Genomic DNA, 56307 nt, shown 5'->3' with positions numbered 1-56307 from the left:
GGACGAGGGCGGGGCGCGCGTGCTGGCCATGGGCGACCGGGCGCTGACCAGTGCGTCGCTGCACGTGCGGGCGGTGCTGGACATCGGCGGGAACGACGTCCTGGTGTCGGCGTCGGCGGGCGAGGAGGCCGTGGCCGCGGCCGGGATGGGTCCGGAGATCGGCGAGATCCATGTCTACCGGGTCAATGAGCTGGGGACCGAACGGATCTCGGAGGGGCCCGGGATTCACTCGGCCGTGCGCTGCGGCGCGGTGACGGTCCTGTCGTCGGCGCGGCCGGACACCGCGGGCGCGCTGACGCGGGTGCTCAGGGAGGGCAAGCAGATCGCGGTGATCGGTTCGTCGGCGGAGAAGCCGGTCCTGTCGGCGAGCGTGCGGCTCGTCGAAGGGGGCGCACGTCGGATTCCGTGCGCCGTCCTGCTTCCGGCGGGGTACGAGGAGGGCGACGGGCCGCTGCCGGTCCTGCTCGACCCGTACGGCGGTCCGCACGGCCAGCGTGTGGTCGCGGCGCACAACGCGTATCTCACGTCCCAGTGGTTCGCCGACCAGGGGTTCGCGGTCATCGTGGCGGACGGGCGGGGCACTCCGGGCCGCTCCCCCGGCTGGGAGAAGGCGATCAAGGACAATCTGGTGCTGACCCTCGACGACCAGATCGAGGCGCTGCAGGCCCTGGCCGAGCGGTTCCCGCTGGATCTGGACCGGGTGGGGATCCGCGGCTGGTCGTACGGCGGGTATCTGGCGGCGCTGGCGGTGCTGCGGCGGCCGGACGTGTTCCACGCGGCGGTGGTGGGGGCGCCGGTGACCGACTTCCGGCTCTACGACACCCATTACACCGAGCGTTATCTCGGGACTCCGCAGGACAACCCGGAGGTGTACGCGGCCAACTCGCTGCTCACGGACGACGGTCTGTCGGCGCCGGAGAACCCCGCCAGACCGATGATGATCATCCATGGGATGGCGGACGACAATGTGGTCGTGGCACACAGCCTGCGGCTGTCCTCGGCGCTGCTGGCGGCGGGGCGCCCCCATGAGGTGCTCCCCCTGTCGGGCGTGACCCACATCACTCCGCAGGAGCAGATCGCGGAGAATCTGCTCCTGCTCCAAGTGGACTTCCTGAAGCGCTCCTTGGGGGTGGAGGCGGCCGACTGACAGCCGGTGTCACCGGGACCGCATGGCGACCGGCCGGGACGGCTTGGCGCGCCCGGCCGGTCTACGGCACCCGCACGGCCGTACGTTGTTCAGGGTGAGGCGTTCGGATATCGGTGCGGGGTCGGTGAAGTTGCCTGCGCGTTAAAGAAACTGGCGGGCGCTCAGCTCGACGCCTCCGGCCCGCGTCCCTCCGGGGGTTCGGGGGTCTTCGGGGGTTCGGGGGTCGCCGTGCCCCAGGGGGTGTCCAGTGGGCCGGGTTCCGGCGGCGCGGGGGAAAGGGGGCCGGGAGGCGCGGGGGGCTCCGGCGGAACCACCTGCTTCTCCTCGGCGAAGTGGCAGGCGGAGTCGTGCCTCGCCGGACTGTCCGTCTCGCGGAAGACGGCGGGGACCGCCAGCAGCGGGACTTCGACGGTGCAGCGTTCCCGGGCCTTCCAGCAGCGGGTGCGGAAGCGGCAGCCGGAGGGGATGTTCGCGGGCGACGGGACGTCGCCGGTGAGGATGATCCGCTCCCGGCGCTCACGGGCCTCCGGGTCGGGCACCGGGACCGCCGACAGCAGCGCCTGGGTGTAGGGGTGCGTGGGATGGTCGTAGATCTCGGCGTCCCTGCCCATCTCGACGATCCGGCCCAGGTACATCACGCCGACCCGGTCCGAGATGTGCCGGACGATCGACAGGTCGTGGGCGATGAAGACGTACGACAGCGAGAACTCGCTCTGCAGGCGGTCCAGCAGATTGATGACCTGCGCCTGGACCGAGACGTCGAGCGCGGAGACGGGCTCGTCGGCCACGATGATCTCCGGGCGGAGCGCCAGGCCGCGCGCGATGCCGATGCGCTGGCGCTGGCCGCCGGAGAACTGGTGCGGATAGCGGTTGATGTACTCCGGGTTGAGGCCGACCACGTCCAGCAGGTCCTGGACCTTCTGACGGCGTGAGCCCTTCGGGGCGACCTCGGGGTGGATCTCGTAGGGCTCTCCGATGATGTCGCCGACGGTCATCCGGGGGTTCAGGGAGGTGTACGGGTCCTGGAACACCATCTGGATGTTGCGGCGGACGGCCTTGAGGGCCTTGCCGGAGAGCGCGGTGATGTCCTCGCCCCGGTAGCGGATCGACCCGGACGTCGGCCGTTCCAGCTGGACCAGCATCCTCGCGAGCGTGGACTTGCCGCAGCCGGACTCGCCCACGATGCCGAGCGTCTCGCCCGCCGTCAGTTCCAGGTCGACGCCGTCGACGGCCCTGACCGAGCCGATCTGCTTCTTGAAGAGGATGCCCCGGGTGAGGGGGTAGTGCTTGTGCAGGTCACGGACCTGGAGGAGCACCTCAGCCATGGAGTGCCTCCTGCCAGAAGTGGCACGCGCTGGTGCGGTCCGCGGAGACCTCGTACAGCGGCGGGACATCGGTTCTGCACACGTCCCGGGCGAGCGGGCAGCGGGGGTTGAACGCGCAGCCGGGCGGGATGTTCATCAGGTTCGGCGGCAGTCCCTTGATCGCGTACAGCTCCCGTCCCTTCTGGTCCAGGCGCGGGATCGAGTCCAGCAGGCCGCGTGTGTAGGGATGGGCGGGTGCCTTGTAGATCTCGTGGACCGGCGCCGATTCGACGATCCGGCCGGCGTACATGACGGCGATGTGGTCGGCGACGTCGGCGACGACGCCGAGGTCGTGCGTGATCAGGACGAGTCCCATGTCGAGTTCGCGCTGGAGCTCGGCGAGCAGGTCCATGACCTGGGCCTGGACGGTCACGTCGAGCGCGGTGGTGGGCTCGTCCGCGATGATCAGGTCCGGTTCCAGGGCCAGCGCCATCGCGATCATGATGCGCTGGCGCATACCGCCCGAGAACTGGTGCGGATAGTCCCCGACCCGCTCCTTCGCCGCGGGGATCCGGACCCGGTCCATCAGCTCCACGGACTTCGCGCGGGCGTCCTTCTTCGACAGCCCCTGGTGGACAACGAACATCTCGCCCAGCTGGGCTCCGACGCTCATCACGGGGTTGAGCGACGACAGCGCGTCCTGGAAGATCATCGCCATCCTCGCCCCGCGGACTTTCCGCCGCTCGTCCTCCTTGAGGGTGAGCAGGTCCTGCCCCAGGAAGAGGATCTCGCCGCCGGTGATCCTGCCCGGCGGGATGTCGAGGATGCCCATGATCGCCTGGGCGGTGACGGACTTCCCGGAGCCGGACTCGCCGAGCACGGCGAGCGTCCGGCCGGAGTCGACCGAGTAGGTCACCCCGTTGACGGCCTTGGCGACCCCGTCCCGGGTATGGAACTCCACGTGAAGGTCCCGCACTTCGAGCAGCATGAGTGCCTACCTGAGCTTCGGGTCGAGGGCGTCGCGCACCGCGTCGCCGAGCATGATGAAGGCGAGCACCGTGATCGCCAGCGCTCCCGCCGGCCAGAGCAGCATGTGCGGCGCGTTGCGGATGTAGGCCGCGGCCGACGAGATGTCGATGCCCCACGACACCGTGGGCGGCTTGAGGCCGACACCGAGGAAGGACAGGGTCGCCTCCAGCGCGATGTACGTACCGAGCGCGATGGTCGCCACGACGATCACCGGGGCGACGGCGTTGGGGGCGATGTGGCGCAGCAGCGTCCTGGTGTGGGAGGCGCCGAGCGCCCGCGCGGCCTGGACGTAGTCGTTCTGCTTGGCGGTGATGACCGAGCCGCGGGCGATGCGGGAGATCTGGGGCCAGCCGAGCAGCACGATGAATCCGATGACCGGCCAGACGGTGGTGCTGGTGATGACGGAGAGCAGGACGAGACCGCCGAGGACGACCGGGACCGCGAAGAACACATCGGTGATCCGGGAGAGGAACGCGTCCCACGCGCCGCCGAAGAAGCCGGCCAGCCCACCGAGCACACTGCCGAGCAGCGCGACCCCGAGGGTGGCGAAGACGCCCACCTGGACGGAGGCCCGGGCGCCGTAGACCGTACGGGTGTAGACGTCGCAGCCCTGGCCGTTGAAGCCGAAGGGGTGGCCCGGCTGGGAGCCCTCCTGCGCCTTGGCGAGATCGCACTGGAGCGGGTCGCCGTCGGCGATCAGCTGGGGCCAGATCGCGATGATCACCAGGAAGACGATGACCAGCCCCGAGATGATGAAGACGGGATTGCGGCGCAGGTCGCGCCAGGCGTCCGACCAGAGACTGCGCGGCTTGCCCGTGGGGCCGGTGCCCTCGGGTCCGCCGGGAACCTTCTCCAGGGTCGCGCCCTCGCTCATGGCGAGGTCCATCGCGCCACCGGCCCCGGTCGGGGCGATCGCTCCCCCGTCGTCGTACTGCGGCTCAGGCATAGCGGATCCTCGGGTCGAGTACGGCGTACAGGAGGTCGACCAGCAGATTGGCGACGAGGAACACCAGCACCAGGACGGTCACGAAGCCGACGACGGTCTGGGTGTTCTGGCGGAGGATGCCCTGGAAGAGCTGGTAGCCGACACCGTGGATGTTGAAGATTCGTTCGGTCACGATGGCTCCGCCCATCAGGGCTCCGATGTCGGTGCCGATGAAGGTGACGACGGGGATCAGCGAGTTGCGCAGCAGATGGCGGGTGATGACCCGGCGGCGCGGGAGGCCCTTGGCAACGGCGGTACGGACGTAGTCGGCGCGCTTGTTCTCCGCGATCGAGGTCCGGGTGAGCCGGGTGACGTAGGCGAGCGAGACGGAGGCGAGGACCAGGCCGGGGACGATCAGTTCGTCGAGGGTGGCCGCCGGTGAGACGGCGGGCTTGATCCATCCCCACTTCACGCCGAGCAACAGCTGGAGCAGCAGACCGGTGACGAACGTCGGGACCGAGATGACCACCAGCGTCATCAGCAGCACGCTGGTGTCGACGGGGCGTCCGCGCCGCAGGCCGGTGACGACCCCGAGGCTGATCCCGATGACGATCTCGAAGACGATCGCGACGAGCGTGAGCCGGATGGTGACCGGGAAGGCCGTGGCCATCAGCTCGGTGACCTCCTGGCCGTTGAAGGCCGTGCCGAAGTCGCCGGTGAAGACATTGCCCATGTACGTCAGGTACTGCTGCCACACCGGCTTATCGAGCCCGAACTCCTTCTTCAGCTGGGCGGCGGTCGCCGGATCGCACTGGCGGTCGCCGCACAGTCCCGCGATGGGGTCGCCCATCACATTGACCATCAGGAAGATCAGCAGCGTGGCGCCGAAGAAGACCGGGATCATCTGCAGCAGACGCCGGATCACATAGCGTCCCATGGAGGGCTCCGGGGGTCGTGGTCGTGTGAAGCGGGACGGCCCGGCGATCGGGCACGCCGGGCCGTACGCCGTCCGGCGTCAGCTGACCTTGATCTCGTTGTAGACGGGGACGCTGAACGGGTTCAGGGCGACATTGGAGATCCGCTCGGAGTAGCCGGCGCTGCCGTTCTGGTACCAGAGCGGGATGGCGCCCATGTCGTCCCGCAGGACCTCCTCGGCCCGCTGGAACAGCTCGACGGCCTTCTTGGTGTCGGTCTCGGCGTTGGCCTCGTCGACGAGTTTGTCGAACTCCTTGTTGGACCACTTTCCGTCGTTGGACGACGCGTTGGTGTAGTACAGCGGCTGCAGGAAGTTCTGGATGAGCGGGTAGTCCATCTGCCAGCCGGCCCGGAAGGGGCCCGTCATCTTGTGCGTGGTGATCTGGTTGCGGTAGTCGGCGAAGGTGCCGACCGGGTTGCCGACGCAGGCCTTGTTGTTGCCCATCGCGTTGTTGATGGAGTTGCAGACGGCGTCGACCCACTCCTTGTGGGAGCCGGTGTCCGCGTTGAACGAGATCTTCATCGTGCCGCCGGGGATGCCGCCGCCCTCGGTGATCAGCTTCTTCGCCTCGGCGGGGTTGTAGGTGCAGGCGTCTGCGCAGAGATCGTCCTTGTAGCCGCCGTCCGCGCCGAGGACGGGGGACGTCCAGTCCTTGGCGGGCGTACGGGTCTTCTGGAAGATCGTCGAGGTGATCTGCTCGCGGTTGATCGCCATGGAGATGCCCTTGCGGACCTTCGCGCCGTCCGGGGTGTCCCACGCCTTGTCGTAGAAGGGGATGGCGAGGGTCTGGATGATGCCGGCGGGGGTGTTGATGTACCGGTCGCCGAGGTCGGCCTTCGCGTTCTTGAGCTGGGAGGCGGGGACGTCGTCGACCAGGTCGAGGTTGCCGGCGGTCAGGTCCGTGTAGGCGGTGTTGTTGTCGGTGTAGACCTTGAGCGTCACTCCACCGTTCTGCGCCTTGTCGGCACCGGGGTAGTCGTCCCACCGCTTCAGGGCCATCTGGGAGCCCTTGGCGTACGAGTCGACGGTGTACGGGCCGTTGCCGACGGGCTTGGAGAGCCAGGCGTCGTGGCTGGTGAAGAACGCCTTGGGCAGCGGCGAGAACGCGGCGTAGCCGAGGGTCTCGGGCCAGGTGGAGAACTTCTGGGTGAGCTTGACGGTGAAGGTCTTGTCGTTGACGACCTTGAGCCCGCTCATGGTCTCGGCCTTGGGTTCACCGGAGTCGGGGTGCACGTCCGCGTACCCCTCGATGTAGCCGAAGAAGTAGGCGTTGCGCTGGTTGTTCTTGAGGTGGGCGCCGTAGTTCCACGCGTCCACGAAGGACTTCGAGGTGACCTTCTCGCCGTTGGAGAAGGTCCAGCCGTCCTTGAGGGTGACCGTGAAGGTGGTGGAGTCGCCGGTCTCGATCTTCTCGGCGAGCATGTCCTGCGCCTCGCCGGTCTTGGGGTCGTACCGCTTGAGACCCCGGAAGATCATGTCAAGGACCTTGCCGCCCTGGACCTCATTGGTGTTCGCGGGTTCCAGCGGGTTCTGCGGGTCCGCCCAGGAGGAGCTCACGATCCCGTCCGCACCGCCACCGCCGCTGTCGCTCCCGCCGCCGCAGGCGGTCGCCGCGAGGACGACGGCCGCCGCGCAAGCGGCCCACTTGGCGTGCGTGGCTCCGCGCATGGAGTGCCTCCTGAAGGTCCTTGAGCGCATGTAGGCCCAAATATCCCCCCAAAACGCACAAGGGCGCCGGAACGACACCGGGCTGCCGCCGATCCGGCCGCCGGAACGACGAAGGGCGCCCGGACCGAATGGCCCGGGCGCCCTTCACACCTGTCAGTGCGTCACACCGCGTGGACGACGTCCTTCTCCTCGGCGAAGTGGCACGCCGACTCGTGCGCGGCCGGGGTGTCCTGCCCCTGGAAGCGCTCCGGGACCGCCAGCAGCGGCACCTCGGTGGCGCACTTCTCCTCCGCCTTCCAGCAGCGGGTGCGGAAGCGGCAGCCCGACGGCGGGTTCGCCGGCGAGGGGACGTCACCGGTGAGGATGATCCGCTCGCGGCCCTCGCGGGCCTCCGGGTCGGGCACGGGGACCGCCGACAGCAGCGCCTGGGTGTAGGGGTGCGTCGGGTGGTCGTAGATCTGCGTGTCCGTACCGATCTCGGCCATCTTGCCGAGGTACATGACGCCGACCCGGTCCGAGATGTGCCGGACGATCGACAGGTCGTGGGCGATGAAGACGTAGGACAGGTTGAACTCGTCCTGGAGCTTCTCCATCAGGTTGATGACCTGCGCCTGGACGGACACGTCCAGGGCCGAGACCGGCTCGTCGCAGATGATGATCTCCGGGTTGAGCGCCAGGCCGCGGGCGATGCCGATGCGCTGACGCTGACCGCCGGAGAACTGGTGCGGATAGCGGTTGATGTACTCGGGGTTGAGACCGACCACATCGAGCAGCTCCTGCACCTTGCGGCGGCGGTCGCCCTTCGGGGCCACCTCGGGGTGGATGTCGAAGGGCTCGCCGATGATGTCGCCCACCGTCATGCGGGGGTTGAGCGAGGTGTACGGGTCCTGGAACACCATCTGGATGTTGCGGCGGACGGCCTTGAGGGCACGCCCCGACAGCCGGGTGATGTCCTGGCCCTTGTAGAAGACCTCGCCCGCGGTCGCCCGCTCCAGGTTCATCAGCAGCTTGGCGACGGTGGACTTGCCACAGCCGGACTCGCCGACGATGCCAAGGGTCTCGCCCTGGTAGAGGTCGAAGGAGATCCCGTCGACGGCCTTGACCGCGCCGACCTGCTTCTTGAACAGAATGCCCTGGGTGAGCGGGAAGTGCTTGATCAGATTGCGCACCTGCAGGATCGGCTCACCGCGCTCGACCGGCGCCTCGATGGCGGCTACGGCCTCCGCCTCGGAGGCCGCGTCGACCGTCTCGACCTCGGTGACGTTCGGGGTCGCGTCCACAGCCTCATCCTTCTTGCTGAGCTCAGCCATGGATCGTCTCCTTCCAGAAGTGGCAGGCGCTGCCGCGGCCCGGCAGCTCCGTGCCGTCCTGCTCGGTGACCGGCGCGAGCGCCGGAATCTCCGTACGGCAGATGTCCTCGGCCTTGGGGCAGCGCGGGTTGAAGGCGCAACCGGTCGGCACGTGGAGCAGGTTGGGCGGCAGGCCCTTGATCGCGTACAGCTCCTGGCCCTTCTGGTCCAGGCGCGGGATGGAGTCGAGAAGGCCACGGGTGTACGGGTGCGCGGGGCGCTTGTACAGCTCGTGCACCGGAGCCTGCTCGACGATCCGGCCCGCGTACATGACCGCGATCTTGTCCGCGACGTCGGCGACGACGCCGAGGTCGTGGGTGATCAGGATCAGGCCCATGTTGTACTCGCGCTGGAGCTCCGCGAGCAGGTCCATGACCTGGGCCTGGACGGTCACGTCGAGCGCGGTGGTGGGCTCGTCCGCGATGATCAGGTCCGGCTCCAGGGCCAGCGCCATCGCGATCATGATGCGCTGGCGCATACCGCCCGAGAACTGGTGCGGGTAGTCGCTCACCCGGGCCGCGGCGGCCGGGATCTTGACCTTGTCCATCAGCTCGATGGCCCTGGCCTTGGCGTCCTTCTTGGACAGGCCGTGGTGGACCCGGAACATCTCGCCGAGCTGGTAGCCGACGGTGAGGACCGGGTTCAGCGAGGACAGCGCGTCCTGGAAGATCATGGCGATCTTCCGGCCGCGGATCTGCCGGCGCTCCTCGTAGGACATCTTGAGCATGTCCTCGCCGCGGAAGAAGATCTCGCCCTGCGGGATCTTGCCGGGCGGCATGTCGAGGATGCCCATGATCGCCTGAGCGGTCACGGACTTGCCGGAGCCGGACTCGCCGAGGACGGCGAGGGTCTCGCCGGCGTTCACCGAGTAGTTGACGCCGTTGACCGCCTTGGCCACACCGTCGCGGGTGTGGAACTCCACGTGCAGGTCGCGGACTTCCAGCAGGGGACCGTTGTGGTCGTCTCCGTCGCGCGGCGAGGGGACGGTCGCAGGCTTGTCGAGGTTGTCGATAGTCGTCACGTTTTACGCCCTCCTCAGCGCAGCTTGGGGTCGAGGGCGTTGCGGACGGCTTCGCCGAGCATGATGAACGCCAGAACGGTGATGCTGAGCATGATCGAGGGGTACAGCAGGATGTGCTGCGCCACTCGGATCTGCGCGACACCGCCGGAGATGTCGACACCCCACGAGATGGTGGGGGACGAGAGGCCGAGGCCCAGGTACGACAGCGTCGCCTCGGCGCCGATGTAGCCCCCGAGGCTGATGGTCGCGACGACGATCACCGGAGCCATCGAGTTCGGCAGGATGTGCCGGAACAGGATGCGGGTGGTGCTCGCGCCGAGCGCCTTGGCGGCGTGGACGTAGTCGGCCTGCTTGACGGTGATCACCGCACCGCGCATGACGCGGGTGATCTGCGTCCAGCCGAGGAACGCCAGCGCGAAGACCACGACCCAGACGGAGCGGTCGACGAAGGAGTTGAGCACCACCATCGCGCCGAGCAGGAAGGGCACACCGAAGAAGACGTCGGTGATACGGGAGATGATCGCGTCGGTCAGACCGCCGAAGTAGCCGGAGATCATGCCGAGGACGCCACCGATGACGGTCACGATCAGCGTGACGGAGATACCGACGATGACCGAGGCACGGGTGCCGTGGATCAGTCGGGCGTACACGCTGCGGCCCTGCCCGTCGTAGCCGAGCCAGCCTTCCGTGCCGACCTGGCCGAGCTCCGGCTTGCCGAGGAAGTGGTGCACCAGGTCGCCGGTGATCGGCGAGGCACTGGTGAACAGCGTCGGGAAGGCGGTGATGAGCAGCAGGAAGAAGATCAGCACCGAGGACACGATGAAGTACGGGTTGCGCCGCAGGTCGCGCCACGCGTCGCCCCAGAGGCTGCGCGCCTTCTCGTCGTTCTTCTTCGGAGCCGGCTCCGCGGCCGACGGGGGCGCGATGGCGTCCTCGGTCGCGAGAGCGGTCTTGGTCACGTCAGGCATAACGGATCCTCGGGTCCAGGACCGCGTACAGCAGGTCGATGAGCAGGCTGGTGACGAGGTAGACCAGCACCAGGATGGTGACCAGACCGACGAGGGTGACGCCCTCACGCCGGACGATCGACTCGTAGATCGTGCCGCCGATGCCCTTGACGTTGAACACGGACTCGGTGACGACCGCGCCGCCCATCAGGGCGCCGATGTCGGTGCCGAGGAAGGTGATCACGGGGATCATCGAGTTCCGCATCAGGTGCACGCCGATGATCCGGCGGCGCGGCAGGCCCTTGGCAACCGCGGTGCGCATGTAGTCGGCGCGCAGGTTCTCCGCCATGGAGGTCCGGGTGAGCCGGGCCACGTAGGCGAGGGAGAGACCCGCGAGGACGATGGCCGGCGCCACCAGTTCGCCCCAGGTCGGATAGGTGCTGACGTTCTCGAAGCCGAGGGTCGTCTTGAGGATGTGACCGAGGACGAAGACCGGGATCGAGATGATCAGCAGCGTGAAGATCAGGATCGCGTTGTCGGCCAGGCGGCCGGCCCGCAGACCGGCGACGATGCCGAGGCCGATGCCGAAGACGAGCTCGATGACGAACGCCAGGGTGGCGAGCTGCAGCGTGACCGGGAACGCACTGGCCAGCACATCCGTGACCGGCCGGTCGTTGCGGATCTGGTTCCCGAAGTCGAAGTGGAACAGGATGCCGGTGATGTAGTCCCAGTACTGCTTGAAGATGTTCTGGTCAAGCCCAAGATCGTGTCTGATCTTCGCTACCGTCGAGGGGTTCGCGGCCTTGTCCCCGAACAGTCCGGCCACGGGGTCGCCGGGCAGGGAGTAGACCATGAGGAAGATCAGCAGGGTGGTCCCGAAGAAAACCGGGATCATCTGGAGCAGTCGTCGTGCGACATAGCGCCCCATCATGCCTCCGTTGAGATGTGACTGCCGCAGCCGACGGGCCCTCCCGCGGCAACCGCGCCCCAGTGGGTACGCGAATGTCGTGGAAGGGCCCCCCGGCCGCTGCGTAAGGCGCCGCTACGCGGGGCTGACGGTACGTCAGCCCCGCGTCCGGCTTGCGGACTACGCTTGGGTGATTACTTCTTGACCTGAACGTTCTCGAGGATCGGGTCGCCGTCCTGCGCGTACTCCACGCCGGTGACCTTCTCGGAGAAGCCCGCGTTGACCTTGTAGTACCAGAGCGGGATCGAAGGCATGTAGTTGACCAGGTCCTTCTCGATCGCCTGGTAGGCCTTCACCGACTCGTCGAGGTTCGCGGCGCTGTCCGCCTTCTTGATCTTGGCGTCCAGGGTGGGGTCGCTGAAGTCACCCTGGTTGCCGGAGGCGCCCGTCTGGAACAGGTCGCGGAGGAAGTTGGAGTTCACCGGGTAGTCGAGCACCCAGCCGGAGCGGTAGATCGACTTGACCTGCTTGGTCTTCCGGGCCTGGAGGTCGGCCTGGAAGTCCGGCTTGCCGTCGCCGACGCACTTGACGCCGGTGGACTGCGTGATGCTGTTGCAGACCGCGTCGACCCACTCCTTGTGGCCGCCGTCCGCGTTGAACTGAATGGAGATGGCGTTGTTCGGGACGCCGCCACCGGCCTTGATCAGTTCCTTGGCCTTCGCCGGGTCGAACTTGGTGACGTCACCGGCGGCGTTCTCCTGGTAGCCCAGAACGCCCTTGGCGACCCAGCCCGTCGCGGGGTCACGCGTACCCTGCAGCACCGTCTTGGTGATGGTGGCACGGTCGATCGCCATCGAGAGGCCCTGGATGACCTTCGGGTCGATCTTCTTGGGCTTCTTCCACTGGTCCGCGTAGAACGCGATGGCCAGGGTCTGGATCGAGGAGTACGGCTTGTCCACGGCGCGGTCGCCGAGGTCCTGGCGGAAGACCGGGAGGTCCTTCGGCGCGATCTGACGCAGGACGTCGACGTTGCCGGCCTTCAGGTCCTCGTACGCGGCCTCGAGGGTGGTGTAGTTCTTGAAGATCACACCACCGTTCTTGGCCTTGTCGTCGCCCTTGTACCCGTCGTACCGGACGATCTTGATTTCCTTCTTGTGGTCCCAGCTCTCGAACTTGTAGGGACCGTTGCCGATCGGCTTCTCACCGGCGGCCTTGGGGTCCTTGTAGAAGGACTCCGGCAGCGGCGAGAAGACCTCGTAGCCGAGCTTGTACGCGAAGTACGGGACCGGGGCCTTCAGCTCGATGGTGAACGTGTTGTCGTCCACGATCTTCAGGCCGGTCATCTTGTCGGCGGTGGGCTTGGCGCCCTCCTTCTCCGGCAGCAGGGCCTCGGAGCCCTTGATGTCGGAGTACCAGGACGCGTTGCCCTGCTTGTTGTTGACGTTTCCGGCCCAGTTCCACGCGTCGACGTAGGACTTGGCGGTGACCGGAGTGCCGTCGTGGAACGTCCAGCCCTTCTTGAGCTTGACGGTCCAGAGCTTGCTGTCCTTGGACTCGACCGACTCGGCGTTCACCATGGTGAGCTTGCCGTCGGCCGTGTAGTCCACGAGCTGCGCGAACAGACCACTCAGGACGATGGAGCCGTTGGACTCCATCGTGTCGGCCGGGTGGAGCGCCTTCTCGGGCTCGCCCACCTCGATCGAGAAAATGCCGTTCGGGTCAACTTCCCCCTTGGCGTCGCTGCCCTTACCGTCGCCTCCGCCACAGGCGGTCGCTGCCAGGGCGACGACTATCGCACCCGCTACCCACTTGGCGCTCTTGGCACCGCGCATGGGTTCCTCCTCATGAGTCCACTTGTCACTACAAGAAGGACACTTCGAGATGTCGCCGACACCCCTGACGGCGATGACTCAAGTGCCCTGAGTGTGCTCGTGAGTCGGCGCTCCCCACAGCGCGTGACCCATTGACCCGAGCTCAATGGAGCCAACTATTAAGTACGCCCGGGCGGTAAACCACACTTAAAGGGTCTCGTTTTGGCAACATCAGTAAGGGGCGTGAGCCCGAAATCCGGACAAACTGATCACAGACAGACACCCCCGAAACGGACCGTTAACACACGTTCCGGAGAGCGACGCACGATATCCGGACAGGGGGGACGCGAAAAAGAGTTGACGAAAGGCCCGGGCCCCCACAGTGTCTGCGGGGGCCCGGGCCCTGTGCTAGGTGTCGCGCTGACGTGGCGTCAGCCCCTCCTGGACGGAGGCGCGACCGATGGGGAACTAGTTGCGCTTGGCGCGCGAGGCCGTGCGGCCGCGCTCCTTCTGGTCCAGGACGACCTTGCGGATACGGACCGTCTCCGGGGTCACCTCGATGCACTCGTCGTCGCGGCAGAACTCCAGCGACTGCTCCAGGGAGAGCTTGCGCGGCGGCACCACGTTCTCGGTGTTGTCCGCGGAAGCCGCACGCATGTTGGTGAGCTTCTTCTCCTTGGTGATGTTCACGTCCATGTCGTCGGAGCGCGAGTTCTCACCGATGATCATGCCCTCGTAGACCTCGGTGCCGGCCTCGACGAAGATGACGCCCCGCTCCTGCAGGTTGATCATCGCGAACGGGGTCACCGAACCGGAGCGGTCGGCGACGAGCGAACCGTTGTTACGGGTGCGCAGCTCGCCGAACCACGGCTCGTGGCCCTCGAAGATGGAGTGGGCGATGCCCGTGCCGCGCGTCTGGGTCAGGAACTCCGTACGGAACCCGATGAGGCCGCGCGACGGCACGATCCACTCCATGCGGATCCAGCCGGAGCCGTGGTTGGTCATCGTCTCCATGCGGCCCTTGCGGGTCGCCATCAGCTGGGTGATGGCGCCGAGGTGCTCCTCGGGCGAGTCGATCGTCATGCGCTCGATCGGCTCGTACGTCTTGCCGTCGACCTGCTTGGTGACGACCTCGGGCTTGCCCACGGTCAGCTCGAAGCCCTCGCGGCGCATCTGCTCGACCAGGATGGCGAGCGCGAGCTCACCGCGGCCCTGGACCTCCCAGGCGTCGGGGCGCTCGGTGTCCAGGACGCGGAGCGAGACGTTACCGACCAGCTCCTTGTCCAGACGGTCCTTCACCTGGCGGGCGGTGACCTTGTGGCCCTTGCCGCCCTTGCCGACGAGCGGCGAGGTGTTCGTACCGATGGTCATGGAGATCGCCGGCTCGTCGACCGTGATCAGCGGCAGCGCGATCGGGTTCTCGGGGTCGGCCAGGGTCTCGCCGATCATGATGTCCGAGATGCCGGCGATGGCGCAGATGTCGCCCGGGCCCGCCTTCTCGGCCGGCTTGCGGGTGAGCGCCTCGGTCATCAGCAGCTCGGTGATGCGGACGTTCTGCTGCGTGCCGTCACGCTTGATCCAGGTGACCGTCTGGCCCTTGCGCAGCTCGCCCTGCTCGACGCGGCACAGCGCGATACGGCCGAGGAAGTTGTCGGCGTCCAGGTTGGTGACGTGGGCCTGCAGCGGCGCGGACTCGTCGTACTCCGGGGCCGGGACGTGGGCCAGGATCGTGTTGAAGAACGGCTCCAGGTTCTCGCTGTCGGCCGGGACGGTGCCGTCCTCCGGCTTGGTCAGCGAGGCGACGCCGTCACGGGCGCAGGCGTAGACGATCGGGAACTCGATCTGGTCCTCGTCCGCGTCCAGGTCCAGGAACAGGTCGTAGGTCTCGTTGACGACCTCGTCGATCCGGGAGTCCGGGCGGTCCGTCTTGTTGATGCAGAGGATGACGGGCATCCGGGCCTGCAGCGCCTTGCGGAGCACGAAGCGGGTCTGCGGCAGCGGGCCCTCGGAGGCGTCGACGAGGAGGACGACCGCGTCCACCATCGACAGGCCGCGCTCGACCTCACCACCGAAGTCGGCGTGGCCGGGGGTGTCGATGATGTTGATCGTGATGACGTCGCCGCCATCCTTGGGGTGGTACTTGACGGCGGTGTTCTTCGCCAGGATCGTGATGCCCTTCTCACGCTCCAGGTCGTTCGAGTCCATCATCCGGTCGTCGAGCGACTCGGCGGCGTGCGCGGCGAAGGCGCCCGCCTGCTTGAGCATGGCGTCGACCAGAGTGGTCTTGCCGTGGTCGACGTGGGCGACGATGGCTACGTTACGGATGTCGTGGCGCGTGGGCATGAGTGGCTTGAACGCTTCTCTCGGATCGGGGTTCAGGCGTCGCAGAGAAGTCTCGGTCCTCCGTCGCCCGCCGGGCGGACGCGCCACGGCTACCTCCTATGGTACGGGGCCGTCGCGGGGGAGGCCTCCCGGCCCGATCCGAGGGGTCTTCAGGGGTGCACTGGGGGTGCGTCGAGCGCCCGGGTCAAGGGCAGACGCGATCTTGCCCGCCGGGGTCGCCGGCGGGCAAGGGAATTGAGCAGCTCTTGAGGTTCTGACCTGCTGGTTCGTCGCTTCCGACAGGGTCCGTCGGGGGGCTCCGGAGGAAGCAACCGGCTACTTCTTCTCGTTCTGCGCACCCTTGGCGGGTTCGGGCTTCTTGAACCCGATGTCCTGGTAACGCGGGGTCGCGAAGCCGAAGGCGCCGGCGTTCACGAGCGAGGGCTTGGCCGCCACCAGCTGGGGCCGCTGATAGAGGGGAATGGAGCCGGCCGCGGCCCAGATCCGGGCGTCGGCCTGCCGGACCAGGTCCCTGGCCGTCTTCTCGTCCAGCTCACCCGCCGCCTGGTCGAACAGCTGGTCGATGCGGTCGGTGCCGACGCGCGAGTAGTTCTGCTCGACCAGGAGCGAGCCGTCACTGGCCGGCTCCGGCTTGGCGTAGATCGGCCGGGCGTCAGTCGCCGGGAAGGCGGTCGCGGGCCAGGAGTAGAGCGCCAGGTCGTACTCGCCCGCGGCGATGTGGTCCTTGAAGAAGCTGTCGTCGGGCACCTTGGTGATCGTGGTGCGGATGCCCACCCGGTCGAGCATCCGGACGATCTTGTCGCCGACGGTGCGCAGCGCCTCGGAGCCCGGGCCGGACGGCAGGACGAAGCGGAGCGTGAGCGGCTTGCCGCCCTTGCCGAGCGGGCCCGCGGCAGCGGCAGCGGCCGCGGCGCCGGGTGCCGGGGCGGCGGTGCCGCGCGGCGCGTACGCGCCGGCGACGCCCTTGTCGGAACCGGCGGCGACCTTGGCCCCGGTCCCCGCCGTCCCATCGGCCTCGGCCTCCAGCTCCTGGGCCTGACGCAGCAGCGCGACGCTCTGGAGGGCGGCGCCGGCAGCCGGCGCCAGAACGGTGGTGCCCGGCTCCTGGCCACCGATCAGCGGTTCGACACCCTCGCCCGGCTTGTCGTCACCGACGATGTAGAGACCGTCGTCGGAGGCGGTGTCGCTCTCCTTCTTCTTGGCCTTGTCCTGCTTCTTCTTGGCCTTGTCCTGCGTGGTGGCCTCACTGGTGGACCCGGCGCCCTTGCCCGTCCTCTTGGCCCCGGCCTCGCCGCCGGCCTTCGTGCCGGCCCGCTCGCTCGCGCCGCCCTTCGTCCACCCCGCGTCGGCCAGCAGCGCCCGGGCCTCCTTGGTGTCCTGCTCGCCGAGCGCGTCACTGCTGTCGGCGTACGCGGCCTGTCCGGCGAGGGCAAGGTGGCTGCCGGGCGGCTGCGCGGGCAGTCCGAGCGGGGCCAGTACCGCCTCGGCGAGCTCCTTGCGGTCCAGCGCGCGGGCGACGGCCCGGCGCACCCGCTCGTCGGCGAGCGGGCCGGACTCCCCGTTCAGCGCGAGCTGCGTGTACGCGGGCTCCAGCGACTTGCGGAGCACATAGCCGTGCAGCGCCCGCTGTTCGGTGGCGTACCGGGCGATGGCTTCCTGGTTCTTCTGCCGGGCCGCCTGGACGATCTCCGCCTGCTGCTGGTCGGAGCCGTGGGCCAGCGCCCAGGACCGCAGTGCGGCCGAGGGGGTGATGGCGGCGCCGGGCCCGTGGGTCAGCGGCTGTCCGCCGGCGCCCTTGTCCCGTGCCGCGAGGGCGATACGTTCCGCCGCGTCGCGGTCGATCTCGGCCAGATCCACCGTGCCCTTGGCGAGCGCGGAGGCGCGGCCGGTGCGGGGGACGGTCTTCAGGACCAGCGAGTCGAGCTTGGCGGGCTGCCCCCACCAGCGCGGATTGCGCACCAGCGTCGTGGTGCCGGTCTTCGCGTCCAGGGCCTTCAGCTGAAACGGTCCTGCGGTGGAGGTGAGCTTCGTCCGCGCGCCGTCGTTGAAGGCGGCCGGCGTCCCCATGACGTCCTTGGGGTAGAGCGGGGTGAAGAGGGACTGCCAGTCGGCGTACGGCTTGTTGAAGGTGACCCGGACCTCCAGGTCGTTCGCGCCGCGCTCGATCTTCTGGATCCGCTCGTAGCCGGAGTTGCGCGCGGTCCAGTACGCGGTGTCCCGGCCGCCCAGCGCCCTCCACTGGGCGACGAAGTCGGGGGCGCCGATCTCCCGGCCGTCGCTCCACACGGCCTGCTGGTTGAGCTTGTAGAGGACGACCTGCTTGGGCTCGCGCTCGATGACCGCGGCCGATTCGAGGTAGTCGGGGTTGCGCTGCGGGCGGCCGCGCGCGTCCAGCGTGAAGAGGGCCGGCAGCACGGCGCCGGTGACCCGGGAGGTCGTGGTGTCGGCGTCGGCCTGGAAGGCGTTCAGCGTGGTGGGCGTCGTGTCGACGGCCCAGCGAACGGTGCCACCGTCCGCGACCCGCTCGCGTGCGGCCGGGGCGATGTCCTGGGGGGCGGCCACGGCGCCGCCCTCGTCCTCGCCGGAGCTGCAGCCGGCCAGTACGGAGACGGCGAGGACCCCGCTGGTGAGCAGCGCGACGGAGCGGAGTGTGCGGAAGCGGGGGGTCCGGGAGCGTGTCCTCCCGCGAGGGGCGCCGGCCTGGTACATGACTTGTACCTCTTCGTCCTGGTTTGTGGAATTTAGAGATGATCACACCTATTGCTCATACACTGAAAAGGACAGAGAGGGCCTGGTGACGGCGACACGGCGACACGGCCCGCAAACGCCACCCGTGCGGCCCAACGGGGCCGTGCAGCCGCCGCCGGACCCTTGAACGCGCCGGAGGCGAACGAGCCGGAACCGCGCCCCCAGACGAGTGGAATCCGTGCACATGGCTTCACAACGGGGGATGTGAAGCGCAACACTCTCAGGCGCGTGTTTGCCACCCGCCATCGCGGAAGTGAGGGCAACTCATGTCCCTGCAGGACGATTTGACGGCGGTCAAGCGCTGCCTCGAGGACCTGGTCCGCACGGTCGGACAGCTGGAGCGCAGCATCGCGGAGGAGCGGGGCACCCAGCCCACGTCCCCGCCGTCGCCCCCCGCGTCCCCGCCGCCGGGGGGCCGCCCCGAGCCGCTGGTGACCATCCCGGACGCCCCGTACAACAGCGCGCTGTGGACGGACACGGACGACGAGGGCCTCGGCGCCCGGGACCGCCACGCGCCCTGACCCCGGACGAGCGAGCCACGGCGAGTGAGCCGAAGGGGCGCTCTGAGCGCCCCGGAGGCGAACCGGGCCGCCGCGATGGCGGCGAACCGAGCCTCACAAAACCAAACGGGAGACCTCGTTGGCCACAGGCACCGAACCACCCGACCTCGCTCCGGGCCGCGGCGGTGTGCACGGCGCCTCACGCGCCGCCATCGCCGCCCGCCATCTCCGTACCGACCGCTGGTGGCTCGCGCCCGCCGTCACCGCCGCCGGGCTCCTCGCCTTCGTCGTCTACTCGACCTGGCGGGCCTTCGCGAACAGCGACTACTACGCCGCCCCGTACGTCTCCCCGTTCTACTCGCCCTGTCTGGCGGAGAACTGCGTCCCGATGCGCGGCGGCCCCAACTGGGAGATCTTCGGCAGCTGGTGGGGCCTCTCCCCCGCCCTGCTGATCCTGATCTTCCCGCTCGGTTTCCGGCTGACCTGTTACTACTACCGCAAGGCGTACTACCGGGGGTTCTGGGCCTCTCCCCCGGCCTGCGCGGTCGCCGAGCCGCACAAGAAGTACACCGGCGAGACCCGCTTCCCGCTGATCCTGCAGAACATCCACCGGTACTTCTTCTACGCCGCCGTGCCGGTCGCCGGGATCCTGACCTACGACACCGTGCTCGCCTTCCGCGATTCCTCGTACGCCTGGGGGCACATGGGGCTCGGGACGGTCGTCTTCCTGGTCAACATCGTCCTGATCTGGGCGTACACCCTCTCCTGCCACTCCTGCCGGCACATCGTCGGCGGACGGCTCAAGCACTTCTCCAAGCACCCGGTGCGGTACCGGCTGTGGGGCTGGGTCGGCCGGCTGAACGCGCATCACATGCTGCTCGCCTGGGCGTCGTTGATCAGCGTGGCGCTCTGCGACTTCTACGTGTACCTGCTCGCGACCGGCACCTTCGACGACCCGAGGATCTTCTGACATGGCTCAAGTCGAGCGGCAGCAGTGGGACGTGGTCGTGGTCGGCGCGGGCGGGGCCGGGCTGCGGGCCGCCATCGAGGCGCGCGAGCGAGGCGCCCGTACCGCCGTCATCTGCAAGTCACTCTTCGGCAAGGCACACACCGTGATGGCCGAGGGCGGGATCGCCGCCTCCATGGGCAACGCGAACGCCGGGGACAACTGGCAGGTGCATTTCCGCGACACCATGCGGGGCGGCAAGTTCCTCAACCAGTGGCGGATGGCGGAACTGCACGCCCGTGAGGCGCCGGACCGCGTGTGGGAGCTGGAGACCTGGGGCGCGCTCTTCGACCGCACCGCCGACGGCCGCATCTCGCAGCGCAACTTCGGCGGACACGAGTACCCGCGCCTCGCGCACGTCGGCGACCGGACCGGGCTGGAGCTGATCCGTACGCTCCAGCAGAAGATCGTCTCGCTCCAGCAGGAGGACTTCAAGGAGACCGGGGACTACGAGTCCCGGCTCAAGGTCTTCCAGGAGTGCACGGTCACCCGGGTCCTGAAGGACGGCGCTCACGTCGCGGGGACCTTCTGCTACGAGCGGGAGTCGGGGCGGTTCTTCGTCCTGGAGGCACCTTCGGTGGTGCTGGCGACCGGCGGGATCGGCAAGTCGTTCAAGGTGACGTCCAACTCGTGGGAGTACACCGGCGACGGGCACGCGCTGGCGCTGCTCGCGGGGGCGCCGCTGCTGAACATGGAGTTCGTGCAGTTCCACCCCACCGGGATGGTCTGGCCGCCGTCGGTGAAGGGCATCCTCGTCACCGAGTCGGTGCGCGGTGACGGCGGGGTGCTCCGCAACTCGGAGGGCAAGCGGTTCATGTTCGACTACATCCCGGACGTCTTCAAGGAGAAGTACGCGCAGTCCGAGGAGGAGGGCGACCGCTGGTACGAGGACCCGGACAACAACCGGCGTCCGCCCGAGCTGCTGCCGCGCGACGAGGTCGCCCGCGCGATCAACTCTGAGGTGAAGGCGGGGCGCGGATCGCCGCACGGCGGGGTGTTCCTCGATGTGTCGACCCGGATGCCCGCCGAGACGATCCGGCGCCGGCTGCCGTCGATGTACCACCAGTTCAAGGAACTGGCGGACGTGGACATCACGGCGGAGGCCATGGAGGTCGGACCCACCTGTCACTACGTGATGGGCGGCGTCGCCGTCGAGTCGGACACCGCCGCCACGCTCGGGGTTCCCGGGCTGTTCGCCGCCGGTGAGGTCGCGGGCGGGATGCACGGCTCCAACCGGCTCGGCGGCAATTCACTGTCCGACCTGCTGGTCTTCGGGCGCCGGGCAGGCCTGCACGCCGCCGAGCACGCGGCCCTCGGGGTGCGCCCGGCGGTGTCCGAGGCCGAGATCGACGCGGCGGCGGCCGAGGCACTGGCCCCGTTCCGCGCGGACGAGAGCGCGGAGAGGGGCGCGGCGACGAGCGCGGCGAGCGGCTCGGAGGCCGGTGTCGGCAGCGGCTCGGGGGTGGGCGCGGGCTCCCGCGCGGAGAACCCGTACACCCTGCACCAGGAACTCCAGCAGACGATGAACGACCTCGTCGGCATCATCCGCCGTGAGGGCGAGATGGAGCAGGCCCTGGAGAAACTGGGCGAGCTGCGGGCACGGGCCCGGCGGGCCGGCGTCGAGGGGCACCGCCAGTTCAACCCCGGCTGGCACCTGGCCCTCGACCTGCGCAACATGCTGCTGGTCAGTGAATGCGTCGCGCTGGCGGCGCTGGAGCGCACCGAGAGCCGGGGCGGCCACACCCGCGAGGACTACCCGGCGATGGAGCGGGAGTGGCGCCCGGTGAACCTGCTGTGCCGCCCGGTCCAGCCCGCCCCCGAGGACCCGGCCTCGCCCCACATCGAACTCGTCCGGCAGCGCACCGAGCCCATCCGTCCCGACCTGCTCTCCCTCTTCGAGAAGGAGGAGCTGGTCAAGTACCTCGCCGAAGAGGAGCTCTACGAGTGAGCACGTATGAGGCCCGGTTCAAGGTGTGGCGGGGCGACGCGGACGGAGGCGGTCTGGAGGACTTCTCCGTCGAGGTTCACGACGGAGAGGTCGTCCTCGACATCATCCACCGCCTTCAGGCGACGCAGACCCCGGATCTGGCGGTCCGCTGGAACTGCAAGGCGGGCAAGTGCGGTTCGTGCAGCGCCGAGATCAACGGCCGGCCACGGCTGATGTGCATGACGCGGATGTCGGTCTTCACCCGCGAGGAGACGATCACGGTGACGCCGATGCGGACCTTCCCCGTGGTGCGTGACCTGGTGACGGACGTGTCCTTCAACTACCGCAAGGCGCGGGAGGTGCCCGCGTTCGTCCCGCCGGCGGGGGTGAAGCCGGGCGAGTACCGGATGCGGCAGGTCGATGTGGACCGCTCCCAGGAGTTCCGCAAGTGCATCGAGTGTTTCCTGTGCCAGGACACGTGCCATGTGGTGCGTGACCACGAGGAGAACAAGACGGCCTTCGCCGGGCCGCGCTTCCTGATGCGGATCGCGGAGCTGGACATGCATCCCCTGGACGCGGCGGCCGAGGCGGGACTCGACCGCAAGGCGTCGGCCCAGGAGGAACACGGCCTCGGCTACTGCAACATCACCAAGTGCTGTACGGAGGTGTGCCCCGAGGGCATCAAGATCACCGACAACGCGCTGATCCCGCTGAAGGAGCGGGCCGTGGACCGCAAGTACGACCCGCTGGTCTGGCTGGGCAACAAGATTCGGCGGCGCGACCCGTCGGACTGACGGCCGCGGGGCGGTCGTGGGGCCTTCGCTGGGGCGGTCGTGAGCCGTCCGGTCAGATGGTCGTGCGGGGGCCCGCCCGGCGCGGCGGCGGGACGCGGTCAGTGCCAGCGCTTGCGGTAGGCCTCCCAGTCCGCGTCCGTCGCCGCGAAGTCGACGTAGAGCGCGACCCCGAACCGCTTGCGGTCGCGATCCGTGCGTCCCAGCCCCAGCCGGGTGCCGCGGACCGCGGCGGCGACCGTCTCCGCGGACTCGTGGTGGCCGAGGTCGTCCTCGTGGAAGAAGGGCAGCCCCATCAGCAGGTCGGTGTCCTCCGGCGTCACTTCGAGGGCGAGGCTCGTCTGCTGGGCGACGTAACCGCCGTACATGCCCTCCAGCGGCATCCAGGTGTCGTACGACATGACCGCTATCTGGTCGACCCGGCGGGCCACCTCGCCGAAGAACCGCTGCGACCACCACTTCTCGCTGCCGCTGAGCGCGCCGTTCACCGCGTGGGCGGCCGGCAGCGGGTCGATCTGGTGGGCCGCGACGGACAGCGGCGCCTTGCGGGCGCGGGTCAGCTCGCCCAGATCGTCGAGGAGCGTCAGATAGTGGCGGTCGCCGGACTCCAGCGGCTCCAGGTCGAAGTGGACGCCGTCGAAGCCCGCGTCGAGGATCTGGCGCGCCGAGCGCACGACGGCGGCCCTGGACTCCGTCTTCTCCAGCCGCAGCCCGTCGGGCTGTTCGGTGGCAAGCACGTCGCCGAGCCAGGCATGGACCCGTATGCCGGGCATCGAGCGGTGCACGGCGTCGATCAGCCACCGCGCGCGGGGGTAGCGGGCGGCGGGCAGGGTGCCGTCATGCTCCAGCGGCCCGGCGTGGACGTACAGGTCGCGTATCCCGGTCCCCCGGATCCGCCGTGCGAAGGCGTCGAGGTCCGCGTCCCTCTTCCGCCCGTCGACCCAGGCGTGACCGAGCCAGACCGCGTCCTTGCCCCGGCTCTTGGTGCCCTCCGGCGGCTCGCCCGCGTAGTTGACGCGCAGGGCGACCGCCGCGGCGAGCGGGGGCACGACCAGCAGCAGGACGAGGCTCAGCGCGATCCGCTTCGGCCATCTCAGCCGCGGTCCCGTGAACCAGGCGCGGGCGCGTCGCGGGACGTCGCTCGGTCGTACGGTCATCGGGGCCCCCGGAAGCTGTCTCGTAGTGATCTCCACCGTAGATGTCGCTACTGACAGTGACCCGGTTCCGCACTCGGCGGTGACTTCCCGGGTGCGGAGGCCCATCTACCGGCATAACCTCCGAAATGTGACGCGAATAGCCACCCGACTCCTGCTCTGCGTGCTGGTGGCGGCGTGGTGGCTGGTCGTGCCCGCCGTGCCCGATGCCCGCGCCGACGACCCGGTCACGCTGTCCGACCAGGGGCAGGTCACGGACAGGGTCGACGCGCTCGGCGACCGGCGGACCGCCGTCACCCAGGCCCTGGACCGGCTCTACGACGACCGGCGCGTGCAGCTCTTCGTCGTGTACGTACGGGACTTCTCCGGGCGCTCGGCGCAGAGCTGGGCCGATGAGACCGCGACGCGCAACGGGTTCAGCGTCGACGATGTGCTGCTCGCCGTCGCCACGCACGACCGGCAGTACGCCTACTCCGCCGACCCCGACTCGCGCTTCACCCAGGCGCAACTCGACGACGTGGCACGTACCGCGATCGAGCCGGCGCTCCGCCAGAACGACTGGGCGGGCGCCGCGATCGGCGCCGCCGACGGATTCGGGGCGGTGCTGGCGGGACAGCCGGTCCCCACACCGACCATCACGCCCGGCGCCGCCGACCCGGGCGGCGGGGGCGGAACCTCCGCGTCGGACCTGGTCATGCCCGTGGTCGTGGTCGCCGGGGCGGGTGCGGTCGCCGCGTACGCCTACGCCAAGCGGCGGCGCCGCAGCGCGACCCGTACGACCCCGCAGGGCGGCCAGGGCTGGGGCGCGCCGAGGCAACCCGCGCCGAGGTCCCTGTCCGAGCTCGACGAGGAGGCCCGGCATCTGCTCGTCGGCACCGATGACGCCCTGCGCACCAGCCAGGAGGAACTGGGGTTCGCGGCGGCGCAGTTCGGCGACGAGGCGGTGAAACCCTTCACAGAGGCGGTCGGCTTCGCGAAGGGGGAGCTGACGGCCGCGTTCCGGCTGCGGCAGCAGCTCGACGACGCGTACCCGGAGGACGACGCGACCCGGCGGTCCATGCTCGCGGAGATCATCACGCGGTGCACCGGGGCGAACGAACGGCTGGACGCCGAGTCCGAGGACTTCGACCGTCTGCGGGCGCTGGAGCGCAACGCGCCGCAGGCCCTCGCCGCCGCCGAGAACACACTGCGGGAGCAGACCGGCCGGGCGGGCACGGCCTCGGCGATGCTCGGCGCGATGCGGGAGCGGTACGCCGAGTCGGCGGCCTCGCCCGTCGCGAGCCATGCCGAACAGGCCAAGGACCGACTGGTGTTCGCGACCGACAATCTGAGCCGGGCACGCCGAGCCGTGGACGACGGCGACAACGGCGCGGCGGCGGTGCACGTACGGGCTGCCGAAGGGGCGCTCGACCAGGCGGCGCGGCTCGTGGACGCCGTCGACCGGCGGGCGCGGGAGCTGGCAGAGGCGGTAGGCAGGCTCCCCGGCGCGCTCACCGAGACCGAGGCCGACCTCGCCGATGCCCACGGACTGCTCCGGGGCACACCGGAGGGGACGTCGACGGCGGATCTCCAGGGCCGGGCGGCCCGGGCCGAGTCGGTCGTCGCGGACGTACGCCGGCTGGTGGAGGCCGGAAAGTACGACCCGATCGACGCCCTGCGCCGGGTGGAGGAGGCCGACGCGGCGCTGGACGAGGCGCTGGCCGGCGCGCGGGAGCGCGAATCGGGGTCACGGCGTGCGCGCGGGCTCCTCGATCAGGCGATGCTGACCGCCCGCTCGGCGGTCGGCGCGGCCGGCGACTACATCACGACCCATCGCGGCGCGGTCGGCAGCGAGGCCCGCACGCGGCTGGCGGAGGCCCAGCGGCGGCTGGAGCGGGCCGGTGCGGCGTCCTCCGCGCAGGACGCGCAGGGCGCGCTGGCCGAGGCGCAGCAGGCGGACGCGCTGGCCAGACAGGCGCAGAGCCTCGCCGAGCAGGATGTGCGCACCTATGGGAACCCGAACGCGCCGGGCGGCGCGACAGGGGTGGGGGGTGGCGGCGGGCTCGGCGGAGCGGTGCTCGGCGGCATCATCCTCGGCGGACTGTTCGGCGGAGGAAGGGGAGGCGGTCACGGCGGCGGTTTCGGGGGCGGGGGGTTCGGAGGGGGTTTCGGGGGCGGCGGCTCCGGTGGCGGCCCGGGCAGCTTCGGGGGCGGCGGGACCCGTGGCCGGCTGGGCGGCGGCGGCCGCTTCTGACAAGGCGCCTGCCCTTTCCGACACCAAGGAGAGAAGTCATGACCAAGCAGACCGTCCTCGGCCGCGTGGCCCAGCTCGCGAAGGCCAACATCAACGCGCTGTTGGACCAGGCGGAGGATCCGCAGAAGATGCTCGACCAGCTGATCCGCGACTACACCGACAACATCAGCGAGGCCGAGCAGGCTGTGGCGTCGACGATCGGCAATCTGCGGCTGCTGGAGCAGGACCACCAGGAGGACGTGGCGGCGGCGAGGGAGTGGGGCGAGAAGGCCCTGGCCGCCAGCAGAAAGGCGGACGAGCTGCGCTCCTCGGGGCAGACGGCGGACGCCGACAGATTCGACAATCTGGCGAAGGTCGCCCTGGGCCGCCAGCTCCGATCGGAGCAGGAGGCGAGGACCGCCGAGCCGACCATCGCCTCGCAGACGGAGGTGGTCGACAAGCTCAAGAGCGGCCTGGAGCAGATGAAGACCAAGCTGACGGAGCTCCGGTCGAAGCGCGACGAGCTGGTGGCCCGGGCCCAGTCCGCGAAGGCGCAGAACCGGATGATGGACGCCGTGAAGAACATCGACGTCCTCGACCCGACGAGCGAGCTGAGCCGCTTCGAGGACAAGGTGCGGCGCGAGGAGGCCAAGGCGATGGGCAAGCAGGAGCTCGCGGCCTCGTCGCTGGACGCCCAGTTCGAAGAGCTCGACAGCCTCGGCGACCGCGCGGAGATCGAGGCCCGGCTGGCCGCGCTGAAGGCGGCGTAGCCCCCCGGGCGCGGGGACGCCGACGGGCCGCGGGCCAGGGAGAGGGCGGCCGAGACTCTGAGCGGAGCCTGGGCATGGGGCCGGGCGTGGAGCGGGGCCCGGGCGCCGGGGTCAGAACATGCTCAGGAGCTGCTCCACGGAGGGTTCGGACGACGCGTCGCCGTCGGGCAGGGCGAGGTCGAACCAGACCGTCTTCCCCCTGGGCGTGCGGCGCGAGCCCCACGCCGCGCTGAGCAGGCCGACGAGCTGCAGGCCGCGGCCCCCCTCGTCCGTGTCGCGGGCCCGGCGCCGCCTCGGCTGGACGAGCCCGGCGTCCCAGACCTCGCAGACCAGGGTGCGATCACGCAGCAGCCGCAGCCGGATCTCGCCCTCTCCGTACCGCAGGGCGTTGGTGACCAGCTCGCTGACCAGCAGTTCGACGGTGTCGACCAGCGGCTCCAGGCCCCAGGCCGTGAGCTGGGCACGGGCCAGCTCACGGGCGCGGCCCACCGAGCGGGGTTCGCGGGGCAGTCGCCAGTCGCCGACCGCCTCGACCGGCAGGCCTTCGACGCGGGCCATGAGCAGCGCGATGTCGTCCTCGCCGTGGCCGGTGTCGAGGGTGTTCAGTACGCCGTCGCAGACGTCCTCCAGGGGGCGGCTGTGATCGGCGAGGGCGCTGCGGAACGCGGCGAGGCCCTCGTCCAGGGGGTGGTCCCGGGACTCCACGAGCCCGTCGGTGTACAGCGCGAGCAGCGCCCCTTCCGGCAGCTCGACCTCCACCTCCTCGAATGGTTCGCCGCCGACGCCCAGCGGCATCCCCGGGGGTACGTCGAGCAACAGCGCCGGCTCACCCGGTTCGACGAGGACCGGCGGGAGGTGGCCGGCGTTGGCGAACGTACAGCGCCGGGTGACCGGGTCGTAGACGGCGTACACACAGGTCGCGAGGTAGACCTCGGACAGCTCCGGGCCACGGTGGGCGACCCGGGCCGTCTGGGGGCCGCCGGGCGTGCCGAGGCCACGGGCGATCTCGTCGAGGTGGGAGAGGACCTCGGCGGGTTCCAGGTCGAGCTGGGCCAGGGTGCGTACGGCGGTGCGCAGTTCTCCCATGGCGACGGCGGCGCGCAGACCGCGGCCCATGACGTCGCCGATGACGAGCGCGGTGCGGTGCCCGGGCAGTTCGATGACGTCGAACCAGTCGCCGCCCACCTCGGTGGCGGTGTTGCCCGGCAGATAGCGGCAGGCGATGTCGAGGCCGGCGGCCTCGGGGTCACCGGGCGGCAGCAGGCTGCGCTGGAGTATCAGGGCCCGTTCGTGCTCGCGGCGGTAGAGGCGCGCGTTGTCGATACAGACCGCGGCGCGGGCGGCGAGCTCGACGGCGAGCGCCCGGTCCCGCTCCCCGAAGGGCTCGCTGCCCTTCGTGCGGGAGAAGAGGACGAGTCCGACGACGGTGTCGTGGGCGACCATCGGCACCGCGAGCGTGGACTGGACGAGGCTGCCCTCGGCGCCGGGCAGGGTCTGCACGCGGCCGGTGCGCAGCGCGCTCGCGCACGGGGAGTTGAACGGATAGTGGTGGACGGCCCCGACCTCGACCGGCTCGGACTCGCAGCAGCCCGCCGCGGCTCCGGGGTTGGCCAGCGGAGTGTCGGAGACGGCGCTGGAGAAGGCGACGCGGCGCAGATCGGCGCTGCCTCCGCCGTAGCCGCCGGCCCGCGGGGAGCCCCCGCGCCCGGGCGGGGCCTCCTCGCCGGTGAGCAACCCCTGGTAGAGGTCGACGGAGGCGAGGTCGCAGAAGCCCGGCACGGCGACATCGAGGAGTTCGCGGGCGGTGGTCTCCAGGTCCAGGGAGTTCCCGATGCGGGCGCTGGCCTCATTGAGGAGGGCGAGATTGCGGCGGGCGCTGGCCGCCTCGCGGGCGGCGTTGTCGCGGCGGGTGACATCGGTGCCGAGACCGGCGACTCCGATGGGCCGGCCGGCGCCGCTGTGCACGCGGTAGAGGTTGATCGACCAGTGGCGGCGCTCCGTGCTGCCGGGTACGGCGCCGACGATCTGGAGGTCGGTGACGGACTCGCCCGTCTCCAGGACCTTGCGCAGGGCCGCGGTCATCCGGTCGGCCTCGGGCCGGGAGAGATAGTCGTGGACGGTCCGGCCGCGGTGGTCGTCGGCGGAGCCGCCGAACACGGTGGCGAAGCGCTCGTTGGTCCGCTTCACGGTGAGGTCCATGTCGAAGAGCAGAAAGCCGAAGGGCGATTGGCCGAATATCGCCTGCGAAGCGGCAAGATCCGTCTCGATCCGGCGCAGCACCCGGACATCCACCACGATGCAGAGCGCGGCCCGCTCGCCGTCCTCGGTCTCGCTGGGCATCACATACATCTCCGCGATGCCGTGCTTCCGCCGCTGCCCCGGGATACGGAACGGGACCAGGCCCGTCCACTCCTTGCCGTCGAGAATCTCGGCGATCTTGCGGTGGCCGCGGGAGCGGAGCTCGCCGGGCATGAAGGCCTCGACCGGGTCCTTGCCCCTGACCTCGGACGCGGGGATGCCGAACAGCTCGACGGCGCGCCGGCTCCACTGATCGACCAGGCCGTCGGGCCCGATCGAGAAGGAGGCGACTCGAATGTAGTCATAGATCGAGCCAGGCGGGCTGCTCTGCCACACGACGCCGCTCGCCGTCTCAGGTATCTCGCTCACGCGACCGTCCCCTCCAGCTCACCGCACCGGACCGGCCATGCCCGCAGTATTCAGCACTACGGCCCCCGTCGGCACGACGTTCACGATCACAGGCTGGTCTCGTTCATTTTGAGCCGAGTGCACGTGGTGATCGTTGTCCCCTGACACTCCTAACCAGGAAGCGTGAGCTCGAACCACACTGTCTTGCCCGTTCTTCCCTTGCGGGTCCCCCAGCGCCGTGCGGATCCAGCCACCAGCTGCAGGCCCCGGCCGCCCTCGTCGTCGGGCCCGGCGACGCGCTCGGCGGGCGGATCCGGAAGCGGATCGGACACCTCGACCAGAAGGGCCGCGTGCGGCGGGACCGGGTCGGCGTCGGCGTGGGGGCGGACGAGGCGGACCCCGATGGGGCCGGAGGCGTGGCGCAGGGAGTTGGTCACGAGCTCGCTGACCAGGAGGACGGTCACGTCGACGACGGTGGCGTCCAGATGCCAGCCCCGGAGGGTGTCACGGACCACGTGGCGGGCGGCGCGCACGGCGTTGGGTTCAGCCGGAAAGGTCCACTCGGCGCATTCGCCTGCGGTGTCGACCACGCCGATCACATCCCAGACCAGCCGGAGACCCACGTCCTTTTTCGGGGGGTTAATCAGCACATACCCGATATTCGCGACGAAGTATCGCCCCAGTTGGCGCACTGTGGCACGAACGGCGTACGGCGCCGCCGCGCGCTCCGTGGAGGCATGGAACGGAGAGACATGGGCGGACGGGGCTACGAGGGAGGGGCGGTCAGGTGCGGCGCGGCGGGGAGTCGCAGCGCGGCCTCCGCCACCGCCGGCCGGTCCTGGTCCAGCCAGTCCACCGTCTCCAGCTCATCACGGGACAGCCAGCGCAGCTCGTCATGATCCTCCAGGGGCTGCGGCACACCGGAGAGCACACGGGCCGTCCAGACCTGGAGGACATAGCCGGGCTTGAGCGGCCATTCGCCGGGGATGCGCTCCCCCGGCTCGGTCTCGACGCCCAGCTCCTCGCGCAGCTCGCGCACCAGTGCCGACTCGGGGCTCTCCCCCGGCTCCACCTTGCCGCCGGGCAGCTCCCAGCGGCCGGCCAGCTCGGGGGGCGCACTGCGCCGCGCGGCCAGCAGCCGCCCCTGGTCGTACACGGCTCCGGCGACCACCACGCGATCTGTCATGCGCCGGAGCGTAACCCGGGACCGAGGCCCGACCGGGACCGCGCCAGGGCGGGCCGGATCGCCTAGACCGCGGCCTGGCTTATGTGCTCGACCCAGTAGAGCTGCTTGTGGCCGCGCGAGTCGAGGCTGTCGGCGATCTCCTGCGCCTCGTCCTCACTGGCGTATCTGCCCACGCGATAGCGGTTGCCGTTGTCGTCCTGCCGTATGACCAGCCAGGGGAGGACAGCGCCACTGTCGTTCATTACGCCCCACCCTTCGACGGTCCGCATGCCTTCGACGTTCCCAACGATGTCCAGGAAACAGCACTCCGCATATGCCCGAGCTTACGCCTGACCTTTACACAGCGGATACGTCTTTTCACAAAGAGATACGCATCTGGCCAAGAAGCAGCTACGCGAGGGGGCGCGACCGGCCGGTCACGCCCCCTCGCCCACCGGGTTTTCCCGTCAACAAGACTCCGGACAACCACCGTTCACCGTGGGCAGAGTACGTATCGGCAGCGGGAAGGCACCTTGCCGATTCTCGCGGCAGACGTCTTCGCATTCGGCGTCCAGGAAGCGGCACAGCGAGCAGATGGGCCAGAACGCACCGGGCAGTCGGCGATGTCCGGGCAGTGGCCGAACATCGCCGAATTCATCGCCCGCGAATAGGGCCTTACGGAAGTTGCGCGTCGACTCGCGCTCACGCCCCCGAAAGCTCCCGGAGAGAGCCCGCCTTCAGCGCACCGGCAGGTGGTAGGTGATCCGGTATCGGTCGGCCGGCACGACCACATCCGCCGTCTCCACCGCCCGACCGGAGGCGTAGTACGTGCGCTCCACCACCATCACCACATGGCCCGGCACGCCGCCGAGCGCCAGGAGCTCCTCCGCCAGCCCCGGGCGCGCGCCGACCTCCTCCAGGACGTTGTCCACGACCACATCGATGGCCGCCATCCGCTCGACGACCCCGCAGCCGCCCAACGGCCCCTCCTCGGGGAGCATCACGGGTGTCCGCCCGGTGACCGCGAGGGGCTCCCAGGAGGTGGAGAGCATCATGGCCTCGCCACCGTCCCGGAAGACGTACCGCGTGCGCATCACGCGCTCGCCCGGTTCGATGCCCAGCCGCGCGGCGATCTCGGCGCTCGCGACCTCCTGCTCACTGCGGGACTCCCAGGTCCCCCGGGTGCCTTCCTCCGCCTGCTCCTGCCGGAAGGGGTTGGCGCCGGCGGGCGGGCGATAGCCGGAGCGGGCGATCCGGCGCGGCACGGGACGCTCCCGCACGTACGTCCCCGAGCCCGACCGGCCCTCGACCAGCCCCTCGGCCATCAGCACCTTGCGGGCCTCCAGTGCGACGGTGTCCGAGACGCCGTACTCCTCGCGGATGCGGGCCTGCGAGGGAAGGCGGGTGTGCGGCGGCAGCGAGCCATTGACGATCTTTTTGCGGAGATCGCTTGCAACGCGCAGATAGGCGGGCTGCTCACCGAATGTCACTGGACACTCCCATCAGGTTGACAGACAGCTACAGCGTGGCAACCGACGGTTGTACGTCGCAAGCATGGGCCAAAGATTCACTCGAAGTGATGAGCTGCGGCTGTGCGGGGTTTTATCGGCGCCCGCGCGGGGGCGCCGAGCACTTCGCGCCACCCCTCGCAACGTCGGTTCGAACGACACGTGCTTCACCGGCAACACCCCCGGCGAGGCCGACGCCTGGGCCGGCTACGTCCGCCCGCTGGACACCCCGGGTTCCGTGGACGCGTCGCCGACACCGCCGAGCAGCCGCTCGCGGGCAAGTTCAACCAGTTGAAGGAGCTCAAGGCCAAGCACCCCGGCCTCAAGGTCCTCAGCTCGCTCGGCGACTGGAGCTGGTCGACCCACTTCGCGGACGCCGCCCGGACCCCCGCGTCCCGCAAGGCGTTCGTCGCCTCCTGCATCGACCTCTACATCAAGGGCAATCTCCCGGCCGACGGAGCGCGTGGGGGCGCGGGCGCGGGCGCCGGTCTCTTCGACGGCGTCGACCTCGACTGCGAGTGGCCGGCCTCGGCGGCCGACACGGACACCGTGTACCGCCCCGAGGGCAAGCGGAACCTCACCGCGCTGGTTCGTGAGTTCCGGCCCCGGCTCCACGCGTACGGCAGGACGAGAAGGGGCGGCCGCTCGTCGGCGGCCGCCCCCCAGGGGTTCAGCTGTCCCTGCCGTCAGGCGTCAGGGCGTCAGGGCGTCAGAACTGCAGCGCCCAGGAGTCGATCTTCCCGGTGTCGTAGTTCGCGTTGTCGCTGACCCGCAGCTTCCACGTGCCGTTCGCGACCTCCGAGGAGGCGTTGACCGTGTACGTGGTGTTGATGTTGTCCGAGCTGCCGCCGGTGCCGTAGCCCTTCAGCGTGTAGGCGGTGCCGTCGGGTGCGACCAACTGCACCTGCAGGTCGCCGATGTAGGTGTGCACGATGTTCACCGGTACCTGGAGGGCCGACGGCGCGTTGCCGGTGATGCCGCTCACGGTGACCGGGGACTCGACGGTCGCGTTGTCGGCGATCGCATAGTCCGTGGTGTTCTCGAACTTCTTGCCGGGCGGCTGGGTGGTGCCGCCGCCGACGTACAGCAGACGGTTCGGCGAGCCGGTGCCCGGACTGCCGACGACGTTCGGTGTGGCCGCGGCCGTCAGGGCCGAGGCCACCTGGGCCGGGGTGGCCGTCCGGTTCTCGGAGAGGTACAGCGCGGCCGCGCCCACGACGTGCGGAGTGGCCATCGACGTACCGGAGATGGTGTTGGTCGCGGTGTCGCTGGAGTTCCACGACGAGGTGATCGAGGAACCCGGGGCGAAGATGTCCAGCACGGTGCCGTAGTTGGAGAAGCTGGAGCGGGCGTCGGTGCTGGTCGTCGAACCGACCGTGATGGCCTCGGCGACACGGGCCGGGGAGTAGTTCGAGGCATTGGAGCTGTCGTTGCCCGCTGCGACGGCGTAGGTGACGCCGGAGGCGATGGAGTTGCGTACGGCCTCGTCGAGGACCGTGTCCACACCGCCACCGAGGCTCATGTTGGCGACGGCCGGCTTGACCGCGTTCCGGGTCACCCAGTCGATGCCGGCGACGACCTGCTCGGTCGTACCGGAGCCGGAGTCGTCGAGGACGCGGACGCCGACGATCTTGGCCTTCTTGGCGACACCGTAGGTGGAGCCCGCGACGGTACCGGCGACATGGGTGCCGTGGCCGTGGCCGTCCTGGGCGGTGTTGTCGTTGTCGATGGCGTCGTAGCCGTAGGAGGCGCGGCCGCCGAAGGTGCTGTGGGTGATCCGTACACCGGTGTCGATGATGTACGCCGTGACGCCCTCGCCGGCGGTGTCCGGGTAGGTGTAGCTCTGATTGAGCGGAAGGGCCTTCTGGTCGATCCGGTCCAGGCCCCAGGACGGCGGTGAGGGCTGCGTTCCGGAGATCTTGAAGACACGGTTCTGCACGACCGACTCGACGGCGGGGTCGGCGGCGAGCTTCTTCGCCTGCGCCTCGGAGAGCTCGACGGAGTATCCGTTGATCGCCGAGGTGTACGTCTTCCTGATCTTCGCGCCGTACTTCGCCGCGACCGCCTTGCCCGCCTTCGACTCCGAGTCGGCGGAGTCGTCGAGGGTGACGATATAGCTGCCCGCGACCGCGTCCGGGACGCCCGCGTTCTGGATGACGCCTTCCGGGGCGGCCTGGGCGGCGGCCGCCGGGAGGGCGGACAGGGTGCCGAGGGTGAGGGCGGCGACGGCTATGGCACTGGCGGCGGCGTATCTGCGCCGCGCGTCACGCATCACTGACATGTGAGGGATCCTCCTCATTGGTGGTGCGCTGCTGTGGGGGTTCAGCAGGGACATGACAAATCAGCGTGGATTGTCCACGGCGTCTGCCATGCCCGGCTGCCGAGCGAAAGGTTGACGGATCCATAGGAATCCCACAAGAGGACGGGACACCACGCAACACGTGTGCCACACAACTGCCATGCTGGTTCGTATGACGGCGTACATGTGTCCACGGTGTGACGTGCAAACCCCTGTCGAGTCGCTCGCCTGGTGCTGTCCACGCTGCGGAGGTCCGTGGGATCTCGACTTCAAGGCCGCGCCCGTGCAGCTCACCTCGCTTGCGGGGCGCGTCAATTCACTGTGGCGCTACGCGGAGGCGCTGCCGCTCTCCGACCCGTACACGACGCTCGGCGAGGGCCGCACCCCGCTCGTCCCGCTCACGGACACGGTTTCGGCCAAACTCGACTTCCTGATGCCGACCCTCTCCTTCAAGGACCGGGGGGCCGTCCAACTCGCCGAGCTGGCACGCCGCCTGGAGCCCCGCCGGGTCGTCGCCGACAGCAGCGGCAACGCGGGCACGGCCGTCGCCGCGTACTGCGCCCGGGCCGGACTCGACTGCGTCGTGTACGTGCCCGAGGGCACGTCCGCGAAGAAGCTGGAGCAGATCCGGGCGCACGGAGCACGGCTGACCGTCGTGCCGGGGGACCGCGAGGCGACCGCGCGCGCCGCCCGCGCGGCGGCCGACGAACCCGGCACGTTCTACGCCTCGCACGTCCACAACCCGTTCTTCCTGCACGGCACGAAGACGTACGTCTACGAGATCTGGGAGGACCTGGGCGGCCGGCTCCCGGACACCGTCGTCGTCCCCGTCGGCAACGGCACGCTGCTGCTCGGCGCGTCGCTGGCCATCTCCGAGCTGTACGGGCACGGGCTGATCGACAGGCGCCCGGCGCTGGTCGCGGTCCAGGCCGAGGCGGTCTCCCCGCTCGCCCGGGCGTTCCACGCGGGGGCGGACGAACTGCCGGGTCCGGCTCCCGTACGGGCCACCCTCGCGGAGGGCATCGCGATCCCGAACCCGCCGCGCGCCCGGCAGATCCTGCGGGCCGTGCGCGAGACGGGCGGGACCTTCCTGACGGTGACGGAGGACCAGATCCGCGCGGCGCAGCGGGATCTGGCGGCGCGCGGACTGTTCGTGGAGTCGACGGGAGTGGCGTGCTGGGCGGCCGTCGGCGCGCGGCCGGCGCAGGGGACGACGGTGGTGCCGCTGTGCGGGGCGGGCCTGAAGACAGGGCTGGCGGCGGGCTGATCCCGAAGGGTTATCGGCTCCAGCGGTGCGGCCGGAGCCACCGTCTCAGCCGGCACGACCCCGGCACCAGCTCAGCCAGTACGACCAGGGCGACCGGCCCGACCGATACGGCCGGAAGGAGTCACCGCCTCAGCCGATCGACGTGTCCCCGAGTGCCTCGCTGATCTCGCGGAGGCTCTCGGCGGCCCGGTCGACCGTCCCGCGGTCGATGTCGGCCAGCAGGGTCGCGTAGTTCGCGAGGTGCTCCACCATCGCGGCGTCGATGATCGCGGCGCCGTGTTCGGTGAGGCGGATCTGCACGGTGCGCCGGTCGCTGCCCTCGCGGACCCGCTCGACCAGCCCCTTCGCCTCCATACGGTCGATGCGGTTGGTGATGGCCCCGGACGTCACCATCGCGGCCTTGAGGAACGCGCCGGCCGTCAGCTGGTACGGCGGCCCCGAGCGCTTGAGCGTGGTCAGGACGTCGAACTCGCCGTACTCCAGACCGTGCTTGGCCGCCGTCGTCTTGCAGCTCTTCTCCACCACCCGCGCGAGGCGCTGGATACGGGCCAGCAGATGCACCGGCCAGAGGTGGGGGACCAGGTCGGGCCGCTCCTTCTCCCACTGGCCGACGATCGCGTCCACCGCGTCACTCATCCCGACTCCTTCAGTCCGCGCCGCATCTGTCCGCGCCGATCCGGTGGGCGTCTCCGAACGGCGCCCACCTCAGCATACGCAATCTCAACATTAAGACACTTGACGTTGAGACGCCTCCCTGCTTTTATCTCAACGTTGAGATTATCAACCCTGAACGACAGGAGCACTTCCCATGACTCTCCTCCTCGACGCGGCCGCCCAGGACCTCCTCTTCCGTGAGGCCCGCACCGCGAACACGTTCACCGGCGAGCCGGTGACCGAGGAGCAGGTCCAGGCGATCTACGACCTGATCAAGTACGGGCCCACCGCGTTCAACCAGTCGCCGCTGCGCATCGTCCTGGTCCGCTCCGAGGAGGCCCGCGGGAGGCTGGTGGATCTGATGGCCGACGGCAACCGGGCCAAGACCACGTCCGCCCCGCTCGTCGCGATCCTCGCGGCGGACAACGAGTTCCACGAGGAACTGCCTGCCCTCGTTCCGCACTTCCCGCAGGCCGGGGACGTCTTCTTCGGCGAGCGCCCGGTCCGCGAGGAGTCCGCGCTGGCCAACGCCACCCTCCAGGCCGCGTACTTCATCGTGGGCGTCCGCGCCGCCGGCCTCGCCGCGGGTCCCATGACCGGGTTCGACTTCCGGGGCGTACAGAAGGAGTTCCTCGACGACGACCACACCCCGCTGATGGTCGTCAACATCGGCAGGCCCGGCGAGAGCGCCTGGTATCCGCGGTCACCGCGCCTGGCCTACGACGAGGTCGTCACCACCGTCTGACGCCCCGCGCCGACCGACCTCCCCGCCATCCCCCTGCCGTCCGATCACCGGGAGCCCGCCTTGACGACCACGACCGCCGCCACGTCCGTAGCGGCCGCAACCGGACCCGACCGCATCCGCCGGGTCCACGCCCTGTGGCTGGCCCTGCTGGCCACGCCTGTCGCGGCGAGCGCCAACAGCCCGGTGCTCATCCTCCCCGACATGGCCGGCTCGCTCGGGATCGGTACGGCGACGGCGACCTGGCTGGTCACCGTCTTCGCGTGGGCGATGGCCGTCGGAACCCCGCTGATGGCGGCGCTGCTCCGGCGCCGCGGTCCGCACGCCACACTCCGGGCCGGCGCCGCGCTCATCCTCGCCGGCACGCTGATCGTCGCCGTGGCACCGTGGCTGCCGCTCGCCATGGCGGGCCGCGCGGCCCAGGCGGTCGGCGGGGCCGGACTGGTCACCGCGGCGATGAGCCTGGCGGGCTCGGTCCGCCGGATGGGCGTGATCACCGCAGGCTTCGGCGTCCTCGGCGCGGTCGGCCCCCTGCTCGGTTCCCTGATAGCGGGCGCCGTGTCCTGGCGTGCCTCGATGGCAGTCTCGGCGGTGGCGCTCCTTGCCGTCCCGGCGGTCGCCCGGCTCGTCCCGCGCACGACTCCGGCCCCCGGCGCCGCCTTCGACGGGCGAGGCGCGGCCCTGCTCGTACTCGCCGCGACCTCGGCCGTCCTGATCCCCCGCTTCCCGCTGCCCGCGGTACTCGCCACCCTCGTGTCGGCCGCGCTGCTCGCCCTGCACGTACGCAAGCGGCCCACCGGCTTCGTACCGTCGGCGCTCGCGCGGAACAAGGCGTTCGTCCTGTGCGCCCTGCTCGTGAGCGCCATCGCGACCTCGTACTTCACCCTGCTCTTCACCGTCCCGCACCTGCTGCGCGACCGCACCGACTGGTCCACCTCCACGATCGGCACGGGCCAGCTCGTGGCACTCCTCGCCGGCTCCGTCCTCTCCATGCTGCTGGCCGCGGCCTCGGCCCGGCTGGGCCGTCCGGCGGTTCTGACGATCCTGCTGGCCGCGGCGACCCTGGCTCCTGTGACCGCGCTGCTCACCCCCTGGGCCCCGCTGCTCCTGCTGGTCGCCACGCTGGCCGTCTTCGCGACGACGGCGGGCCAGGCGACCCTCGCGGTCTACGCCACCCGCGCGACGGACGACACCCAACGCCCGACGGCGATCGGCCTGTTCAACCTCTGCTACCAGCTGGGCGGCGCGTTCGGCCCCGCGATCGCGGCCCTGATCACCCTCGGCACCTGAGAACCAAGAGCACGTGAGCCGACGCCCACTGCCCGTACGGGCAGTGGGCGACATCGCTAGGGTTGACCCATGACCGCACTGCCCGACTGGATGCGCCCGCCGCGCGCGGAAGGCTGGTTCGCGGAGGACCTGGACCACCTCGCCGGGGCACCGCGCCACACCGAGCTCATCCACGGAGCCCTCGTCTTCTTGGTGTCGCCCCAACGGTCCTGGCATGGCCGCCTCTCGGTGCGGTCAGCCGTCGGCCACAGCACTTCGCGGACGAGGGCTCCCCGCCGACGGGCGCCTGCACAGACGTCGTTCTGACGCGGGCCGTCCCAGCGCCGTCCCCGTACGGCACGTCCCGGCCTCAGGAAGGAAGGGAAGAAGGCGCACCGGGAGCCGCAGCGGCCCGCAGGCGGAGCAGGACGGTTCCGATGAGCTTGTCCTCTGGACAGTAGCCCCACTGTTTGGAGTCCATCGAGCCCGGCTTCTCGCCCAGGAGGACGAGCATGCCCGGCGGGACGTGCGTACCGGGGCATCGGCCGGCCCAGTCCGGTACGGGCTCTCCGGCGACGGCGGCGATGCGTTTGACGTACCACGAGTCGGGCGTGGTGCCCGTGGGGCAGTGCCAGCCGTGCTCGGGGTGGGGTGCGACGACGACGGCCACCCGGCCCGTGGCGACACGGCGTCTGCCACGGAGCATCAGGATCCGGTCACCGGGCATGAGGGTCGGCGACATGCTGTATCCGCGGACGGTCACGGCCACCAGCCGCCCGCGCGCCAGCACCAGGGGCGCGGCGAGGACGAGGAGTCCCGCGAGGGAGAGGAGCACCGGGGCCGCGGCGGTCATCGCACGGTCTCCTCGTAGCCTTCGGCCTGCGTGGTGAAGAGCTCGGCATAGGTGCCGTGGGCGGTCATGAGCTGGTCATGGGTGCCTGCCTCCTGCACGGTCCCGTCGGCGATGACGACGATGGTGTCGGCGGCGCGGACGGTGTTGAGGCGGTGGGAGACGAGGATGCTCGTCGCGCCCTGGCGGAGTGAGGTGAGCCGGTCGTGCACATGGCGCTCGGCGACCGCGTCGAGGCCGGTGCTGGGTTCGTCGAGGATCATGAGATCCCGTTCGGAACGCATCAGGGCCCGGGCCAGCGCGAGACGCTGCCATTGGCCGCCCGACAGCTGGACGCCAGGGTTGGTGTCTTCGGTGTCGTCAGGGAAGAACATCCGGCTGAGCATGGTGTCGTACCCCTGCGGGAGGCGGGCGAGGGCGGTGTGGATGTCCGCGTCGGCGGCGGCGGCGTGGATGCGGGCAGGGTCGTGGAGTGAGCCGAGGTCACCGAGGCCGATGTTCTCCCCGGCGGTGAGGTCGTACTCCATCGGGTCCTGGAAGACAACGCTGATGCGCCGCCGCAGCTGGTCCGCGGGGAAGTCCTTGAGGTCGATGCCGTCCCAGTGGATGCTGCCCCGCTGCGGGTCGTAGAGGCGGCACAGCAGTTTGACGAGGGTGCTCTTCCCGGCCCCGTTGAGACCGACGACGGCCAGGCTGGTGCCGTGCGGGACGGTCAGGCTGATTCCGCGGAGGATCCACGGACCGTCGTCGGTGTAGCGGAACCAGACGTCCCGGAGTTCGAGGCCGTGGCTCAGGGGCGGTGGGGCGATCGGGGCGGCCGGGGCGGGGAGGTCGTCCCGGACCTGGGTGACATGCAGGTAGTGGCTGAACAGCAGGGCCGTCTGGTGGCTTTGGGCGATGCACCCCACCAGGCCGATGAGTGCCGTCTGCATGCCGGCGAGGGCGGCGACGAGGAGGGACACGTCACCGGCGGTGAGGGCGTGGACGGCGGCCTGGTGCACGCCCCAGACGAGTGCGCCGGTGGAGACGGCGGCTCCGAGGGCGGCGAGGGCCGTCTCGTGGGTGACGAGGCGGCGGTCGAGGCGCTCCTCCTGCCCATTGATGCTGTCGAGATCGGTACGCATGCGCTGCGCGAAGTAGCCGCCGAGGCCGTAGAGGCGGATCTCTTTCGCCGCCTGGGTGTCGGTGAGCAGCCCCCGGTAGAAGATCTGACGACGGGCGAGGTTGCTGGTGCGCCAGAACATGTCCGCGCGATGCCGGCTGTTGGCCAGGTGGGCGAAGAGGGCGGGAACGGCCGCGGCGATGAGGACGGCGGCCAGGGTGGGGCTGATGAGCAGGAGACTTCCCAGGAAGCCCGCCAGGGTGAGGACTCCCTGGGCGCCCTGGAGTGCTGCGCCGACGAGCCGCTCGGCCCCCTGCGCGCTCTGGACGGCGAGTTGGACGCGGTCGTGGAAGGCGGGCTGTTCGAGCTTGGACAGACCGCTGAGCCGGTTGACGGCGGTGAGCAGGTCGCTCTGGGCCCGGGTGGAGGTGGCGCGGCGGATGCGGCCGTCCGCGTAGGAGGAGATGGCCGAGGAGGCGGCGAGGAGGACGGTGAGCAGGCCGATGCCGGCCGCGGCCCAGTTGAGGTCCGAGGCGCGGAATTCATCCGCGGTGAGGCTGTCGACCACGTACTTGAGCAGCCAGGAGGCGGCCACGGGGGCTGTACCCGCGATGACGACGGTGGCGATGCGGACGGCGAGGGCCCCCGGGCAGGACCGCAGCGTGAGGGCGAGTACGGCGGTGAGGCCCCGCAGGAATTCGGCCCTGCGGGAGGTGGACCGCCCGCTCATGCGGTGAGGAGGTTGAGCGCGGGCAGGGACCCCATGCCGATGCCCGTCTCCGTGATGGTCCCGTCGGCGTCGAGGAGGACGAAGGTGGGGTGGTGGCGTACGCCGAAGGCGCCGGCGACGGGACCGTTCGGGGGTTCGGTGGCGGTGAGGTCGGTGAGCGGGCCGACCGCTTCGAGCAGGGGACCGGCATCGGCGGGCTGTCCGCTGATGACGGCGACGAGATGCGCGCCCGACGGGGCGTTCGCCTCGGTCCACCGCTGGATCTCGGGGAGGCTGTCCCTGGTGGGCCCGCAGTCGGGGCGGAGGAAGCAGATGAGGGTGGGCTGCCCGGACAGGGCCGATTCGCTGATGTCGCCCCGGGAGGTGTGCAGGGTGAAAGCGGGAGTGGGGTCACCTTCGTGCACGGCGAGGGCGGGAGGGCCCGGGGGCGCGACGGCCGGGGCGGGGGCGGCCATCGTGGTCCGCCAGCGCTTGATGACCGCGAAGGTGAGGAGGGCGTTGACGAGGGTGACCGCGGCGAGAAGGGCGAGGCCGGTGATGGCGTAGCTCACTGTGTGATCGTCCTTTCAGCGTTGGCCGGTGCCGCCGGAGCAGAAGAACGGGCGGAGAAGAAGACGGCGAGGTCGTCGGTGAAGACGGCGAACGCGGTGAGATAACCGGCGATGGCGACGGCGAGCGCGAGTGCGGGGGCGCTGAGGGGGGTGGCGGTGCCGTGGGTGAGGGCGATGGCGCCGCCGAGGAGGGCGAGCACCGTGAGGGTGACGTTGCGGGCGACATGCCAGGGGCCCATGGGCACAGTGGTCCTGCTGCCGAAGCAGGGGCAGCCGGCGGGGCTGCGGCGCCGCATGGTGGTGACGGCGACGGCGCTGAATGCCGCGCACAGGGCGGCGGCGACGGCCAGGCCCGCGGTGAGCGTACGGGGCAGAGCGAGGAGCACGGCGGCGATGAGCTCGGCCGCGGGCACCAGGACGGCGAGAGCCGGCCGGGCGGCGGCCGGCAGGGAGGTGAGGTCGCCCAGCGCCGTGGCGAATCGGCGGCGGTCGCGCAGCTTGGCGAGGCCGGCCACGGCCAGCACGCAGATCAGGGTCAGGCGGCAGACGAGCAGCAGGTCGGACAAGAGTGACTCCGGAAGAGTGGGTCCTGGGCCGGCGGGCACGGGGCGAGCCGCACGCGGCCCGCCCCGTGGTGTTTCAGCAGTAGGCCCAGCTGCCGCAGCTGACCCCGCACGCGGCCGTGTAGCAGCAGCGGCGGCATCGCTGGGCGCTGGTGCTCCACTCGGTCCAGCAGTCCGGCGGGCAGCCCGCCTCGGCTTCGGCCTTGGGCAGAATCCGCTCGATCAGGCGGCCCGCACCGGCCTTGAGTGTGCGCATGGTTCTCCTCTTCCTGTGTGGATGGGATGTGCGTACTCCGCGGTGCGACCACGGTCCGCGGTCGCACCGGGGTTCAGGAGGCCGCCGTTACCGGTTCGCGGTTGGCGGCGGAGGGAGCGGCGACAACGCCGTCCTGGTAGCTGAGGATCGTGGGGAAGGCGGGGACGCGCAGTGCGCGGAACAGTGGTGATGTCTCGGGCTCCGGCACCACCTCGTCCGCCGGACCGATGAGTTGGGCGGCCAGGCCGCTCTCGCCCGCTTCGGCACCGATCACCAGGGCCAGGACCCGGCCGCCTGCTGCCCGGGCCCGGTCGGCCCGTTCGGCGAAGTCGGGGAGGCTGTCGGTGCAGGACGGGCAGTCGTAGGAGAAGACGCCCAGCAGCAGTTCCCCGGAGCGGAAGTCGTCCTGGGTCAGGGTTCGGCCGCTGAGCGCGGTGGCGGTGAAATCCGGGAGTCCGTCTCCGGGTTGCGGCCCCTGGGCTGCGAAGTCGTCACGTCGGCGTACGACTTCGAGCTCCTGCCAGCGGCGCAGGATGCTGATGAGCAGGACGAGGTTGAGCAGGGCGACGGCTCCGACGAGCACCAGACCGGCAATGACGTAAGGCAAGTTCGACCCCCTGGCGCGGTTGCACGGGGGACCAGTGTGATAGGTGGGGCCTGTCGGAAGGATGACAAGACCTTGCCAGGAACATAACCAGCTGAGCATCATGGCCGCCATGCTTGCCACGGGGTCACATTTTCGAGTGCTCGGCAGAGTTGAGTGGACCGTCGACGGACGCCCCAGAGCCATCGGTCGCCGCCGCGAGCGTCTGCTGCTGGGGTTACTCCTGCTGGAGATGGGCCGGCCGCTCCCGATGGACCGGCTCATCGATCTGCTGTCGGACGAGGAGGAACGACCGCGGTCCCGGGCCGATCTGTACGTGGACGTCTGCCGACTGCGGGCGAGCCTTCGCCAGGGCGGGTGCGACGGGTCGGTGCGGCTGGTGCGGAGCGGTTCGACGTACGCCCTGACCGGCGATCCGCAGCTGGTGGATCTGCACCGCTTCACCCAGCTGGTCAACCGGGCCCAGCGGAGCACCGAGCCCCAGGAGGTCTCACGACTCGCCTCGTCCGCCCTGGCCGAGTGGCGGGGGGCGGTGCTGGAGGACGTCGCATCCGAGCGGACCCGCCGAGGTGTCGGCACCGCATTCGACGAACTGCTGATCTCGGCGCAACTGCTGCGGGTCGCGGCCGAGTTCAAGCTGCGTAACTACTGGTCGCTCGCCGGAGAACTCGCGCAGCTCACCGAGGACCATCCGGAACACGAGATGCTCCTGGCCTTCCGTGCGGCCACGCTCTACGAGTGCGGCCGTCGCGCGGATGCGCTGCGCGTGCTGTCCTCGGCCCGGGCACACATGACCGCGCGGCTGGGGCTGGACTTGGGCCGCGAGCTGCAGGATCTGCGCGAGGCGATCCTGCGTGGCAATCCCGTGGACTGCCGCATCTTCCGCTGTGGCGCCCTGAGCGCCGTGTGACGCGGCCCGGATCGTGAACATCGCGCATCGCGCCACCGTGTACGACACCTGATCCTGCGCCGGGAACACGTGCGATCGGCCGGAATCCGCTGGGAAGCAGCCACCGCCGACAAGGCCGGCCGCGCCACATTGTCAGTGCCGGCTGATTGTCAGTGCCGGCTGCTTCCATGGCGCCATGAGCACTGTGCACGAGACCGCCGCCCTCCTCCCCGACCCCGCCGAACTCCGCGCTCACCTGCGCGCGTTGGCCCTTCTCGACGCCACGATCGGCGACGATCCGCGGTTCTGCTGCTACGCCTTCGACACCGCCTGGGGCCCCGGCGAAGAGGCAGCCTTGATGGAGAACGGCTCGGGGGACGACTTCTCCGTCGTCTTCACCCCGGCCGGCGTGCTCATCCGCGGCTTCGACCACGAGTCGCGGATGAGCCCGTACGGGACGGACGATGAGCAGGTCTGGCCCGGTGTCATCGACGAAGTGCCCGCCGCGCTGAGCCCGCTCCTGGACGAACCCGCCTTCCGTGACGAGGGCATCGACGCCCCTCGCGTCACCGCCTGCCTGTGGCGGGAGACCGGTGACACGGCCTGGCGCACCGGCTCGGCCATCGCCTTCCCGCCCGGCAGCGAGGACCCGGACGGCTCCGGCTTCCTCTTCCATCTCCTCGCCGACCGCTCCCCCGAGGCCGTCCAGGCCCACTTCGAGGACTATTACGAGCGCCCTGTCCCCCTCGACGCGGTCCGCCACGTCCTTGCCGGACACCCCCTCACCCCTGCGATCACCGCAGCCCTCAACCCGGCCGCCCTTTCGGACAACGCCCTGCTCCGCAGGATCGCCGCGCACCCCGAGGCCGCTTCCTACCTGGCCTGCGACGGAGAGTTCGACCTCGCCCGAACCGACCCGATCGAGTCGATCGCCCTGCCGAACGGCCTCCCGGTGGAGCCCGTCGCCGGCTGCAACGCGGGCGGCACCCACTACCTCTGCGGCCCGGCCGTCCCCGACGGCCCCCGCCCCGTCCTCTACACCGACTCCGAGGGCCGGGCCTCCCTCATCGCCGAGTCCCTCGCCGAGGCCCTGACCCTCGCCATCGTCCTCCCGTCCTGGCACGACGCCCTGGCCGGCTTCCGTCCTCCCACCCTCAACTCCGACTACCTCGACGACCACCCGGACCACCCCACCGTCCGCGACCGCCTCCTCGCCGCACTTGGGCTGCCCCCGGCCACGGACCGGGAAGTCCTGGACCGCCTACTCACCACCGCCGCCCGCACCGTCCCCGACGGCTTCCTCCCGCACGTTCCCAACGAGGAGGGGTCCGCCTTCCAGCCGATGCTCGAACTGCCTGCCGACTGAGGCGACCCGCGCGACCGGGTCAGTGCCTCGTCCTGCGGCGCCGGAGGGTACGAGGACCGGGCCCTGGCCCCCGCTGGCACGGCGTCAGAATGTCCAGCACCGTCCCGGCACGGAGAAAAGCCAGGGGCCCACCCCGGAGAGGTGGGCCCCTTTCGACCAGCATGTTTGCCAGGTCAGCGATGTGGCGCTGCGTGACTCATCACACGTTGAAGCGGAATGCCTGCGGGCCGATCCTGACCTGCGGCGGAGCTTGGTCCAGGGCTCTGACCCGGGGGGTTCCTCGTTGGCATGCGTTGGCTCCCGACGGCCGTTTACGGGTGTCCTGCGGACTGGCTGCGACTGCCCTGCGGTGCCGAGGCCGAGAAATCCATGGCGCACCGGCCGGACCCGCAACGAGACTGCGCAGGTGAGCGACCGCTACCCCTGTCCCTGCTGCGGGCACCGCGTGCTCGACGCCATGCCCGGCTCTTACGAGATCTGCCCCGTCTGCTTCTGGGAGGACGACGGGGTTCAGTTCCGCTGGCCGGCCATGGCAGGCGGAGCGAACAAGGTCTCGCTGATCGAGGCCCAGCGCAACTACCAGGACTTCGGCGCCTGCGACGAGCACGGCCGGCGGTACGTCCGCCCGCCGGCGGAGGACGAGCCGCTCGACCCCGCCTGGCGCCCCATCGATCTGACGCGCGACTCTTTCGAGGACTGGGCAGCCGAGGACCGCGCCCCGTGGCCCGACGACCGCTCGGTGCTCTGCTGGTGGCTCCCCACCTTCTGGCGCCGGGACCGCCCATGACCACCCACATCGAGAGACTCATCCAGCAGCTCGATGACTCGACCGGCCCGTCGTACGACGCCCGCGCAGAACTGATCGACATCGGCTCCGACGCCATCCCCGTCCCCGCATCCTCCCACCACCCACTCCGACCCTGGACGGGGTGCCCGTCCAGTCCGGACAAGGTGCCGATGTCCCATCGGACGGGGCCCCCTGACCTGCGCTGCCGCAGGTCAGAGGCCCCCTGCGTGCGATCTCCCGGATGCGCAAGAAGCCGGCGCGGATCAGTCGGACCCGCAGGAGCTATTCACCGCCGAAGGCTTACGACCACCGGTAGGATCGGCGGCATGAGCGGTAGCAGGAAGTACTCGATCAGTCTGCCCGAGGACCTCGCCGAGGCCGTACGCGCCCACGTCGGCCCCGGCGGCTTCTCCGCCTACGTCGCTGAGGCCCTCGAACAGCGGGTCGCCATGGACAAGCTCCGGGAGATCGTCGCGGACTTCGAGACCGACAACGAAGCTCTCACCCGCGAGGAGGTCGAGGCCGCCCGGGCGCTGCTGCGCCACGACCACCGGCAGGCCGGCGGGGCCGCCGCCTGATGCCCGGCACCCTCCTGCTCGACAGCGAAGGCCTCTCGAAGCTCTACCGCAAGGACCGCACCGTCGTGGCTCTGGTCCAAGCGGCGTCGGAAGAGGGCATCCGCGTCGCCACCAGCGCCATGACCACTCTTGAGGCCGACTACGAGCGTATCCACCCGGCCCGCATCAACTGGGTCCTCTCCCGCGTCGACGTTCACGACGTCACCAAGGAGATCACCGACCAGGCTGCCGCGCTTCTGCGCGCCCATCACCTCCACGGCCACAGGTACGCCATCGATGCCGCCTTCGCCGTCATCGCCCGCAACGCACCCCGGCCGGTCACCGTCCTCACGTCCGACCCCGAGGATCTGACACTCCTGTGCGGCCCTTCCGTGGAGGTCGTCAAGGTCTGAGGCAGTGTCACTGCCACGCCGGCCAGACCTGCCACTGCCCCTCATCCCGGAGCGAGGACTCCCTGCGGACAGAAGCTCATACCCGATCCGCCAACAAGCAGGTCGGGCACGGTTCTTGGCGAGACGTCGGACGTTGAAGCGGAACATGCAGTACAGGACTCCCACCTGCGAACACGTGGTTCTGGGTGGGCAAAGTCAGCAAGAATCAGCACGGGAGTACAGCCGTCACACCCGATCGCCATCGTCACTCAACGGCTCCATGGGGATCTCAAGGAGGGCGGGTTCCCCCGAGCCGGAAATGTCAGCGTCCGATTGGCGTTCCGAGTCCTGCCGTTCAACACCTCTCTGGGCCTGCTGACTCAACGCCTCAATCGACCGTGCCTGCCGCCCCAGCACATTCACAGCCTCCCCAAAGTGTTTGGCGACCTGATGCACGCTCCACTCCACCGAATCGGTCTCAAGGGCACTATCCCTCAGGGCCTCAAGATCCACCGTGTGGGTCAGCGTGCCCACGCGGCCGAAGGGGCCGTCCGCGTCAACCTGGAACTCGTACACCTTGGGCAGTTCCGAGGAGAAGAGTTGATGGGGTCGCGATGCGCCGACCAACAGCATGATTGCCAAAACGCGGCCGTCGTGGAGAGAACGAGAGCTGCCACGGAAATGACCACCGTGGCGATCTGAACCGATGAGTCGCTCTTGACCGGATGCCAGGCAGGTGGCTGGTCACAGCGCGGAAAGTCGCCGAAAATCATCCGGCCGAGATCGTTGGCTCTTCAGCCAGAGCCGCGGGCCGCTACCGTGAAGGCATGACCGCACTGCCCGACTGGATGCGCCCGCCGCGCGCGGAAGGCTGGTTCGCGGAGGACCTCGACCGCCTCCCCGAGGCACCCCGCCACACCGAGTTGATCGATGGAGCCCTCGTCTTCATGATGTCGCCCCAGAGGTGGTGGCACGGCCACCTCGTCACCATGCTCACCGTCGCACTCATGGAGCAGGTGCCCGCCGACACCAGAGTCGGCCGCGAGATGACCATCAAGCTCGACCCGCGTAACCGTCCCGAACCGGACCTGCTGGTGACGACGGCCGATTTCGACGGCGACCGTACCTGGTTCGCACCGGAGGACGTCCCACTCGTCATCGAGGTCGTGTCCCCGGAGTCCGCCCATCGCGATCGCACAGTAAAACTTCGCAAGTACGCGGAGGCCGGCATCCCGCACTACTGGTGCATTGAGGACGAGGACGGGGCACCCGTCGTCCACGTCTACGAGCTCGACGAACCCACTGGTACATACGCGCCCGCCGGGATCTTCCGGGGCACCCTCCAGCGCCCGGTGCCTTTCGAGGTCAGCCTGGACCTCGACAAGCTCACGCCGCCCCGGAGCAGCTGAAAAGTCAGCACCAAGTCAGCACGGGAATGGAGAAGGGGTCGGACTCGTCAGGGTCCGACCCCTTCTGACCTGCACGTTCGACGAAACTAACTAACATGCAGTAACGAGACGACTACACGTTGAAGCGGAACTCCACCACGTCGCCGTCCTGCATCACGTACTCCTTGCCCTCCATGCGGGCCTTGCCCTTCGCGCGGGCCTCGGCCACCGAGCCCGTCTCGACCAGGTCCTCGAAGGAGATGACCTCGGCCTTGATGAAGCCCTTCTGGAAGTCGGTGTGGATCACACCGGCGGCCTCGGGGGCCGTCGCGCCCTTCTTGATCGTCCAGGCGCGGGTTTCCTTGGGGCCGGCCGTCAGGTACGTCTGGAGGCCGAGGGTGTCGAAGCCGACGCGGCCCAGGGTCGCGAGGCCCGGCTCTTCCTGGCCCATGGACTGGAGGAGCTCCAGGGCCTCGTCGTCGTCGAGCTCGATGAGCTCGGACTCGATCTTGGCATTCAGGAAGATCGCCTCGGCGGGGGCCACCAGCGCGCGCTGCTCGTTCTTGAAGTCCTCGTCGACCAGCTCGTCCTCGTCGACGTTGAAGACGTAGAGGAAGGGCTTGGTGGTGAGCAGGTGCAGCTCGTGGAGGAGGTCGCCCTGCTCCGTGCCCTTGGTGATGCCCGCGGAGAAGAGGGTCTGGCCCGACTCCAGGATCTTCTGGGCCGACTCGACTGCCGCCAGGACCGCCACCTTGTCCTTCTGGAGGCGGGACTCCTTCGTCAGGCGCGGGACCGCCTTCTCGACGGACTGCAGGTCGGCGAGGATCAGCTCGGTGTTGATCGTCTCGATGTCGTCCTTCGGCGAGACCTTGCCGTCGACGTGCACGACGTTCTCGTCCTTGAAGGCCCGGATGACCTGGCAGATCGCGTCCGATTCGCGGATGTTCGCGAGGAACTTGTTGCCCAGGCCCTCGCCCTCGCTCGCACCGCGGACGATGCCCGCGATGTCGACGAAGTCGACCGTCGCCGGGAGGACCCGCTGCGAGCCGAAGATCTCGGCCAGCGTGGCCAGCCGGGCGTCGGGGACACCGACGACACCGACGTTCGGCTCGATGGTGGCGAACGGGTAGTTGGCCGCCAGCACGTCGTTCTTGGTCAGGGCGTTGAACAGGGTCGACTTGCCGACATTCGGCAGACCGACGATTCCGATCGTGAGCGACACGTTGACGACTTCCTGCAGTGCGGATGGTGGGCCGGGTGGTGGGCCGATCCCCCAGTTTACGGGCGTGTCGCCCCCGGCCGCGACGGGTCGCCCCGGGAGCGGACGGCCGGCGGACGGGTCGCGTGCGGGTTGCGGACGGTCGCGTACGGGTGGCGCCATGGCGACCCGCGCGTCGATCTCAGCGCCAAGCTCGGCCAAAGTGCGTGTCCCGTACCCGTTTCCGGGGCACTCCCGACCTACGTTGTCCAAGTGGAGCAGCCCAGGACACGTCACCCCCGGGGCCGGCAGCGGCCTCGGCCCCCTCTTCCCCCGGCCGGTGCGTTCGCCGAAGGCTCGGCCGTCTATCAGGTCGAGCCGCGAAGCGGGCGCGGCGGAAGGCCCGGGAAGGCCGGGCGGCCCGCGCCGCCGGCTGTCGTCGCGCTGCGCCGGCTGCCCGGCCCCCGGCTGACCGGCCTCGGCGGGGGACTGTTCGCCTCCGCCGCGATGCTGGTGCTCGGCTGTCTGGACTGGCTGCTCTTCGACGAGTCGGCGGTGGTCTACGGGCTGCTGTTCCTGCCGGTCAGCGCCCTGACCGCGCTCTGGGTCAGGGCGGCGGACCTGGTCACCGCCCCGATCAGCGTCCCGATCGCCTTCGCCGTCGGCGTCGTCCCCATCTCGGGCGGGGCGGGCGGCTTCGGCGGGCAGGCGATGGCGGTCGTCACCGCCCTCGCCGTGCACGCCGGCTGGCTGTACGGCGGCACGCTCGTCGCCGGCGTGATCACCTGCGTGCGGAAGGTGCGGCTCATGGGGCGCCGCCAGCGTGCCGCGGCCGTCCGCGGCCCCTCCGGACCCCTCCGCCGCCCCGCCCCCGAGGCCGCCCGGCCGGTGCGGTCCGAAGGCCCCTAGGGCTGTCTTCGGACCGCCGGGAAAACCCCTTCCCCGGCCCGACCCGAAGGACGGGCCCGGGCTCCGGTGGCGGCGGGGCCCGTCTTCCGGATTCTGCCGGCCCCGCGTGCCCCGGCCCGAACCCACAAGACAGGCCCGGGCTCCGGTGGCGGCGGGGCCCGTCTTCCGGATTCTGCCGGGCCCGCGTGCCCCGGCCCGAACCCACAAGACAGGCCCGGGCTCCGGTGGTGGCGGTGCCCGTGTCTGGGTTCGGGCCGGGCCCGCGTCCCCCGGCCCGAACCCACAAGACAGGTCCTAGGCTCCAGTGACGGCCGCGCCCCTCAGCGCCCCCGCCGTCATCGCCGCTCCCACGATCCCCGCGTTGTTCTCCAGCTCGGCCGGGACCATCTCCGCCTTGATCCCCTCGATCAGCGGCAGGAACTTGTCCGCCTTCCGGCTCACTCCTCCGCCGATGATGAAAAGCTCCGGCGAGAACAGCATCTCCAGGTGGGCGAGGTACTTCTCCACCCGGCGCGCCCAGTGCTCCCAGCTCAGGCCCTCGTCCTCCTTGACCTTCGTCGAGGCCCGCTTCTCGGCCTCGTGGCCCTTCAGCTCCAGGTGGCCAAGTTCCGTGTTCGGCACGAGACGGCCGTCGATGAAGAGCGCACTCCCGATGCCCGTACCGAAGGTCAGCAGCGCCACCGTGCCCTTGCGGCCCCGGCCGGCCCCGAAGGTCATCTCGGCGACCCCGGCCGCGTCCGCGTCGTTGAGGACCGTCACGGGCAGGCCGCCCAGACGCTCGCTCAGCAGGGCGTCCGCGTCGACGCCGATCCAGCTCTTGTCCACGTTCGCGGCCGTACGGATCGTGGAGCCGGTGACCACGCCGGGGAAGGTGACCCCGACCGGGCCCGACCAGCCGAAGTGCTCCACGACCTCCGCGACACAGCCCGCGACACCGTCGGGTGTCGCGGGCTGTGGGGTCAGTACTTTGTGTCGCGGCTCTGCCAGATCACCGCGCTCCAGATCCACCGGGGCGCCTTTGATCCCCGATCCGCCGATGTCCACTCCGAAGACGTTCATGGACACAACGTTACGGGCAGCCGCTGACGGTCACTTCTTCATGAGAGCGGCAGCTTCGGCACGCAGGTCGCGGCGGAGCTCCTTGGGCAGCGAGAAGGTGATCGACTCCTCGGCGGTCTTCACCGTCTCCACGTCGGCGTAGCCGCGCTCGGCCAGCCATTCCAGGACACCGTCGACCAGGACGTCGGGGACCGAGGCGCCGGAGGTCAGGCCGACCGTGCTGACGCCCTCCAGCCAGGCCTCGTCGATCTCGTCGGCGAAGTCCACCAGGTGCGCCGCGGGGGCGCCGGCGTCGAGGGCGACCTCGACCATGCGGATCGAGTTCGAGGAGTTCTTGGAGCCCACGACGATGACGAGCTCGGCGTCCTCGCTCAGCTTCTTCACCGCGATCTGGCGGTTCTGCGTGGCGTAGCAGATGTCGTCGCTCGGAGGCGACAGCAGCTGCGGGAACTTCTCCTTGAGCGCGTCGACCGTCTCCATCGTCTCGTCGACCGACAGCGTCGTCTGGGAGAGCCAGACGACCTTCGACTCGTCCCGCACGGTCACGTTCGCGACGTCCTCGGGCCCGTCGACCAGCGTGATGTGGTCCGGCGCCTCGCCCGACGTGCCGATGACCTCCTCGTGGCCCTCGTGGCCGATCAGGAGGATGTCGTAGTCCTCCTTGGCGAAGCGGACCGCTTCCTTGTGGACCTTCGTCACCAGGGGGCAGGTCGCGTCGATAGTGGCGAGCCTGCGGCCGGCGGCCTCGTCGTGGACGACCGGGGCGACGCCGTGCGCCGAGAACATCACGATGGATCCCTCGGGGACCTCCGCGGTCTCGTCGACGAAGATCGCGCCCTTCTTCTCCAGGGTCTGCACGACGTACTTGTTGTGGACGATCTCGTGGCGGACGTAGATCGGCGCACCGTACTGCTCCAGTGCCTTCTCCACGGCGATGACGGCGCGGTCCACGCCCGCGCAGTAGCCGCGCGGGGCGGCGAGCAGGACGCGGCGGGCAGCGGGCGCGGCAGGCGTAGCAGTCATGCGTCCCATCGTAAGGCCGCGCCGTACACGGGAAAGATCGGCTCGTTGGCTGAGACTGATCGGCATGACCGGCACCGGCGCGCAGGAGGCGGAGACGGGCGAGGAGCTGCGGCGGACGCTCGGCTTCAGGGATCTCGTCGTCTACGGGCTGCTCTTCATCGCGCCCATGGCGCCGGTCGGTGTCTTCGGCACGCTCGACGCCAAGTCGCACGGAGCGGTCGCGCTGGTCTATCTGGTCGCGACGGTCGCGATGGCTTTCACCGCATTCAGCTACGCCCAGATGGTCCGGGTGGCGCCGCAGGCCGGCTCGGTCTTCACGTACGCCCGCAAGGGGCTCGGGGAGGGGCCGGGGTTCATCGCCGGGTGGATGGCGATGCTCGACTATCTGCTGATCCCCGCGGTCGCCTATCTCTTCTCCGGCATCGCGATGGAAGCGCTGGTGCCGGACATCGACCGGTGGGTGTGGACCGGGCTCGCGGTGGTGGTCACGACGCTGCTGAACCTGTGGGGCGTACGGGCGGCGGCGCGGGTCGGGTTCGCGGTGCTCGCGATGGAGATCGTGGTGCTGCTGGTGTTCGTGGTCTCCGCGGTGGTGGTGCTCGCAGGGGACGGGGCGCAGCGCGACTGGTGGTCGCCGCTCGGCGGGGACGCGGGGTTCTCGATGGCGGCGGTGTTCGGGGCGGTGTCCGTGGCCGTGCTGTCGTACCTCGGCTTCGACGCGATCGCGTCGTTCGCGGAGGAGGTCACCGGGGGGTCGGCGAAGGTGGCGCGGGCGGTGCTGTTCTGTCTCGCGCTGGCCGGCGTGCTCTTCGTGACGCAGACGTATCTGGTGGCGCTGCTGGAGCCGATGTCCTCGGCGGAGCTGGCAGCGGAGCCGGTGAAGCAGGGGTCTGCCTTCTACGACGCCGTGGACGCGTCCGTGGGCGGCTGGCTGCACGACCTGGTGGCGGTGAGCAAGGCGATCGGGGCGGCGTTCGCGGCGCTGGCCGGGCAGGCGGCGGCCGGGCGGCTGGTCTTCGCGATGGCCCGCGACCGGCGCCTGCCGCACGCGCTCGCGCGCACCGACTCCGGGGTGCCACGGGTGGCGCTGCTCTTCGCCGCGGTGGTCACGCTGGTGGCGGCGGTGTGGGCGGCGCGGCGCGACGACGGCATGGACCACCTGGTATCGGTGGTCGACATCGGCGCCCTGACGGCGTTCGTGCTGCTGCACGCGAGCGTGGTGGGCTGGTTCGCCGTGCGCCGGGCGGAGGGCCCGCCGCACTGGCTGCGGCACGTGGTGCTGCCGGTGGCAGGGGCGGGCATCCTCATCGCGGTGATCGTCGAGGCGTCGCCGTCGGCGCAGGTGGTGGGGGTGATCTGGCTGGGTGTGGGGCTGGTGGTGCTGGCGGTCCAGGGAGCGGGAAGAGGCCTCGGCGAGCGATGAGGGCGGGCGCCCGGCGGTGGCGTCCTTGGCGCGCGACGAGGCGGGGCACCCGGCCCCGGGCCCCGCCCCGGCTCGGCGAGCGACGACGGCGAAAGTGCTCGGGCCCGGCCCCCTCGGCGAGCGACGACGGCGAGAGCAACCCCCCGGCCCCTCGGGAGTGGGAGGGGCGCCCCGGCCCCTCGGCGGGCGACGAGGACAGTGGCACCCGCTCCTCGCCCCGCGGCGGGCGATGAGGGTCGGGCGCCCCCCATCGGCCGATACGCTCGGCGCATGGGTCTTTCCACGTCTGCCGAAGCTCCCCTGCCCGTCGGTGAGGTGTCCCGGCTCATCGGGGGGTGGATCGACCGGCTCGGGGCCGTCTGGGTCGAGGGGCAGATCACGCAGCTCTCGCGCCGGCCCGGCGCCGGGGTCGTCTTCATGACGCTGCGCGACCCCTCGTACGACATCTCCGTCGGCGTCACCTGCTATCGCCAGGTCTTCGACGCCGTCGCCGACATCGTCTCCGAGGGCGCCCGCGTCGTCGTACACGCCAAGCCCGAGTGGTACGCGCCCCGCGGCCAGCTCTCGCTCCGCGCCGTCGAGATAAAGCCCGTCGGCATCGGTGAGCTGCTCGCCCGGCTCGAGCAGCTGAAGCGCTCCCTCGGCGCCGAGGGTCTCTTCGCGCTGGACCGGAAGAAGCCGCTGCCCTTCCTGCCCCAGCTGATCGGCCTGGTCTGCGGACGCGCCTCCGCCGCCGAGCGGGACGTCCTGGAGAACGCCCGCCACCGCTGGCCCGCCGTCCGCTTCGAGGTGCGCAATGTCGCGGTGCAGGGGGTCCACGCCGTCACCCAGGTCGTCCAGGCCGTCAAGGAGCTCGACGAGCTCTCCGAGTGCGACGTGATCATCGTGGCGCGGGGCGGCGGAAGCGTGGAGGATCTGCTGCCGTTCTCGGACGAACAGCTCGTACGGGCGGTCTCCGCCTGCCGTACGCCCGTCGTCTCCGCCATCGGCCACGAACCGGACTCGCCCCTCCTCGACCTCGTCGCGGATCTGCGGGCCTCCACCCCGACCGACGCGGCCAAGAAGGTCGTACCGGACGTGGGCGAGGAGCTGGAGCGGGTGCAGGCTCTGCGGGACCGGTCCCTGCGAAGCCTTCGGGGGCTGCTCGACCGCGAGGAGCGCGGCTTGGCGCACGCTCTGGCGAGGCCGGTCATGGAGCGGCCGCACCGGATGCTGGAGGAGCGGGAGGACGAGCTCCACGCCCTGCTGGCGCGGGGCCGCCGGGTACTCGGACATCTGCTGGACCGTGCCGACTCCGAGCTGTCCCACACCCGCGCCCGGGTTCTCTCGCTCTCGCCCGCCGCGACGCTGGAGCGCGGATACGCGGTGCTCCAGCGGGCGGACGGGTCCGTGGTCCGCTCCCCGGAGGAGGTCGCCGAGGACGAGGAGCTCCGCGCGCGGGTCGCCGAAGGCGAATTCGCGGTGCGCCGCACGGCCGGACCTCACGCATAGGGTGGAGCGCATGGCTGCGAAGACGGAAGAGGCGACGCTCGGCTACGAGCAGGCGCGCGACGAGCTGATCGAGGTCGTCCGCCGCCTGGAGGCGGGCGGCACGACGCTGGAGGAGTCCCTCGCGCTCTGGGAGCGGGGCGAGGAGCTGGCCAAGGTGTGTCGCCGCTGGCTGGAAGGCGCCCGCGCGCGCCTTGACGCGGCCCTGGCGGAACAGGACCACGCAGGCGGACCGGGCACCGACGACTAGTCCAGGCCGCCCCACCCCGGGGTCCGCACCCCACTCGACCCCTGTGAGTCGGCTCACCACGCCGCCGATTTAGTTGAAAATTAACCTATCGGGGCGTACGTTTTTGGACATCGCTTGATCCCTTGCACGTCCGGAAGGTACGCAGCATGACCCTCGTTCTCGACCCTGCCGCCCAGGACCTCCTCTTCCGTGAGGCCCGCACCGCCAACACGTTCACCGACGAGCCGGTGACCGAGGAGCAGGTCCAGGCGATCTACGACCTGGTCAAGTACGGGCCCACCGCCTTCAACCAGACGCCGCTGCGCATCGTCCTGGTCCGCTCGGACGAGGCCCGCGCGCGGCTCGTCGGGCACATGGCCGAGGGCAACCAGGCGAAGACCGCCGCCGCCCCCCTCGTGGCCATCCTCGCCGCCGACAACGAGTTTCACCACGAGCTCCCCTCGCTCCTGCCGCACTTCCCGCAGGCCAAGGACATGTTCTTCAGCGAGCGCCCGGTCCGCGAGGACTCCGCCGCCCTGAACGCCGCCCTCCAGGCCGCGTACTTCATCGTCGGCGTGCGCGCCGCCGGTCTTGCCGCGGGTCCGATGACGGGCTTCGACTTCCGGGGCGTCCAGAAGGAGTTCCTGGACGACGACCACACCCCGCTGATGGTCGTCAACATCGGCAAGCCGGGCACCGACTCCTCGTTCCCCCGCTCGCCGCGCCTCGCCTACGAGGACGTCATCACCACCGTCTGACGGCGGCGGCACGCGACGGCGGGGGGGGGGGGGGGGGGGGGGGGGGGGGGGGGGGGGGGGGGGGGGGGGGGGGGGGGGGGGGGGGGGGGGGGGGTGGGTG

General features: G+C 70.1%; 51 protein-coding genes and 2 pseudogenes (1 of these 53 cut by a window edge). 23 read left to right on the top strand and 30 right to left on the bottom strand.

Annotated elements, in window-relative coordinates:
• On the top strand, window positions 1-1147 hold the 3' portion of the coding sequence (locus ACZ5VC_RS07180; protein ID WP_469119113.1) for a S9 family peptidase. Its footprint begins 1016 nt before the window's first position; the window shows 1147 of its 2163 coding nt (coding positions 1017-2163); its start codon lies beyond the left edge, outside the window; it ends in the stop codon at window positions 1145-1147.
• A gap of 161 nt (window positions 1148-1308) precedes the next feature.
• On the opposite strand, the gene ACZ5VC_RS07175 is transcribed toward ACZ5VC_RS07180, so the two are convergent.
• From ACZ5VC_RS07175 to ACZ5VC_RS07120, 12 genes are all read right to left on the bottom strand, one after another.
• Window positions 1309-2472 (bottom strand): ABC transporter ATP-binding protein, encoded by a 1164-nt coding sequence (locus tag ACZ5VC_RS07175; protein WP_469119112.1) that lies wholly within the window; start codon window positions 2470-2472, stop codon window positions 1309-1311.
• Window positions 2465-3439: an ABC transporter ATP-binding protein gene (locus ACZ5VC_RS07170; RefSeq protein ID WP_469119111.1), complete on the bottom strand. Its 975-nt coding sequence runs from the start codon at window positions 3437-3439 to the stop codon at window positions 2465-2467. The genes ACZ5VC_RS07175 and ACZ5VC_RS07170 overlap by 8 nt, the downstream gene beginning before the upstream one ends.
• A 6-nt stretch (window positions 3440-3445) precedes the next feature.
• Window positions 3446-4426 (bottom strand): ABC transporter permease, encoded by a 981-nt coding sequence (locus tag ACZ5VC_RS07165; protein WP_469119110.1) that lies wholly within the window; start codon window positions 4424-4426, stop codon window positions 3446-3448.
• Window positions 4419-5342 (bottom strand): ABC transporter permease, encoded by a 924-nt coding sequence (locus ACZ5VC_RS07160; protein ID WP_469119109.1) that lies wholly within the window; start codon window positions 5340-5342, stop codon window positions 4419-4421. Before ACZ5VC_RS07160 ends, ACZ5VC_RS07165 begins: the two co-directional genes overlap by 8 nt.
• Window positions 5343-5420: 78 nt before the next feature.
• Entirely contained in the window at window positions 5421-7049 is a 1629-nt protein-coding gene (locus tag ACZ5VC_RS07155; RefSeq protein ID WP_469119108.1) for a peptide ABC transporter substrate-binding protein, read from the bottom strand.
• A 161-nt stretch (window positions 7050-7210) separates the two neighbouring features.
• Window positions 7211-8359 carry an ABC transporter ATP-binding protein gene (locus ACZ5VC_RS07150; RefSeq protein WP_469119107.1) on the bottom strand — a complete coding sequence of 383 codons (1149 nt, stop codon included), beginning with the start codon at window positions 8357-8359 and terminating at the stop codon, window positions 7211-7213.
• Window positions 8352-9410, bottom strand: coding sequence for an ABC transporter ATP-binding protein (locus tag ACZ5VC_RS07145; protein ID WP_468711935.1), 1059 nt, complete (start codon window positions 9408-9410; stop codon window positions 8352-8354). The genes ACZ5VC_RS07150 and ACZ5VC_RS07145 overlap by 8 nt, the downstream gene beginning before the upstream one ends.
• 23 nt (window positions 9411-9433) lie before the next feature.
• Window positions 9434-10387 carry an ABC transporter permease gene (locus ACZ5VC_RS07140; protein ID WP_469119106.1) on the bottom strand — a complete coding sequence of 318 codons (954 nt, stop codon included), beginning with the start codon at window positions 10385-10387 and terminating at the stop codon, window positions 9434-9436.
• Window positions 10380-11294, bottom strand: a complete 915-nt coding sequence (locus ACZ5VC_RS07135) for an ABC transporter permease (RefSeq protein ID WP_469119105.1) — start codon at window positions 11292-11294, stop codon at window positions 10380-10382. The genes ACZ5VC_RS07140 and ACZ5VC_RS07135 overlap by 8 nt, the downstream gene beginning before the upstream one ends.
• A gap of 173 nt (window positions 11295-11467) precedes the next feature.
• Entirely contained in the window at window positions 11468-13105 is a 1638-nt protein-coding gene (locus ACZ5VC_RS07130; RefSeq protein ID WP_469119104.1) for a peptide ABC transporter substrate-binding protein, read from the bottom strand.
• Between the two features lie 447 nt (window positions 13106-13552).
• Window positions 13553-15427 (bottom strand): translational GTPase TypA, encoded by a 1875-nt coding sequence (typA, locus tag ACZ5VC_RS07125; RefSeq protein ID WP_469119103.1) that lies wholly within the window; start codon window positions 15425-15427, stop codon window positions 13553-13555.
• Window positions 15428-15742: 315 nt separating this feature from the next.
• A complete protein-coding gene (locus ACZ5VC_RS07120) occupies window positions 15743-18136 on the bottom strand; it encodes an ABC transporter family substrate-binding protein (RefSeq protein WP_469119102.1) in 2394 nt (797 codons plus the stop codon).
• A gap of 305 nt (window positions 18137-18441) precedes the next feature.
• On the opposite strand from ACZ5VC_RS07120, the gene ACZ5VC_RS07115 reads away from it, so the two are divergent.
• The 4 genes from ACZ5VC_RS07115 (at window position 18442) to ACZ5VC_RS07100 (ending at window position 22402) form a co-directional block, all read left to right on the top strand.
• Window positions 18442-18696: a hypothetical protein gene (locus ACZ5VC_RS07115; protein ID WP_469119101.1), complete on the top strand. Its 255-nt coding sequence runs from the start codon at window positions 18442-18444 to the stop codon at window positions 18694-18696.
• Window positions 18697-18814: 118 nt separating this feature from the next.
• Window positions 18815-19645, top strand: coding sequence for a hypothetical protein (locus tag ACZ5VC_RS07110; protein ID WP_469119100.1), 831 nt, complete (start codon window positions 18815-18817; stop codon window positions 19643-19645).
• A gap of 1 nt (window position 19646) precedes the next feature.
• Window positions 19647-21629, top strand: coding sequence for a fumarate reductase/succinate dehydrogenase flavoprotein subunit (locus tag ACZ5VC_RS07105; protein ID WP_469119099.1), 1983 nt, complete (start codon window positions 19647-19649; stop codon window positions 21627-21629).
• Window positions 21626-22402, top strand: a complete 777-nt coding sequence (locus ACZ5VC_RS07100; protein WP_468711856.1) for a succinate dehydrogenase/fumarate reductase iron-sulfur subunit — start codon at window positions 21626-21628, stop codon at window positions 22400-22402. The genes ACZ5VC_RS07105 and ACZ5VC_RS07100 overlap by 4 nt, the downstream gene beginning before the upstream one ends.
• A 98-nt stretch (window positions 22403-22500) precedes the next feature.
• Here the strand turns inward: ACZ5VC_RS07100 and ACZ5VC_RS07095 are convergent, their stop codons facing one another.
• Entirely contained in the window at window positions 22501-23556 is a 1056-nt protein-coding gene (locus ACZ5VC_RS07095; protein WP_469119098.1) for a glycoside hydrolase family 18 protein, read from the bottom strand.
• Window positions 23557-23683: 127 nt separating this feature from the next.
• Here ACZ5VC_RS07095 and ACZ5VC_RS07090 point away from each other — a divergent pair, with 127 nt between their 5' ends.
• Window positions 23684-25786 (top strand): TPM domain-containing protein, encoded by a 2103-nt coding sequence (locus ACZ5VC_RS07090; protein WP_469119097.1) that lies wholly within the window; start codon window positions 23684-23686, stop codon window positions 25784-25786.
• 38 nt (window positions 25787-25824) lie between these two features.
• The gene (locus ACZ5VC_RS07085) at window positions 25825-26535 is read left to right on the top strand and encodes a PspA/IM30 family protein (protein WP_469119096.1); all 711 of its coding nucleotides are present in this window, start codon (window positions 25825-25827) and stop codon (window positions 26533-26535) included.
• A gap of 111 nt (window positions 26536-26646) precedes the next feature.
• On the opposite strand, the gene ACZ5VC_RS07080 is transcribed toward ACZ5VC_RS07085, so the two are convergent.
• From ACZ5VC_RS07080 to ACZ5VC_RS07060, 5 genes are all read right to left on the bottom strand, one after another.
• The gene (locus tag ACZ5VC_RS07080; protein ID WP_469119095.1) at window positions 26647-29202 is read right to left on the bottom strand and encodes a SpoIIE family protein phosphatase; all 2556 of its coding nucleotides are present in this window, start codon (window positions 29200-29202) and stop codon (window positions 26647-26649) included.
• A gap of 149 nt (window positions 29203-29351) precedes the next feature.
• Entirely contained in the window at window positions 29352-29780 is a 429-nt protein-coding gene (locus tag ACZ5VC_RS07075) for an ATP-binding protein (RefSeq protein WP_469119583.1), read from the bottom strand.
• A 167-nt stretch (window positions 29781-29947) separates the two neighbouring features.
• Window positions 29948-30367 carry a (deoxy)nucleoside triphosphate pyrophosphohydrolase gene (locus ACZ5VC_RS07070; protein WP_469119094.1) on the bottom strand — a complete coding sequence of 140 codons (420 nt, stop codon included), beginning with the start codon at window positions 30365-30367 and terminating at the stop codon, window positions 29948-29950.
• Window positions 30368-30429: 62 nt separating this feature from the next.
• The gene (locus tag ACZ5VC_RS07065; RefSeq protein WP_469119093.1) at window positions 30430-30609 is read right to left on the bottom strand and encodes an SPOR domain-containing protein; all 180 of its coding nucleotides are present in this window, start codon (window positions 30607-30609) and stop codon (window positions 30430-30432) included.
• Between the two features lie 474 nt (window positions 30610-31083).
• Complete coding sequence (locus ACZ5VC_RS07060) at window positions 31084-31836, bottom strand: GntR family transcriptional regulator (protein WP_469119092.1); 753 nt, start codon at window positions 31834-31836, stop codon at window positions 31084-31086.
• A 178-nt stretch (window positions 31837-32014) separates the two neighbouring features.
• On the opposite strand from ACZ5VC_RS07060, the pseudogene ACZ5VC_RS07055 reads away from it, so the two are divergent.
• Window positions 32015-32499: pseudogene (locus ACZ5VC_RS07055) on the top strand (glycosyl hydrolase family 18 protein); the annotation flags it as partial.
• A gap of 64 nt (window positions 32500-32563) precedes the next feature.
• On the opposite strand, the gene ACZ5VC_RS07050 reads toward ACZ5VC_RS07055, so the two are convergent.
• Entirely contained in the window at window positions 32564-34135 is a 1572-nt protein-coding gene (locus ACZ5VC_RS07050) for a S8 family peptidase (protein ID WP_469119091.1), read from the bottom strand.
• Window positions 34136-34325: 190 nt separating this feature from the next.
• On the opposite strand from ACZ5VC_RS07050, the gene ACZ5VC_RS07045 reads away from it, so the two are divergent.
• On the top strand, window positions 34326-35420 hold the full coding sequence (locus tag ACZ5VC_RS07045) for a threonine synthase (RefSeq protein WP_469119090.1): 1095 nt from the start codon (window positions 34326-34328) through the stop codon (window positions 35418-35420).
• 129 nt (window positions 35421-35549) lie between these two features.
• Here the strand turns inward: ACZ5VC_RS07045 and ACZ5VC_RS07040 are convergent, their stop codons facing one another.
• Window positions 35550-36056, bottom strand: a complete 507-nt coding sequence (locus ACZ5VC_RS07040) for a MarR family winged helix-turn-helix transcriptional regulator (RefSeq protein WP_469119089.1) — start codon at window positions 36054-36056, stop codon at window positions 35550-35552.
• A 172-nt stretch (window positions 36057-36228) separates the two neighbouring features.
• Here ACZ5VC_RS07040 and ACZ5VC_RS07035 point away from each other — a divergent pair, with 172 nt between their 5' ends.
• From ACZ5VC_RS07035 to ACZ5VC_RS07025, 3 genes and pseudogenes are all read left to right on the top strand, one after another.
• Window positions 36229-36819 carry a malonic semialdehyde reductase gene (locus ACZ5VC_RS07035; RefSeq protein ID WP_469119088.1) on the top strand — a complete coding sequence of 197 codons (591 nt, stop codon included), beginning with the start codon at window positions 36229-36231 and terminating at the stop codon, window positions 36817-36819.
• A 60-nt stretch (window positions 36820-36879) separates the two neighbouring features.
• Window positions 36880-38106: an MFS transporter gene (locus ACZ5VC_RS07030; RefSeq protein WP_469119087.1), complete on the top strand. Its 1227-nt coding sequence runs from the start codon at window positions 36880-36882 to the stop codon at window positions 38104-38106.
• A gap of 69 nt (window positions 38107-38175) precedes the next feature.
• Window positions 38176-38352, top strand: a pseudogene (locus ACZ5VC_RS07025) (Uma2 family endonuclease); the annotation flags it as partial.
• 103 nt (window positions 38353-38455) lie between these two features.
• Here ACZ5VC_RS07025 and ACZ5VC_RS07020 read toward each other — a convergent pair.
• From ACZ5VC_RS07020 to ACZ5VC_RS06995, 6 genes are all read right to left on the bottom strand, one after another.
• Complete coding sequence (locus tag ACZ5VC_RS07020; protein WP_469119086.1) at window positions 38456-38938, bottom strand: S26 family signal peptidase; 483 nt, start codon at window positions 38936-38938, stop codon at window positions 38456-38458.
• Window positions 38935-40767: an ABC transporter ATP-binding protein gene (locus tag ACZ5VC_RS07015; protein ID WP_469119085.1), complete on the bottom strand. Its 1833-nt coding sequence runs from the start codon at window positions 40765-40767 to the stop codon at window positions 38935-38937. The genes ACZ5VC_RS07020 and ACZ5VC_RS07015 overlap by 4 nt, the downstream gene beginning before the upstream one ends.
• Window positions 40764-41318, bottom strand: coding sequence for a TlpA family protein disulfide reductase (locus ACZ5VC_RS07010; RefSeq protein ID WP_469119084.1), 555 nt, complete (start codon window positions 41316-41318; stop codon window positions 40764-40766). The genes ACZ5VC_RS07015 and ACZ5VC_RS07010 overlap by 4 nt, the downstream gene beginning before the upstream one ends.
• Window positions 41315-41884 carry a MauE/DoxX family redox-associated membrane protein gene (locus ACZ5VC_RS07005; protein WP_469119083.1) on the bottom strand — a complete coding sequence of 190 codons (570 nt, stop codon included), beginning with the start codon at window positions 41882-41884 and terminating at the stop codon, window positions 41315-41317. Before ACZ5VC_RS07005 ends, ACZ5VC_RS07010 begins: the two co-directional genes overlap by 4 nt.
• Window positions 41885-41957: 73 nt before the next feature.
• Entirely contained in the window at window positions 41958-42137 is a 180-nt protein-coding gene (locus ACZ5VC_RS07000; RefSeq protein ID WP_469119082.1) for a hypothetical protein, read from the bottom strand.
• 73 nt (window positions 42138-42210) lie between these two features.
• A complete protein-coding gene (locus tag ACZ5VC_RS06995) occupies window positions 42211-42744 on the bottom strand; it encodes a redoxin domain-containing protein (RefSeq protein ID WP_469119081.1) in 534 nt (177 codons plus the stop codon).
• Between the two features lie 136 nt (window positions 42745-42880).
• Here ACZ5VC_RS06995 and ACZ5VC_RS06990 point away from each other — a divergent pair, with 136 nt between their 5' ends.
• The 5 genes from ACZ5VC_RS06990 (at window position 42881) to ACZ5VC_RS06970 (ending at window position 46753) form a co-directional block, all read left to right on the top strand.
• The gene (locus tag ACZ5VC_RS06990; protein ID WP_469119080.1) at window positions 42881-43651 is read left to right on the top strand and encodes an AfsR/SARP family transcriptional regulator; all 771 of its coding nucleotides are present in this window, start codon (window positions 42881-42883) and stop codon (window positions 43649-43651) included.
• A 175-nt stretch (window positions 43652-43826) separates the two neighbouring features.
• Complete coding sequence (locus tag ACZ5VC_RS06985) at window positions 43827-44996, top strand: hypothetical protein (protein ID WP_469119079.1); 1170 nt, start codon at window positions 43827-43829, stop codon at window positions 44994-44996.
• 406 nt (window positions 44997-45402) lie between these two features.
• Window positions 45403-45783 (top strand): CPCC family cysteine-rich protein, encoded by a 381-nt coding sequence (locus ACZ5VC_RS06980; protein ID WP_469119078.1) that lies wholly within the window; start codon window positions 45403-45405, stop codon window positions 45781-45783.
• 326 nt (window positions 45784-46109) lie between these two features.
• Window positions 46110-46361, top strand: coding sequence for a hypothetical protein (locus tag ACZ5VC_RS06975; protein ID WP_018845686.1), 252 nt, complete (start codon window positions 46110-46112; stop codon window positions 46359-46361).
• Window positions 46361-46753: a DNA-binding protein gene (locus tag ACZ5VC_RS06970; protein WP_469119077.1), complete on the top strand. Its 393-nt coding sequence runs from the start codon at window positions 46361-46363 to the stop codon at window positions 46751-46753. The genes ACZ5VC_RS06975 and ACZ5VC_RS06970 overlap by 1 nt, the downstream gene beginning before the upstream one ends.
• Before the next feature lie 225 nt (window positions 46754-46978).
• On the opposite strand, the gene ACZ5VC_RS06965 is transcribed toward ACZ5VC_RS06970, so the two are convergent.
• Window positions 46979-47374 (bottom strand): hypothetical protein, encoded by a 396-nt coding sequence (locus ACZ5VC_RS06965; RefSeq protein ID WP_469119076.1) that lies wholly within the window; start codon window positions 47372-47374, stop codon window positions 46979-46981.
• Between the two features lie 185 nt (window positions 47375-47559).
• On the opposite strand from ACZ5VC_RS06965, the gene ACZ5VC_RS06960 reads away from it, so the two are divergent.
• On the top strand, window positions 47560-48141 hold the full coding sequence (locus tag ACZ5VC_RS06960; protein WP_469119075.1) for a Uma2 family endonuclease: 582 nt from the start codon (window positions 47560-47562) through the stop codon (window positions 48139-48141).
• Between the two features lie 112 nt (window positions 48142-48253).
• Here ACZ5VC_RS06960 and ychF read toward each other — a convergent pair whose 3' ends face one another.
• Entirely contained in the window at window positions 48254-49342 is a 1089-nt protein-coding gene (gene ychF, locus ACZ5VC_RS06955; protein ID WP_469119074.1) for a redox-regulated ATPase YchF, read from the bottom strand.
• Between the two features lie 249 nt (window positions 49343-49591).
• On the opposite strand from ychF, the gene ACZ5VC_RS06950 reads away from it, so the two are divergent.
• A complete protein-coding gene (locus ACZ5VC_RS06950; RefSeq protein WP_469119073.1) occupies window positions 49592-50227 on the top strand; it encodes a DUF6542 domain-containing protein in 636 nt (211 codons plus the stop codon).
• A 294-nt stretch (window positions 50228-50521) separates the two neighbouring features.
• Here ACZ5VC_RS06950 and ppgK read toward each other — a convergent pair whose 3' ends face one another.
• Both ppgK and ACZ5VC_RS06940 read right to left on the bottom strand, forming a co-directional pair.
• Window positions 50522-51286, bottom strand: coding sequence for a polyphosphate--glucose phosphotransferase (ppgK, locus tag ACZ5VC_RS06945; protein ID WP_469119072.1), 765 nt, complete (start codon window positions 51284-51286; stop codon window positions 50522-50524).
• 30 nt (window positions 51287-51316) lie between these two features.
• On the bottom strand, window positions 51317-52318 hold the full coding sequence (locus tag ACZ5VC_RS06940; RefSeq protein ID WP_469119071.1) for a 4-hydroxy-3-methylbut-2-enyl diphosphate reductase: 1002 nt from the start codon (window positions 52316-52318) through the stop codon (window positions 51317-51319).
• A 55-nt stretch (window positions 52319-52373) separates the two neighbouring features.
• Here ACZ5VC_RS06940 and ACZ5VC_RS06935 point away from each other — a divergent pair, with 55 nt between their 5' ends.
• From ACZ5VC_RS06935 to ACZ5VC_RS06920, 4 genes are all read left to right on the top strand, one after another.
• Window positions 52374-53732, top strand: a complete 1359-nt coding sequence (locus ACZ5VC_RS06935) for an APC family permease (RefSeq protein ID WP_469119070.1) — start codon at window positions 52374-52376, stop codon at window positions 53730-53732.
• Window positions 53733-54002: 270 nt separating this feature from the next.
• Window positions 54003-55223 carry an exodeoxyribonuclease VII large subunit gene (gene xseA / locus ACZ5VC_RS06930; RefSeq protein ID WP_469119069.1) on the top strand — a complete coding sequence of 407 codons (1221 nt, stop codon included), beginning with the start codon at window positions 54003-54005 and terminating at the stop codon, window positions 55221-55223.
• A gap of 10 nt (window positions 55224-55233) precedes the next feature.
• Entirely contained in the window at window positions 55234-55470 is a 237-nt protein-coding gene (locus ACZ5VC_RS06925) for an exodeoxyribonuclease VII small subunit (RefSeq protein ID WP_468711897.1), read from the top strand.
• A 146-nt stretch (window positions 55471-55616) separates the two neighbouring features.
• The gene (locus tag ACZ5VC_RS06920; protein WP_469119068.1) at window positions 55617-56207 is read left to right on the top strand and encodes a malonic semialdehyde reductase; all 591 of its coding nucleotides are present in this window, start codon (window positions 55617-55619) and stop codon (window positions 56205-56207) included.
• Window positions 56208-56307 lie beyond the last annotated feature (100 nt).

The organism is Streptomyces sp. NPDC033174 (assembly GCF_055577795.1).
The sequence above is the reverse complement of the archived record's forward strand: the minus strand, read 5'-3'. Positions and strand labels throughout refer to the sequence as shown.

Excerpts from the sequence above, each read along its gene's own strand:
- ACZ5VC_RS07175 (WP_469119112.1), bottom strand. The coding sequence starts at position 2,472 with ATGGCTGAGGTGCTCCTCCAGGTCCGTGACCTGCACAAGCACTACCCC.
- ACZ5VC_RS07170 (WP_469119111.1), bottom strand. The coding sequence starts at position 3,439 with ATGCTGCTCGAAGTGCGGGACCTTCACGTGGAGTTCCATACCCGGGAC.
- ACZ5VC_RS07165 (WP_469119110.1), bottom strand. The coding sequence starts at position 4,426 with ATGCCTGAGCCGCAGTACGACGACGGGGGAGCGATCGCCCCGACCGGG.
- ACZ5VC_RS07160 (WP_469119109.1), bottom strand. The coding sequence starts at position 5,342 with ATGGGACGCTATGTGATCCGGCGTCTGCTGCAGATGATCCCGGTCTTC.
- ACZ5VC_RS07155 (WP_469119108.1), bottom strand. The coding sequence starts at position 7,049 with ATGCGCGGAGCCACGCACGCCAAGTGGGCCGCTTGCGCGGCGGCCGTC.
- ACZ5VC_RS07150 (WP_469119107.1), bottom strand. The coding sequence starts at position 8,359 with ATGGCTGAGCTCAGCAAGAAGGATGAGGCTGTGGACGCGACCCCGAAC.
- ACZ5VC_RS07140 (WP_469119106.1), bottom strand. The coding sequence starts at position 10,387 with ATGCCTGACGTGACCAAGACCGCTCTCGCGACCGAGGACGCCATCGCG.
- ACZ5VC_RS07135 (WP_469119105.1), bottom strand. The coding sequence starts at position 11,294 with ATGGGGCGCTATGTCGCACGACGACTGCTCCAGATGATCCCGGTTTTC.
- ACZ5VC_RS07130 (WP_469119104.1), bottom strand. The coding sequence starts at position 13,105 with ATGCGCGGTGCCAAGAGCGCCAAGTGGGTAGCGGGTGCGATAGTCGTC.
- typA (WP_469119103.1), bottom strand. The coding sequence starts at position 15,427 with ATGCCCACGCGCCACGACATCCGTAACGTAGCCATCGTCGCCCACGTC.
- ACZ5VC_RS07120 (WP_469119102.1), bottom strand. The coding sequence starts at position 18,136 with ATGTACCAGGCCGGCGCCCCTCGCGGGAGGACACGCTCCCGGACCCCC.
- ACZ5VC_RS07115 (WP_469119101.1), top strand. The coding sequence starts at position 18,442 with ATGTCCCTGCAGGACGATTTGACGGCGGTCAAGCGCTGCCTCGAGGAC.
- ACZ5VC_RS07105 (WP_469119099.1), top strand. The coding sequence starts at position 19,647 with ATGGCTCAAGTCGAGCGGCAGCAGTGGGACGTGGTCGTGGTCGGCGCG.
- ACZ5VC_RS07095 (WP_469119098.1), bottom strand. The coding sequence starts at position 23,556 with ATGACCGTACGACCGAGCGACGTCCCGCGACGCGCCCGCGCCTGGTTC.
- ACZ5VC_RS07085 (WP_469119096.1), top strand. The coding sequence starts at position 25,825 with ATGACCAAGCAGACCGTCCTCGGCCGCGTGGCCCAGCTCGCGAAGGCC.
- ACZ5VC_RS07070 (WP_469119094.1), bottom strand. The coding sequence starts at position 30,367 with ATGACAGATCGCGTGGTGGTCGCCGGAGCCGTGTACGACCAGGGGCGG.
- ACZ5VC_RS07065 (WP_469119093.1), bottom strand. The coding sequence starts at position 30,609 with ATGAACGACAGTGGCGCTGTCCTCCCCTGGCTGGTCATACGGCAGGAC.
- ACZ5VC_RS07050 (WP_469119091.1), bottom strand. The coding sequence starts at position 34,135 with ATGTCAGTGATGCGTGACGCGCGGCGCAGATACGCCGCCGCCAGTGCC.
- ACZ5VC_RS07045 (WP_469119090.1), top strand. The coding sequence starts at position 34,326 with ATGACGGCGTACATGTGTCCACGGTGTGACGTGCAAACCCCTGTCGAG.
- ACZ5VC_RS07040 (WP_469119089.1), bottom strand. The coding sequence starts at position 36,056 with ATGAGTGACGCGGTGGACGCGATCGTCGGCCAGTGGGAGAAGGAGCGG.
- ACZ5VC_RS07035 (WP_469119088.1), top strand. The coding sequence starts at position 36,229 with ATGACTCTCCTCCTCGACGCGGCCGCCCAGGACCTCCTCTTCCGTGAG.
- ACZ5VC_RS07020 (WP_469119086.1), bottom strand. The coding sequence starts at position 38,938 with ATGACCGCCGCGGCCCCGGTGCTCCTCTCCCTCGCGGGACTCCTCGTC.
- ACZ5VC_RS07015 (WP_469119085.1), bottom strand. The coding sequence starts at position 40,767 with ATGAGCGGGCGGTCCACCTCCCGCAGGGCCGAATTCCTGCGGGGCCTC.
- ACZ5VC_RS07000 (WP_469119082.1), bottom strand. The coding sequence starts at position 42,137 with ATGCGCACACTCAAGGCCGGTGCGGGCCGCCTGATCGAGCGGATTCTG.
- ACZ5VC_RS06985 (WP_469119079.1), top strand. The coding sequence starts at position 43,827 with ATGAGCACTGTGCACGAGACCGCCGCCCTCCTCCCCGACCCCGCCGAA.
- ACZ5VC_RS06975 (WP_018845686.1), top strand. The coding sequence starts at position 46,110 with ATGAGCGGTAGCAGGAAGTACTCGATCAGTCTGCCCGAGGACCTCGCC.
- ACZ5VC_RS06970 (WP_469119077.1), top strand. The coding sequence starts at position 46,361 with ATGCCCGGCACCCTCCTGCTCGACAGCGAAGGCCTCTCGAAGCTCTAC.
- ACZ5VC_RS06960 (WP_469119075.1), top strand. The coding sequence starts at position 47,560 with ATGACCGCACTGCCCGACTGGATGCGCCCGCCGCGCGCGGAAGGCTGG.
- ppgK (WP_469119072.1), bottom strand. The coding sequence starts at position 51,286 with ATGAACGTCTTCGGAGTGGACATCGGCGGATCGGGGATCAAAGGCGCC.
- ACZ5VC_RS06940 (WP_469119071.1), bottom strand. The coding sequence starts at position 52,318 with ATGGGACGCATGACTGCTACGCCTGCCGCGCCCGCTGCCCGCCGCGTC.
- ACZ5VC_RS06935 (WP_469119070.1), top strand. The coding sequence starts at position 52,374 with ATGACCGGCACCGGCGCGCAGGAGGCGGAGACGGGCGAGGAGCTGCGG.
- xseA (WP_469119069.1), top strand. The coding sequence starts at position 54,003 with ATGGGTCTTTCCACGTCTGCCGAAGCTCCCCTGCCCGTCGGTGAGGTG.
- ACZ5VC_RS06925 (WP_468711897.1), top strand. The coding sequence starts at position 55,234 with ATGGCTGCGAAGACGGAAGAGGCGACGCTCGGCTACGAGCAGGCGCGC.
- ACZ5VC_RS06920 (WP_469119068.1), top strand. The coding sequence starts at position 55,617 with ATGACCCTCGTTCTCGACCCTGCCGCCCAGGACCTCCTCTTCCGTGAG.